The organism is Desulfovibrio inopinatus DSM 10711, assembly GCF_000429305.1.
GTDB lineage: Bacteria > Desulfobacterota > Desulfovibrionia > Desulfovibrionales > Desulfovibrionaceae > Alteridesulfovibrio > Alteridesulfovibrio inopinatus.
Map to the genome: position 1 here is coordinate 57,672 of NZ_AUBP01000001.1, position 57,671 is coordinate 115,342.

The window sequence follows — 57,671 nt, forward strand, 5'->3', positions numbered from 1 at the left end:
CGGGAACGACTTCACGTCGTGCGCTTGGGAAAAATTTGATCGAAATATTTCCTTGGCTTGAGTCACTTGTTGAAATGATACAAGAGAGCATAAGCCAACAGACTTCACGCTATGCGTCCAAGGTGCTGCGGCATCACCAAGGAGAGGCCCGGTATGAGAATATAACAATCTTTCCTTTAAACTCCGACATCTCCAAAGAAGCGGTCGTTCGCGTCGACAATGTATCGCGAAACGTGCAAATGGAAAAAATGATGGTCCAATCGGAGAAAATGATGTCCATAGGCGGCTTAGCTGCTGGCATGGCGCATGAGATTAATAACCCATTGGCGGGGGTTATAGGCTATGCCCACAACATGAAAAAACGTCTTTCCGGTGATTTGCGTAAAAATCGAGTTGTGGCTGAAGAGTGTGGTGTGACTCTCGAAGCTATCAATGAATACCTGGAAAAACGTGATATTACGAGTATGCTTAAAGGGATTTCTGAATCTGGCGAAAGAGCTGCTCATATCGTCAGCAACATGCTTGATTTCAGCCGTAAGAGCGAACCTTCAGGAGCGACTCGGAACAGCATAACTGATTTGCTAGACCAAGCCGTTGAGTTGGCTTCCAACGTCTATGATATGCAGCGACAGTTTGATTTTCGCAGTGTTAAGGTTATACGCGAATATGCTGACGATCTCCCTGAGGTGGTGTGCGATGGCAATGAAATGCAGCAGGTCTTTCTCAATTTGCTCAAAAACGGCGCTGAAGCTATGGCCGAAAAGAATTACAACGGCCAAAGCCCGACATTTATTCTCAGGGCATATCGGAAGAATAACACTATTGTCAGTGAAATTGAGGATAATGGCCCAGGGATGCCGGAACATATCCGAAATCGTATCCTTGAGCCCTTCTTCACGACCAAAGCCGTGGGCAAGGGGACGGGACTTGGTCTTTCCGTTTCGTATTTCATCGTCACCGATTTGCATAAAGGGAGCATGAACGTAGAATCCAAAGAAGGTGAATGGACGCGCTTTACGATTGAGCTTCCTCTTGTTCAGGAGGTTTTGTGAAGGGGGAAGCTTGCATTGCAGGTCGTTCATCTTTTGGGATATAATAAATGATGTCTCTTTGATCATCTGGAAACTTTGGATCGGGCTCAGAACCTGGAGAAAGTTCTTGAGGGGGGATGGAGAACGAGTAGCGCTATTGTCACCTTTTCGAAATTACAAAGACTGAAATATGTGGTGCATTGCCTTTATAAGGAGCGAATATGTCAGACTCTGTAATGAAAAAGCTTTCCTTTCTGGATCGTTATCTGACGTTGTGGATATTTTTGGCGATGTTCGTCGGGGTCGGTGGCGGCTATCTGTATCCTGATATCAAGAACGTCATAAATACGTTTCAGGTGGGCACAACCAATATCCCCATCGCCATTGGCCTTATTCTTATGATGTACCCTCCTCTTGCCAAGGTGAAGTATGAACAGCTCGGACAGGTGTTTCGAAACGTCAAGATTCTCGCACTGTCACTTGTGCAGAACTGGATCATCGGCCCCATTCTCATGTTCGGTCTTGCGATTACCTTCCTCTCCGGTCACCATGATTACATGGTGGGACTGATTCTCATCGGACTTGCCCGGTGCATCGCCATGGTCATTGTCTGGAACGATCTCGCCAAAGGAGACACCGAATATTGCGCGGGGCTGGTCGCTTTCAACTCTATCTTTCAGGTGATTTTTTTCTCCATTTACGCGTATCTTTTTATTACGGTTTTGCCCGGCTGGTTCGGTCTGCAAGGCGTTGTCGTGGATATATCCATAGGCCAGATCGCCGAAAGCGTGTTCATCTACCTGGGGATTCCGTTCCTTGGCGGCATGCTCACACGCTTTATCGGACTCAAACTCAAAGGTCGGGAATGGTATGAGAACACGTTCATTCCTCGTATCAGCCCGCTGACGCTGGTTTTCTTGCTGTTCACGATTCTGGTGATGTTTTCCCTCAAAGGCGAAAAGGTTATCCAGCTCCCTGGAGACGTCATTCGCATCGCGATCCCTCTGACCATCTACTTTCTGGTTATGTTCCTCGTGTCCTTTTACCTTTCCTACAAAGCCGACGCCACCTATGAGCAGGCCACCACACTCAGCTTCACCGCCGCATCCAATAACTTTGAACTCGCCATTGCTGTCGCCATCGCCGTGTTCGGCATCAATTCCGGCGAAGCGTTCGCAGCGGTTATTGGTCCGCTCGTCGAGGTTCCTGTGCTTATTGCTCTGGTCAACGTGGCGATGTATTTCAAGCGGAAGTATTTCCCCCATGCCGTTGAGACCATAACCGGTGTTTACCACGTCAAAGAGGACTCTTCGATTTTTCCCTAAGGGACATGGTGAGGAGGAAGGGGCCGTCTCGACGGCAAAAACGGGACAGTCATTTGAGAGAACTATACAATATCAAAAAGGGCAAATGACTTTGAATATTCTTTTTCTTTGCACAGGAAACTCGTGCCGGAGTCAAATGGCGGAAGGATGGGCGAAACATCTTAAGGCGGATACCTTCAATGCCTACTCTGCGGGAGTGGAAACGCACGGGCTCAATCCCATGGCAGTACACGTCATGGCCGAAGCCGGTGTCGATATCAGTGAGCAACAATCCAAAACCACCGATTTGCTCCCGGAAGGAGTGGTGTTCGATTACGTCGTGACCGTCTGCAACAGTGCACACGAGCAATGCCCATTTTTTCCGGCCAAGACCAAAGTGATCCATGTCGGTTTTGACGATCCTCCGACCCTTGCAAAGAATGCCGCAAGCGAGGAAGAAGCATTGGCGCACTACAGACGCGTGCGGGATGAGATACGATCCTTTGTTGCTGGGCTGCCAGAGAATGTGATGTGATACGGCATGTATCATTCACAAACACGACAGATACGTATGATCCTGCTATGACGTGGTTAAAGGCTGCGATCGTAAGCGTTATGAAAAGGAGTCAAAAGGCATCAGATGTTGATCAGAGAGACGTGAGGGGAGGAGCTTTTTTGAAAGGAATGCATACGTGAAACGTCGAACCGACTCCTTCTTCGCTTACAACCGACATGTTTCCACCCATGAGCTCTACTAAGCTCTTGGAGATGGCTAATCCCAGACCAGCCCCTTGAAATCTTCGTCTAAAGCTTCTTTCTGCCTGGGTGAACGGGGTGAATAGGCGTCCGATCAATTCGTCGGGCATACCTATGCCTGTATCGGAAACAGAGAACAAGACTCGATACTCATCCTTTGTTGAAGGGGGGAGAGGGTGGGCGTCAATCGTTATATGTCCACTCTCGGTGAATTTGATAGCGTTGCCCACTAAATTATTGAGCACCTGTTTCAGGTGGGGCATATCGCCGATCAGTCTGGAGGAAATGTTCGGATTGATGTTCATCTTCAATTCCAGTTTCTTTTCCATAAAAGCCGACGAAAAGAGTTGAACAACATTATCGATAGCGTCCTTAAAATCAAAGGGCTCCATAATGATGTCCATCTTGCCGGCCTCCATTGCGGATAAATCCAGGATATCCGACAAAAGACGAGTGAGTCGTAGACTTGAAAGCAAGGCCATTCTGTTGAATTTTTTCTGATCTGTATTGAGCTCTGTCGCTTCCATAAGCCGGAGCATACCGACTACACCATTGAGTGGTGTCCGTATCTCGTGGCTCATGTTGGCCAGAAATTCAGATTTAGCAATGTTGGCAGCTTCAGCGCTTTCTTTCGCTAAAATGAGTTTTTCTTGCGTATGCTTTCGTTCCGTAATGTCAATGACAAAGTCCTCATAACATACAGCACTCCCTGCTTGGTCCGATATAATGCGCGAACTCACTTCCACCCATACTTCGCTACCATCCACATGTTTGAAGACGGTTTCTTCGTTGTGGAGCTCTCCTTGCTTGTGCAATAAGTCCAACAAACGCTCCCTTTCCTTTTGGCCGTGATATACGATATGCACATAGGAGTTACTGTGTTTAAGCATATCTTCGGGAGAAGCGTAGCCGAGCATGAGCGACATTCTTTCATTCACGGTTTGAAGCTTGCCATCCGTAGTGACGCGCATAATGCCGATGGGAGCAAATTCGACCAGCTTTCGGTATGTTTCTTCACTTAAGTGTGCACGCCGTCGCTCCTCATTCGCTTCCTTAACTTTCTTCTCCAATTTCTTTCCGAGAATTGAGGAGTAGTCAGCATTGAGTTCGTTGTTCGATTTAGCGACCACGGGTGGCACTTCGAGCCTGTGGGCTTTGTATTGCTCGAGAACAATGCGAATTTCTTCCAGAAAATCATTAACCTCCATTGGTTTAAGGAGAAATTTCGAGGCCCCGACATCAAACGCATGCTGTTCGGCCTTTGTGTCGGTATAGGTTGCCGTATAAAACACAAAGGGAATATGTTTCAGCCGTGGTTCGGACTTGCAGAAACGGCACAAGGCGTACCCATCCATTTCCGGCATCAGAATATCCGAAATAATCAAGTCCACATCATTCTCACGCAGGAATTCCACAGCCTTTTTGCCGTGTTCTGCACTGTGCACGTGATACCCTTGGCTGGTGAGCATGGTCTCTTGAAGCAGCCTGGAGTTTTCGTCGTCTTCGACAACCAGTATCAATGTGCCCATCAAAATTCCTTTAAAATTTTCTCGATTTGTTTCATGACGAGGACGGGGTCGATAGGCTTTTCGATGTAGCCATCGCAACCCGCGGCCAGGAGCCTTTCCCGATCACCTGCCATGGCATACGAAGTGACTGCGATGATCGGGATCGACGCTGTTTCGCTCTGCGCTCGGAGTTGTCGCAGCACTTCGGTGCCTGGAATATCAGGCAATTGGATATCCAGGAGGATGAAGTCCGGCAACTCTCGTAATGCAGCTTCCACGCCGTCCTGACCGTTTATCGCACTGAGGCTGGTGTAGCCGTTGGCTTTCAAAATGAACGAGATAAGTTCCAGGTTGTTCTCGTTGTCTTCTATGATCAATGCGCGTTTCATGCCTCTGTCTCCGGTCTTGTTTCCTGTCTTTCCTTGGCGTTGTCCAAATCCATGGGAATGCGCATGCCAAACGTGCTGCCCCGGTTCAACTCACTTTTGACAAAAACTTCACCACAAAGCAGTTCGGTCACCAATTTACGTGTTAAATAAAGCCCCAGACCTGTGCCGCCAGCTTTGACTTTCAGATGCGAGTCAAAACGCTCAAAGGCTTCAAAAAGCCGAGGGAAGTCTTTTTCGTCAATGCCGATGCCGGTATCGCTCACCGCAATCTCCACGGTCTGTTGCGTGGAGGTTACGTCAATCACCACCTCGCCGTGCTCCGAGTACTTGACGGCGTTGCTTAAGAAATTGATCAGGCACTGTAAGACACGTTTGCGATCCGTGTGCATGGCAAGATCTTCAGGCATGTTCAGTTGTAAATCCAGACCTTTTTTCTTGATCTGCGACTTCACGGTCGTGACGGCCTCATCAATTACTTCTCTAAGAGGGAAGGACTGCACATGAACGTCAATGCGTCCTGACTCAATTTTTGATATGTCGATCACGTCGGTGATCAATTCATGCAAGTGCCTGGATGCCTGATGCACTCTGGAAAGCTGGTCTTTCTGTGTCGGATTCAATTCCCCGGTCATGCCCTGGAGCATCACACCGGTAAATCCTATAATGGAATTGAGCGGAGTACGAAGTTCATGGGACATGGAGGCTATAAACATGGATTTGAGTCGATCAAGATCTTTGAGCTGGTCGTTAGCCTGTTGTAATTCGAATGTCTTCCGTTGTAAGGCATCTTCGTACTTTTTGCGCATGAGCGCGTTGGTGAAAACCTGACCAATGAGTTTTAAAAAGCTGATTTCCTCGGAATTCCACTCTCGTTCGTCCTCCTGAGAGGCCACTCCCAGGAGTCCTACAACCATGTATGCGTAATAAAGTGGCACCTCTACAAAGGAACCGACTCCACGTTCTAAGAGGAAATCCCTGCTGGCAACAAGAGCTTCGTCCATTTTCAATACGTTGGGGACATTGAAAACAGTTCCGTCTTTTATCTCGCGTATCCGCCATGGGGCATGTGTTGCAACGGGCTCCAGAAAATTGCATATATCGGTGCGCTCAGCGCCTTCCTTCCAATGATACACGCACGACAATTGGTTTTCTGAAACTTCCTTGTATAGGTAGGCTTCCTGGCTATGGAGAACACAAGCGATATTCTGCAAGGCTTGGTGTAGCTCCTCATTGATATCTCGTGACGGGAGATTGACGAACTTTGTCGATACTTCGGAAAGCACATTTTTCAACTCGTTGCTGTAGCGCAGTCTTGCCTCAGCCTCGCGCCTTTTTTCCAGGTCCTTTTTCAGCTTGAAATTCCAAAAGAGAATAACAGCTAATACGATCAACGCGATAATTGAAGCGTTGATGATGTATCGTCGCACCACCCCGCGCTCGATGCCGGTCTTGAATTCCACGCCCACCCAACGCTGCATGATGCGTTGTTCTTCCTCTGATGTAATGGAAAGCAAGCCTTTGTTAATGATGCGCACCAGTTCCGGCCAATCCGCTCGTACGGCAAAGTACAGATTTCTTTGGTCTTGTCCGGCAGGAGCGGCAATTTTGAGATTGGTGAGGTTCATCTTGCGTATCCAATATGCAGAAGCGGCAAGATTGCCAACCATGGCGTCGGTGTTGCCGTCGGACACGCTCAATAACGCCTGTTTGAGCGTCGCAAAGAAAATTGGTTTGATGTCGGTATGGCTTTCCAGGAATCCGGCATTGGATGAGTTGCCTTGCACAGCCACACGCAAGTCTGCAATGTCCTCAAGGCCTGTAATGAAGGGCGTATCGATTCGAGTGATGATCACACGATGAAACTGCGAATATGGGCGAGAAAAATGTAAAAAACTCTGGCGTTCTTCGGTCTTCCCCACGCACGGTAAGACATCAATTTTCCCCTGCTTAATCATTGTCATGGCTTCGGTCCATGTTAGATCAGGAACGCGTTCAAAATTTAATCCCAGGCGTTTCGACAACAACTTGACATAATCTGAAGCAATCCCATCGTATGAGCCATCTGGTCCCAGAAATTCATACGGCACGAATTCAGGGTCTACGGCATAGCGGATAACTGAATGCTTACGTATCCAGTCGCGTTCTTCATCAGTCAGAATTACCTTGTTGGTCTCTCCGTCTTCAGTCCCCTCAGGAGCAAATGCCAAAGCTCCCATGGTCAGATAGCGGTCTAGTGCTTGATAATATATAGAGTCCCTGTCTTTTTTCAGCGCACGCAAATCCTTGTCTATGATCGCCTTCAGCATGGGGGTATGCGGACCGTGTGGGGGAAAGGCAAATTGTAACTGTCTGGGATTAAAAATGATGGGGGTCTTTTGCACATTGTAGTCCTTCGCAAACACAGCGCCGAAAATTCGGTTCACAACGCCGGCGTCGGCCTGTTCCGTATCGAGCAGACTAAAGACCTCTTTATAGGAATCCACCTCCAGGTAACGGGACGGTTTGATGTTGAAACGTCCCAATATACTTTTGATTCCCTGGTTGCTTGAGGTATGGATGCTTCCTTTCATCACGGCCACACGCAACCCCTGAAGGTCGGGCAGTTCCTCCACGTTCAGCCCACTTCGTGTATAGACCACACCCCAGTTGATGAACGTACTTTCATCACTGAAAGTGAACTGCTTACTCCGCTCTTGGGAGTAGGCAACGTCGACCATGACATCGATCTCCCCAGATTCGAGCCTGTTAAGGCATTGCGTCCAGGTTCCGGGAATATACTGGAGTTTCCAGCCTTCCTTTGCGGATATGGCGGAAAGAATGTCCGGAAAAATGCCACGGTAATGACCTGACGCGTCCTCGAATACTTTGGGATAGTTATCGTAAACCCCAACCTTGATGACCAGGGGGGCGTTGGCTTCAGTTGTATCCTTGGCCGCACTTGATGTGGGTGTCCCCCCAAGCACACATAAAACCACCATGAAAGCATATGCCAAAGAGATCATGAAAGAGCATACTTGTGTCCGTGTCCGAAAGAGCTCAACAGAAATTTGGCTTAAAATCATGGCTTGCCTTTTTTAAATACGTCGCTGCTCTGAAAAATTTTTTCTTAACTCTGTTGTAAATACAGCTCCAAAGAAATCATGTCTATATGAGAACCATTTTCTTCTGCTATGAGGATAGGAAAGGGAAGATGTAGCCATCTCTTTTGATTTCTTTGGTTAAATGTTAGTAAATAACATCCAATGTGAAGTCTCTTGCAATTGCTCTGTTTGCATCAATACACACCTGTCCAGCAACTTTTTTCTTAACAGCCGACTGGATGAATGTTTCAAGTCAATTTATTACAGCCTATTAGACCATTCTTTTCAATATCTGATTTTATCACAAATAAAGCCAGCAAGTTAGCCTTCAATAAGAATGACAGTTGGATATTGGGAAAATCGATCAATCTGCTTTGGTATAATTTTTGGAGAAACTGAAGGAAATTGAACTCATGGCTTTTTAATGCCACGCCGAGACAAGACTCAAGAAGCGTTGACGTTGCTTTCCTTTGGGTTTTGTCTGGATCAGGACAGATTGTTGTTGGGTGGAGCTGGAGAGGGGCACACTCATCATTATTTTGCTTCTTCATTTACTCACCCTCCCAACAACTTACAACGTTTATCGCCCAGAAAGCCCCCACCTCATCACAGCTTCTTCAATCGAAATTTAACCCTGCGTCTGCCTGTGTTCGAGTTTTCAGAGACGGGGCGATTTTTTCTTTGGGGTTTTGGTTCTAGAGGTCGACTTGGAAGAGAGTTGGCCGGCAAGCTTGACGCCATTCCCGGCGTAAAGTGATAAATAGTTGGGCTGTAGTGTCGTCGCAGCCAGGCCGCGAGACCATCGAGGCCGGGGAAGAGCACGCGTTCCGTGATGTTGGCTTGATCCAACTTGTCGCGGATTTCCCACTTCAACTTGCTGGGGATGATGATTCTTTTGGCGAGGTTGGGTGTCTGGCTGAGCCAGTCGTCAATGCACGTCGCGGGATCGGACATGACGGAGAAGAGGGCGAATTGGTTGACGATGCGCTCATCCATGGACGGGGGTTCGTAAAAGACAACAAACGGGTCTGACGAGAGCGTGTCGAAATCTTTTATTTTTTTGGCCGCGCGCTCCAGCATGCCCAGGGTGAATGCGTTGGAACCGGTGTATTCCTGTTGTTTTTTCAAGGGTTCTGGCAGGGATTGGTGGGCACGCATGAAGTCGACACACCAGACAACGCCGTCTTTATCGTATTTGTCAATGTTGGCCGTGGCAAAGTGTAGGGCCACAAACGGCGAATAGGTCCAGTCTAAAAATCGTGTGGGAAGGCCGTGATGCTGGCCTATGGTCAACCATTTCCAGTCGGAAAAATATTGATCGACATTGCCAAGCGGGGCGTATTTGCGAAAATTTCTGAGTAAATGGCGTTCCAGTTTCGCAAAGGGGCCGTCTAACCTTCGCAGGCTGGTTTGCAGATTGTAATCTCTATCTGTGAGTCCTCTGAAAACGTAGTTTGAGCGATAACGCTTCAAATCTTCCTGCCAGGATCTTTCGTAGAGAATCTCTATAAGATTCTCCCAGCTTTCGACGTCTTGCTCAATGATGCTCATGGATGCGCTCTGTGTTGGGTGTTCAGTGTTCGTTGAGAGCGAATGCGATGCGTCGACGAGTGCATCTTGTCTTTCATAAGTCATACTTACGCGAACAATGGGGTTCTTTGAAGAGAAAGAATGCTCTTTATCACTCCTGTATGACTGGTAAACGTTCTCCCAAATCGATTCCAGCCGGACTCAGGATGGCTTGGTACGCCCACATTTCGACGCCAGCCTCTTGAGCACGATAGAATGTTTTGGCGAAATGGGGGTCAATATAGTCGGCCGGGGCAAAGCAGTGGCCGTCGGGGCGTTGAATGAGATAAAAAACCACCGCTCGTGTGTTCGGTTCGGCGGTAAGGCGTATCAGTTCTTCGAGATGTTTCGCACCGCGTTCGGTGACGGCATCGGGAAAAGCGGCGACATCGTCTTCAACCATGGTGACATTTTTTGTTTCAATCCAGATTTGGCCGCTCGGTCCGGTAAGCAGTGCATCAAGACGACCGTGGGCAAAGGCTGGTTCGGTTTTAATCTGTTCCATACCCGCGGTTTCCGGAAGACGATTTGCCAAGAACGCTGCTTTGATCATTCTGTTTGGCGTAAGAGTATTGACGCCAACCCAGAATCCGGAATCACCGCCGAGACGGACCATTTCCAGCGTGTGCGGCAACTTCCGTTTCGGGTTGGAGCTGACCGAAAGCAAGACTTCTTGTCCTGGATGCAGCAGGCCGAGCATGCTGCCGGAATTATTGGTATGAACCCAAAATGTTTCGTTGCCTGACGCAACTTCGACAAGAAAACGTTTACTTCGTCGTAAAAAACGTGCCGACAGAGTAGGGCCAAGAGGGACAAGCGGTTGTGATTGTTTATTGTTTTTTTCGAAGTCTGGTTGACACATGCAATTTACCTTCACTTGATTTTCCACTACAAGAATCGGGTTCGACCGTGACGCGTATACATACGTGGACACGGCGAAGGCAAGACCGGCCATTGTGCGGCGCGTATCCCGTCCGCGCCCGGCCTTGTTCAATCGTCTCATTGGGTGTGAGACATGTCTTGGACCTGATGCCTTGCGCGGCCGCGAGGCTCTTTCATTAACGAAAAACATATAAAACAACAAAAAGGCGGGGCCGCATGGAATTTTCTCTTAAACTGTCCAAGATCAAGCCTTCAGCAACAATGGCGATGAACGCCAAAGCACAAGAGCTGCGGGCACAGGGCAAAAAAATCGTGAGTCTGGCCGTGGGCGAGCCCGATTTCAACACGCCCGACCATGTCAAACAGGCGGCCATTGACGCCATAAACGACAATTTCACCCGCTACACTCCGGTTCCGGGTATTCCTGGATTACGTGACGCTGCGGCAGGATACTTCAAGACCTTTTATGGGGTCGAATCAGGGCCGGAAACCATTATTATTACGAATGGCGGCAAGCAGTCGCTTTATAATATTTTTACCGCCCTGCTCAATCCCGGAGATGAAGTTCTGATTCCTGCACCGTATTGGGTCAGTTATCCCGACATGGTGCTTCTGGCGTCGGGGGATCCCGTCATTGTGCCCACAACGCAGGAAAGCGGATTTCTCACCTCTCCGGAAGAACTGGATAAGTACTGGACGCCGCGCACCCGCATTTTGGTGCTGAATTCTCCGTCCAACCCTACGGGATGCACGTATCCAAAAGACAAGCTCGATGCGATTGCGGCCTGGGCCGTGGAGCGCAATATTTTGGTTGTTTCCGATGAAATTTACGACCAACTTGTCTATCCTCCAGCCGAACCGGCCTCGCTGTCTCCCTGGTTTGCCAAGTATCCTGAGCATTTTGCCATTTGCAATGGATTGGCGAAGAGCTTTGCTATGACAGGCTGGCGTGTCGGGTTCTGTATGGCTCATCCCGACTTAATCAAGGCCATGAACAAAATTCAGGGCCAGCAGACATCCAATATCTGTTCGATTGCACAGAAAGCGGCCTTGGCCGCTTTGACCGGATCTTTTGAAGGGGTGAAGGTGATGCGTGAGGCGTTTGAGCGACGTCGTGACCTCGCGTTGTCGATTATTTCGGCCTGGCCTGGCGTACACTGTGTGAAACCGGATGGTGCTTTCTATCTCTTCCCGGATTTGTCGACGTTTTATAACGATGCTGTCACGGGATCCGCCGATCTTGCCAAAATCATTTTGGAACAGGCCGAAGTCGCGACCGTTCCAGGCGTTGCGTTCGGTGATGACCGATGCGTGCGTTTTTCTTACGCTGTGGCAGACGAGGTTTTGACCGATGCCCTGAATCGGGTGGGTGAGGTATTGACGCGGCTGTAAGTTCTTGGGAAAAGATGAGACAATAGACAAGGAACGAGGCCCGTCACGGGCCTCGACACTCAGCATTTTGCCAGCGATCAGTCAGCAAGGAGAATCCTATGGCCGGCACCATTTTGGACTGGACCCACGCGTATCCATCTTCCATGCACCAAGGCGAAGCCAAGGCACGCATTCCTGAATTCGTGGACCGGTTCACCGAAGCCGTATGCAGTTCCGAGGGCGGCAAGCTCCCATTTCTGAATTTGCCCCACTGGAAGACTCTGCTTGCCAAACTCAAAGAGCTGCAGCCGTTTCTTTCCAAATTTGATCACATGTTGCTGCTTGGTATTGGCGGCTCGGCTCTTGGAGCCAAAGCTCTGCGGCGAGCGTTTTATACCGAACAGGATCGGCCGGGCCATAATGGTCCATGGTTGTGGGTGGCGGATAATGTCGATGTGAACACGCTCGACGCCTTTTTCACCAAACTTCCTCCGGAAAAGACTGTTATTGTTCCGGTAAGCCGCTCGGGAAACACCCTGGAAACCGTGAGCCAATATCTTTTGGCGGTTCAATGGTTGCACGATTATCTCGGCTCCAAATGGACCGACCATGTGTGTGCCATCACCGGGGAAACTGGTTTTCTGCGCGACGAAGTCAATACGCACCAACTGCAGAACGTGACGATTGCGCCGTTCATGAGCGGTCGATATTCCGTCTTTTCGGCAGCCGGTCTGGTTCCGGCAGAGTTTCTGGGGATCGATTATAAGGCGATCGGGGAAGGGGCACTCGATATTTCGAGCCCGTTGTTTAACGATGTTCTAACGGTACAGTCGTTATCCAAGCATCCGGCCTGGAAACTGGCGACCTGGAGTTGGTCGTTGCTCAACCACGGTTTCAACCAGCTTATCATGTTCAATTATATTCCGAGCTGGGAACCGTTTAGTGATTGGTTCTCTCACCTGTGGGCGCAAAGCCTCGGACGCGAAGCCAAAGGCGGAACACCGCTGACGGCCAACGGCGTATCGGCGCATCACTCTCACTTGCAGTTGTATCTCGAAGGGCCGCGTGACAAGGGTTGTATCATGTTAACCTGCCCGAATTTGCCGCAAGGTCTCTATTTTCCAGATAATACGCCTTCGTCACATGAGTATCTCAAGCAAAAAAGACTGGGCGAGTTGCATCAGGCGGAATCGTTGTGCAGTGCCATCGCACTGAGTGAAGCGAACGTGCCCCTGATGGAGCTGCAAATGGAAGGCAATGACCTGCGCAATGCCGGTCGCTTCTTTGCTTTGATGGAACTGACCACGCTCTTTTTGTCTTGGTTGATCGATATTCCAGCGACAAGCAAGCCGGCAGTTCGGCGTCTCAACCAGCTTGTGAAGGCCCATTTAGGGCAAGAAGGGCTGGCCGATGAAAAGGCCGCTGTCGAGACCTTTTTGTGGGAAGAGAAACAACGGCAGGAGTTCTAAGCTGTGACCAAGGCTCCGACGCAAGAAGATGATGAATCGTTCGGGTTGCTTAAAGTCGTTTCCTGGAGTTCGATTGTCCTGATCTTGCTGTCGGGCCTTGTTCTCTCGATTTTTCTCGCCAATTACACCCGCCGCTCCATTCTGGAGCGGCAGCAGGAATTTGCTCTCCTTCTCGCGGAAAATCTGAATCACCAGATTTTCACTCGATTCACGTTGCCGGCCGTTGTTCGGTACGGTGGCGTGGAATTGCAGCAAAAAGAACAATACGAATTGCTTGAAAAGGTGATCACGTCGACAACACATAGTTTTCACGTGATGGAAGTTCGTATTTACGGATTCAATCGTGACGTTTCCTATGCCACGGATAAAGCGCTCGTCGGCCGACGGGACATGGCAGGGGAAGCCGTCGAAAAGGCGATTGAAGAAGGAACGACGAGTTTTCAACTTGTCAGTCGTGTCGATAATCTGCTCGCGATTTTCGACTTTCGAGCCAAGCCGGAAACTGTGGTGTTGCGGACCTATTACCCGTTACGTGCCGAGCGTGCTTTGGATGAAGCCGGCCCGATCACCGGGGTTCTGGAGCTCTCGCAGGATATTAGCCAGGACTATCAAAACGTCATTATTTTTCAGCGTATTATTATTTTGTCGGCGCTCGGTGTCTCGGTGGCGCTGGCGCTCGTTGTGCGGATGATCCTCAAGAGGGCTGATCGCGTTATTTTCGAGCGTCGCCGGGAGCGTGAACAGCTTGAGCGTGAATTGCAGCAACAGGAACGACTCGCCAGCATGGGACGCGTGGTCGCCGGTATTGCGCATGAAATTCGTAACCCTCTCGGTATTATTCGGAGCACGGCTGAACTGCTCGTCAGCAAAAACAAAGATGCTACCGATATCAACAAGAAGTTGCTTCAGGCTATTTTTGATGAATCCAAACGATTGAGCAAAACCGTGACGGACTTTCTCGACTACGCTCGCCCCAAAGCCCCACGGGTTGAGGATGTCGATGTCAGTCGCTTGCTCGACCAGGCGCTTACGTTCCTCGAACCGAAATGTCACCAACAGAACATCGCGCAACACCGTGAGTACCCCGAACATTTACCGATCAAAGGGGACAAAGACCTGCTGTACCGCGCCGTCTATAACATCGTGACCAATGCCATCGACGCCATGGCCAGCGTTCCGGATAAGGATCATAGCTTGACGGTGACAGGAAACGTTGAAGCAGGGCATGTGGTGGTGAGTATTCACGATACCGGGCCTGGATTGTCAAACGAGACCAAAGACAAGCTCCTTGATCCGTTTTTTACGACAAAAGATACCGGCACCGGCTTGGGATTAGCCATTACCGCCAATATCCTGGAGAGCCACGAAGCAAAACTTGAACTCGATAATGCTCCGGACGGTGGTGCGAGCTTTACGATGACGTTTCCGGCGTAAGCGGTATGTTTTTCGTCAAGAATAGGGGACAGGCGAAATATGTTGGCCTGGTAATTGTTTTCAATGTTACAGGTCGTCAAGCGAGTAGAGCGTGGAGCTTCCTCATGTACATTTGCTGGAGTGCTTGTTTCGAGATGTGTAGCAGTGCGTTGCTATCGCAGAAGCAATGGTGCAACGGCGTAAAAAAGGAAAAGATATCCCATTGTAGTGAGATACTCATGACGAATCGATCGTCATACTGTCACGCGTAGAAAGCTGGGAAAGAGAGAGTGACGCATTTACCCCGTCGACTCCGTCAGTCGTTTGAGCGAGTACATGTCGAGTCCGGAGATATTCTGTGGCGAGCGTTTTGTTGCTCCAGCTAAGCCGAGATGTTGGGCAACGCTGTGAATGAACGACTTGGAGCCGATAATACCGGAATCGGTGAACCAGCGTGTGCGCAGGCGGAAACGTTCGGCTCGTGAGTATGAAAAGTTGGTCTGACGGGTTTGATCGATAAGATCAGTGTTGAGCGTTTTGCCTTTGTTCGATGGTATCGCCCCGGTTTCATAGAGAAACTGCCTGTAAAGGCGTTGTCTTTCTTCCGGCTCAATATCGCTGTCAGCCAGTCCGAAATCCAGGCTGAGCAGGTGGTCGTGATTTCCCGTTTGGAGATGATAGCCAATGGAACTCCATCGGTAGTTCTCTGGCTTGCGTACAATACCTGCGCGTACCGGATTGAGATCAATATATGCCAAACAATTGATCAATGCATGACCATCTTCAACGAGAACACTTTTATATCGCTCTCCCCACAGTGTGCCACGACGAGCATGTCGTTTATTGTAGATGCGTGAAAACGTCTGTTTTATTTCGCGCATAAATTCCGATAAGCTTGTCCATTTGCGTCGAAGTTCCATGAGGCGGTTATGACTGGTGTATGCATCATCACCATAAACCTGTTGGAATCGCATTTGGATATCATGCTCGGCAATACTGTCTTCGGGATGCATTCGAACAAGAAGATGGAAGTGATTGCCCATCAGAGCAAAACCGATGATGTCACAAAAGTAGATTTTGGAGAAACGTCGAATAACAGAGAGTAATATCTCTTTCTCTCCATCGCCAAATGGAAATCCATCCAAAGCAGTACGGGACATAACATGATAGACGCTTGGTCTGTCCTGGAGAAGAAGTCGTGGTGCACGTGGCATGAGCGCCTCGCTGTTAACGTTCGATATTGTATGCAACAATTACCGACAGGTTCATATGGCGTCAACATAATTTGCCTGTCCCCATTTTGCTTTCGTGGAGGAATGGTTTAAGAACATATTCCCATAATTGGTCTATGAGGAGGAATACGGCATGAAGTTGCGTTGCTTGTGGTGTTCGATGTGTCTGATGGTGTTGAGCTTGGTCTGCACTGGACCTGTTACGGCTGCTGATGAAGGAAAAAGTCAGGAAGCCCTGGCTCTGGTCCGCATTGTGAGTCTACAAACTGCCGATAATATCGAACTCGGCCTTGGATTATGCGAACGTAGCGTGGAAGCTTTAGGACAGGAATTCGTCAAATTACGCGCTGAAACACCCGTTCCCGATGCGGGCAAAAAAGTTCTCTGGAAAAAGCGTTTCGAACAGCAAGACGACGTCACGTTGTTTGCCTTGCCCGGTCAAAAGTTTGGTCCTATGGCCTTTCAGGCGCCAGCTCCATCGCTTCTTGCCTATACGAATGGAGTCTTTTCCGACGATGTTTTTCGCGACCTGGAAACCTTTGTCCATATTTGGCCGTCGTTTCAGGCTGCGTATAAAACCTTTGGCTATTCCTGGGTCTATCTGACCACTGTGAATGAAGCCTTTCTCATTTATCCGCGCTTACCGCTTAAAGATGCTGTCGCGAATTCTAAACCGACGGAAAAACATTTTTATACAGTTGCCGACTTTGCAAACCGAAAACCCCGGTGGGAGCGGCCGTATCTCGATCTGGCCGGCGCAGGTATGATGGTAACGGTTTCGGCGCCTATGTTTGATGGCGATGCCACTCTTGGGGTTGTTTCTCGTGATGTAACGCTTGACCAAATTAGTCGTAAAGTCCTTGCTGCTTCGACTATGTTGGATGGGTTGACGAGTGTGTTAGTGCTGCCCGACGGGCTTGCGGTGGCCGCGTCCGATACGGCATTGCAAAAGGAAATTGATACCGTCAATAGCAAAGCCAAAGCCGCCGTACTGTATTATCGCGATGCTGCAGGGATCGCCACAGTGAGTGACATGCATGGCATCGCATCGAAGGATGCACTTGCGAATGCTGTTGTGGAAGAAGCTTTAAAACGTGTTCTCGATGCGGGGGATGCGGATGTTCTTGGGTTTACACATCGCGGTCCATCCGGTTCCGCCGCTGTCGCCGTTTCCGGTTCGGTTTCTCCGCCCTGGTTTGTCGTCAGCTTCAAACCAATTTCCGAGTAAGATTACTACGCCATTTAAAAAGGCCCCCTTAGGGGCCTTTTTAAATGGCGGTTTGCGCGCATGTTTGTCGCGTGTCGTCTACGACAGCCGCCATGCTCTTGGGGGGCATGTGATTTTACGCTGCTCTGTACGTTGAACGAGCCTGCTTTCTGGGAGAAAACCGATACAGGTCTTCCTGAATCAGTTTCAACGTACAGAGTGAATATCGTTCCATGCTACCAAGTTCTTTATCGTGCACAGAAACAACGCATTCAATCGTTGTTTCGTTATATAATGTCGCTGTGTGAGTTGCCCCAGAATATGCTTCATCGAATGAAATAAAGCACATTTTTCTTTTCCCATTGACGACAAGAGAGAAGATCATGTCTTCCATATTATGGGGTAAAGCGTGATGATAGTGCGTGTGTAGTCTTCCCATGGAGCACTTCTTCGATACAGGCAGCGAACCGGTCAACGGTAGCGTCAGCCGCGAGAGATCACATTCAACGTATTCAGAATGGTTCTGTTCTTTTGAGGAAGTGTTCGGACAAGATCGCGGAACGTATCAATGCTATGCCTTTGAGTATGTCCGTCGTGATCAAGTCTTGTATACACTCCCGGCCACGTCTCAATTTCAATTTTCACTGGAGTTGACAGGCTGCCTGTATGTTTCTTCATGACCTTTCCCTTGATTCTTGTGAAAGAAAATTTCGTCCCCTACTCTGGGTCTCCAAAGACTTGGCGATCCAATTCTTTTGGGTCGAGTTCCTTTATAGAATGAATCACTGCGATGATGCGGTCCAATTCTGCCTGTTGAGACGGGTTCAAGTCTGGCTTGAACTTATTGACTGTTTCTTCAAAAACGTTATCCATCGCCGGCTTGCATTGCTGGAGAGCCTTCTGGAATTGAGGGCGTGACTGAACAAAAACAGCCTTGGCTTTCTCTTCTTGTTCTTGAGTCAGCCCGAGATGATCGGCAAGTCGGGAAAAGAATGGAGGTACTCCCGCCTTCATCTGGGCATCCATTCGAGCGTGCATCAGGTAGAAGTGATATTGACTCCCCACTACACCGATACCGAGCCCGGAGAAGAAAACGAGTGCAACGACAAACCAGGCTTTCCATGTGCGCATGGATTGACTCCTTTAAAAAATAGAGACTATCAGATATACGGACATATCGGACTCCTTAAATTGGAAATGTTATGATGTAAGACTCCAGATAATGAGCTGCGAGTAAGGCTCTTTCGGCTGCAGCCGACTGCATGGAGATCCAGATCGCAATACCAGTTGCACTTGCCGCCATTCCCCAAGCTGCTGGCCAAAATGAAGCCAGCGATTGTAACAGCGACGGTGTTCTCTGGGCTGCCATGACAGCGGCTTCGGTATGGATTTGGGCCATAACTCCTCGTCGCCAATCCGCATTGAGACGGCCCGAAGGAGCTGTTGTATTGTGCGCGGTGCGCAACATCTTTTCCAATTGAGCGAATTCCTTTTCGTTCATTGTACGTCCTCCACCAAAGCGTCCTGCATAATGGTGCGAAGTTTCTTTCGGGCACGATGGGCCCGTACTTTTACGGCTACTGAACTCATATCCAGCATTTTTGCCGCTTCTGAAACGGAATATTCTTCCAAATGAACCAACGTTACTACCATTCTGTCCTCAGCCGATAAACGACTCAACCCATATTGCAATAGTTCTCGCGAGTCGTCGATGGCTTCCTGTCGGTCATGGTTGTTGAGCGACTCTTCATGCATCAGGCAATCGAGCCAATCTCCACGTCCTGTATCGAGTGTTGCAAACGGTGTTTCGTGACGGGCATACTCCTTACGCCAGAAGTCGAGACATGTGCGCACCGCTATCGTGCGAAGCCAAGCGGGAAAACAGCCGGATTCTTGAAATCCCCCTAACGCATTGAAGGCTCGGATAAACGCATCTTGTGCGACATCCGGTACTTTGTCCGTCGGAACCTTACGGCTTACAATGGAATCCACCAACCCGCTATGTCGACGAACCAACTCTTCGAATCGGTGAACATTCCCTGCTAAAACTGCTGCAACCGCCTGACGGTCCAGTTCGGCCTCGGTCTGCTCCTCGATCTTGTGCTTAGAGAAATTCATTCCATCCTGCCCAGGCCGCGTCTCGAAGCCGGGGGCCCATCCTGTGGCACCCGGTCTGCGAGACGTCAGGCAAAGCGGTTTGCCCAATCCGTAAGGTATCGGTTGCGACGCCTGAATCCATGGTGAACACAACCGAGGATGACAATCGGGACCGTTGGAAATCCTCTCCAAAGGAGAACAAACGTCATCGCTGGATAGTCTATCGTTTTGGAAGAAACGACGGTTACATTTAAGACGAACACGAAGGAGAAAAAGGAGATTTTTATTTGCTAAAGAAGCAGTTAGCTCATCATGAGGGCAATTCGCACGAAAAAGAGTCCGTGCTGGAGAGATGAAAAGAAAAGATATGTACAGCCGATATCCTCTGGAGAAATCGGCTGTACTCCAAGGGTTACTTGGTAATGAGGCGCATAGGCGAGTCAAATTCTCGGCCTGCCCAGTTGTGCCACACTTTGCCGTCTTTATAAAAAAACTTAGACGCATCGACTGTGCTGCGCATGGTGTCTCCATTGATGACAAACGGAGCCCATCCATCATAGGTCCGTCCATGCTTGGGGTCTTTCCAATAGTAATATACGGCGTACTTGTCGCCTTTCTTGATAAGCCAGTAGTCGAAAGTATGTGGCTTGTTGAATTGTGTCGGTGGATCTCGACGCCAGAACCCAAGCAATTCAGGATTGGGTGGAGTGATGACCTTGGCGTAGACAGTCGGTTCACTGGCCACATCTTCTGGAGTAATATGGTACAACCAGGGGCCGGATGAACTGCAACTGATGGCCAAGAACATCAGACTTATCATGATACAGGCAAGTCGTTTCAACGTCCGTCTCCTTTGTTTGGGTGCGAATGTGGTATGCAATCGTACTCTGAGAGGAAGGTCACAAGCAATACTTTTCGTCTTTGCTTCTTGGTTTGTAAAAAACATATCAAAAAAGTAGAGCCGACTGTTGAACTCTTTACACCGGGGTCAGGCAGTGGCAAATTCATTTTGATACCAACGGAGTATAACCACGGGGCAGAAATGAAGAGCACAATGGATCTCGATTTTTTTAAAGCACTTTTTGAGGAAATAGACCCCGGGCGGTTGCAACGGCGATTCCTGGAAACCTTGCTTGGTCTGCAGAATGTCGATCGAGGCTCGTTGTGGATGAAGCAGGGCGATGCTTTTGTTTGTGTGGAAGCTGTAGGCAGTCAGCATGACCAGATTCTTGGCGTCTCCATTGATGCCAATCGACCGAGTCTTGTGAAATGGATCGTTGAAAATGGAAAAATGGCGATTGCCGAAGCTGGAAAAGATCAGCGTCACTTCAAAGAACTTGAAGCCGATCTTGATGAAAAAAGTACACTTATACTTGGTTTCCCCTTGATCCTGAAGAATGGTCAAGTCTATGGCGTGCTTGAAATTATCGATACGAGTGCTCGAGGCAGTCGTCTTAATCTTGATAAGGATTATCTCAATCTGCTCACAAGTCTTGTCACGATAGCTTCCATGGCGTTATCAAATTCCATTTCTTATTCTGATACCATAGAAGAAAACCGTGGGCTGAAAAAAACACTTAATGAACTCCGAGGCCACTCGCCTATTATCGGCCAGAGCAAGGTTTTGCTTTCAGTGCTCAAAACCGCTCGCGACTATGCCAAGACCGATTTTCCAGTGTTGATCACTGGAGAATCCGGTACAGGAAAGGATCTCATTGCCCAGGAAATTCATCGACGCAGTCGGCGTGCCGATAAGCCGTTTTTTGTCCAGAATTGTTCGGCCATTCCTGAGACATTACTCGAAAGTGAATTGTTCGGTTATAAAAAAGGTGCGTTTACCGGGGCGGATAAAGACAAAGTCGGTCTCTTTGAAGCAGCGGATGGTGGAACGATTTTTCTCGATGAAATCGGTGATATGCCGGTGAGCCTCCAGGCGCGCATTCTTCGCGTTATTCAGAATAACGAAATCAAACCGTTGGGCGGAGCCAAAGCTAAGACCATCGACGTTCGTTTAGTTTCAGCCACGAACAAGGATCTAGCGCAAGCGATCGACTCGGGCGAGTTCCGAGAGGATTTGTTTTATCGACTGAATGTGCTGCCCCTCCATATGCCGCCGTTACGTGATCGTACTGAAGATATTCCGCTTCTTCTGAATTATTTTTTGAAGCGTGATGGAAAGCATGTCGATAATGAATGCCGTGAATTTGCTCCGGAAACGCTTGAACTCCTTTCCTGTTATCCGTGGAAGGGGAATGTCCGTGAGATGGAGAACTTCGTGAAGTTTCTTTTAGCAACTGTGGGGAGTTCCATTATCAGACCATCGCATTTGCCTCCGCAATATCGCAATGAAGCGCCGAACTCTCCACGACCGACGATGGCTCCTCTTGCCGGAGCCGCGCCGACATTGACGTCTTCCTCCGAGATGAGCGAAGTGACTGAAGATCCATTCGAAGGGCGTTCATGGGAAGATGTGGAACGTGAATATGCGATTTATCTTTTGGAAAAACACAAATGGAACGTGACAAGCGCTGCTAAAGAAGCCGGGCTTAATCGTTCAACCTTTGATTCTCGGCTGAAAAAACTCCACGTCGAACGATAGCGGGGCCCCTAGAGGGGGCCGATGACGACTCGCTTTGCGCTCTTACGGGGCGGATGAAACGTTGGTATTCTCTCCGTCCTTCAAATCGCTATTGCTTTTTTTCGGTGCATCCGCGTTGCGCGTTCAGGACTCGGCGAGCGTAAAAGAAGGAGATGCCCGCCGACAGCCAATTGATGACGAATACGCTCCACCAGATGCCAGGAAGTCGAAAGTCCAAGGCGACGGCAAAAAGCGAAAAGAGGGCGGCCGGGGCAAGAAGCTGGCGGAACAGGCCGATATAAATGGCGAACATGGGGAGCTTCATGCCTTGTAATGCCGCTACGTGAACAAACAAGACGACATAGGCATAGAGAAGAAATGCCATGACGCGCAAATAGTCTGTGCCTATGTCGATGACTGCCGGATCGTCGGTAAACAGTGTGACGAGGGGATTGGCGAAGAAAAAGACTATGGCTGTACCCAAAGCCATAATAACAAAACCGTATCGCAATGCGGTATTCAGTGTTTCATGAATACGATCATAGCGACCGGCGCCACAGTTTTGGGCAACAATGGATAACGTCGCAATATTAAGTCCAATGGATGGAAGAAGGATAATTTGTTCAATGCGAGTCGCGACACCATAGGCAGCAACCGGAGCTTTGCCGAAAAGGGAAAAAAAGTAGGTGATAACAAAAATTCCGATGCCAATGGTGGCGAAATTACAGCTTGCCGGCAATCCCTGGTAGGCGATTTCAGTAATGATCGCTGGTTTGGGCAATAACCGCTTGAGATGAATATGTTCGAGCAAGCCGCTATCGAAGCACTTCTTGACGAGATATAGAAGGCCTAACGCCTGAATAAGGATCGTCGCCAGCGCAATACCGGCAATACCCATGGCCGGCAATCCGAACCCTCCATAAATAAACCAGGGGTCAAGCCCGATATTGAGTATGGAACCGACAATGAGGAAGTTCCGAAATGGTCTGGTGTCGCCGCGGGCGTTGAGGAGTGAATTGACAACGAAATTGAGCACAAAGAACACAGCGCCGAAGAAGATGACATTCATATAGTCGAGACAAATGTCCAAATACTCTCCGGTGGCACCAAGAATTCCGAATAGACTCGGGGCAACAATCAATCCCAAAAATGTCAGCCCTATGCCGAGAAGAGCAGAAAACATCACGGCCTGAAGAAAGTACAAACGTGCTTGTGAGGGATCGTTTTTCCCTAAGGCTGCCCCAATCAATGCTGTCGCACCGACAGCCATGCCCTGCGCGACGGCGATGATGATGAAATATACCGGAAATGATAAGGAAAGCGCCGCAAGGGATTGGGTGGAAAGTTGTCCTCCCCAGTATGTGTCGACCACGTTGAACATGGTGTTGAAGAAAAAGCCGATACTGGCCGGAATGGCGACTTGACGAATAAGAGGGCCGACGGAACCCTGGGTGAGATCAAAACTGATTTTCATAGTACATCCGAGAGGTACAAAACAAAGCGGCCGGGGGGCCGGCCGCTGAAGTGGTGAGAGAGGAGTCGCTTATCAACGACCAAGTTCGCGCGCTGGCTTTCCGGCATAGAGGTTTTTTTCAATCTGCTCAAGAGGCACCCCTTTGGTTTCGGGGATATACTTCCAAGTGAACCATATTCCGAAAATGCCAATCGTTGCATATAACCAAAACGCACCGGGACGTCCTAATACATCGATGATGGAAAGGAATGTCAAAGCAATAATAAAATTGAAGAGCCAGTTGGCAAGGGTAGCCACGCTCATGCCAATGCCACGGATTTGGAGTGGATAGACTTCCGAAATCATAAGCCAGGCAATAGGTCCTAATGATACGGCAAACGAAGCGATATACACGAAGAGGCTCCCAAGTGCGTACCACTTGAGCGATGCACCCAATATATCGGTTAAAGCAAACGCTCCCCCGAGTACGGCCAGGCTGAGGACCATTCCGGAAAGTCCTAAGTAGAGGAGAGGTTTTCTTCCCCACATGTCGACGAGTCGAATGGCGACAATCGTCATAAGCACATTGACCACTCCGACGCCGACTGTTGCTGAAATTGCCGCTCGGGCAGATTCGAAACCGGCCATTTCGAAGATTGTCGGGGCGTAATAAATAACCGTGTTGATACCTGTGGCTTGCTGGACGACCATAATGCCAACGCCGATCAACAATGCCGGACGCACTGCCGGGGCGAACAGATCGGAAAAAGATCCGCTTTTTTCAACCTTCAGAGATCGTTTGATACGTCGATATTCTTCCTCGGCATGATGAGGATCAATACGTCCGAGTACGCGTTGAGCCTCGCTTTCGTACTGCTTGCTTGCCAACCAACGGGGAGTACGTGGTAAAAAGAGCATGCCGATACCGAGGACGAGCGCAGGAAAAAGACCGGCCAGAAACATATACCGCCAGCCGCCATCCCATGTGGCAAAATAATGGTCGATGAGATACGAGACCACAATTCCTATGGTGATCATGAGCTGGTTGAGCGAGACGAGCGCTCCACGGATTTCTTGCGGGGATATTTCACTTAAATACAGCGGTACGGCAAACGACGCAACTCCAATGCCAAGGCCGACAACGATGCGGCCGAGCACAAGATGTACCGCGTCCGCCGCAAACCCGGTCCAGAGAGAACCCAGGCCGAAAATAATGGCCGTCACAATGATGACGTTACGACGTCCGAATCGGTCGACGATTTTCCCGCTGGAGGCTGCGCCGATAATGCAACCCACAAGCACAGCGCTCACCACCAATTCTTGGTAGAGATTGCTTAAAGCAAAATCTTTTTTGATGAACAGCAAAGCTCCGGAGATGACGCCGGTATCAAAGCCGAACAATAATCCCCCAGTTGCTGCTACCGCGGCAATAATAATGATGATAAGCGTGGCGTGATGTATTTTGTTCCGCTCGTCCATGTCATCCCCCTCATTGTGAATTGAATAGATCGTGAGACGGACCACGCATTGCCGTCTCTTCACTGGTTATGCCCTGGGAATACCAAAAAATACAAGATGAAAGTTGATTGGAGTGGTGATGAGAATCATTGGGGGGAATCTCATAGCAGCAGAACTGGATTGTACGCTTTTCATCTTGTCTTTTCTCTTCATTTTCATGTATATGAAATGTTAATTTGATATTAACAAAAAAAAATTTCTGTAAAATGTGGCATTGCTCCCTGTGCTGGACGGAAGGTATTGGTCATTTGACCAGTCATAAACTGGCAGGAGAGGGAGATGATCACGTATTTTTTATTATTGACTATTATGAGAGGAGATACTCGCGGACGATTATTGTGTTATTTGTTTTGTCTATATGTAGACTGGGGCCTCATTGTGTTTATCGATTTGACTTCGCAGGAGCACAAGGGGCATACCCTAATGAAATTGTTTCTTTTTTGTTGCGCGAGCGACAATGGAGCCGGGGGGCAGAGAGTATATCTCATCCATTGTTCGTTTCGGGCAACAAATCTGGAAGAGGCGACGTGTAGCCCGAAGATGTATGCGGCGGGCTCGACCACTACGCATGGAGGTGCGTTATGCGATTCTCGATCGGTCTTGGTAAGGACGATGCGGAAAAACGGCTCGAACAACGAGGCGTATCGCGCCGTGATTTCATGAAATTCTGTACCACTGTGGCTGTCACTATGGGGATGGGCCCGGCATTTGCCGTGGACGTTGCCCATGCGTTGACGGCAAAACGGCGTCCGTCCGTTGTGTATTTGCATTGTGCTGAATGTACAGGCTGTTCCGAAGCCGTTTTGCGTACGGTAAAACCGTACATTGACGAACTTATCCTCGACACGATTTCTTTGGATTATCATGAAACGCTCATGGCCGCGGCTGGCGAAGCTGCGGAAGAAGCACTGCATGAAGCCGTGAATTCTAAAGAAGGTTTTTACTGTGTGGTGGAAGGCGCGGTGCCGACCATTGACCAGGGGAACTGGGGAATGGTGGCCGGCAAGCCCATGCTTGAGCTTGTCAAAGAAATCTGTCCCAAAGCCAAAGGCGTTATCAGCATCGGTCAGTGTTCGAGCTTCGGTGGTGTGCAGGCGGCTGCACCCAATCCGTCTAAGGCTGTTCCTGTATCCAAGGCAACTGGAATTCAAACCATCTGTATTGCCGGTTGTCCGCCCAATCCCATCAATTTCGTCGGTACCGTGGTGCATTTGCTGACGAAGGGAATGCCCGAACTTGATGATAACGGTCGCCCCACGATGTTTTACGGTGAAACCGTTCATGACAATTGCCCCCGTCTCAAGCATTTCGATAACGGGGAATTCGCGCCTTCGTTTGGCTCGGAAGAAGCCAAGAAAGGCTGGTGTCTCTATGAACTCGGATGCAAGGGCCCATTGACTTTCAACAACTGCCCCAAGGTCAAATTTAATCAGACCAACTGGCCTGTTGAAGCGGGACACCCCTGCATCGGCTGCAGCGAACCCCAGTTTTGGGATTCCATGAGCCCGTTCTACGAGCAGTTCTAAGGACCACCATCAACGCGAAAGACGCCCAATCGGAGGTTTTGAGATATGGCCAAAGATCCAGCCATGACGCCTAAATCGAATTTTAGCGGTCCCATTGTCGTCGACCCGATCACGCGCATTGAAGGCCACCTGCGCATTGAAGTCGAGGTCGCAGACGGCAAAATTAAAGATGCCCGCAGCTCTTCCCAACTGTTTCGCGGTCTGGAAATTATCCTGAAAGGCCGTGATCCCCGTGATGCCCAGCATTTTACCCAACGTTCCTGCGGTGTGTGTACATACGTCCACGCACTGGCTTCAACGCGCTGTGTCGATAATGCTGTTGGCGTTGATATTCCGGCAAACGCCGAACTCGTGCGGAATCTTGTGCTCGGTTCGCAATATCTGCATGACCACATTGTCCATTTCTATCACCTTCATGCCCTGGACTGGGTCGATGTGACGGCTGGCCTCAAGGCCGACCCGAGCAAAGCAGCCAAAATCGCTTCCACGATTTCTCCGCGGAAGACCACGGCCGCCGATCTCAAGGCGGTTCAGGACAAGTTGAATAAGTTCGTCGAATCGGGACAGCTTGGTATTTTTACCAACGCTTTCTTCCTGGGCGGACATGATGCCTATTACTTGCCCCCCGAAGTCAGCTTGATTGCGACGGCTCACTACCTTGAAGCGTTGCACCTCCAAGTCAAGGCAGCTCGAGCCATGGCCGTTTTCGGTGCGAAGAATCCGCATACTCAGTTTACGGTTGTCGGTGGCGCCACCTGTTACGACAGCCTGAAACCCGATCGCTTGGCCGAATTCGTATCGTTGTGGAAAGAAACCAAGCAGTTTGTCGATGAAGTCTACATTCCCGATCTGCTTGCCGTGGCCGAATACTACAAAGATTGGGGAAGCATCGGTGGTACGACGAACTTCCTCAGCTTTGGTGAGTTTGCCAGCAATGCGAAAGATCGTCCCAACGGATTGTACCCGGCTGGGGTCGTCATGAATCGTGACCTCTCCAAGGTGGATGCATTCGACCAGAAAGAAATTAAAGAACACGTCAAGCATAGCTGGTACAAAGGCGATGCCGCCCTGTACCCCATGGATGGTGTCACTGATCCTGAGTACACCAGCCTGGGTGACAAGGAACGCTACTCCTGGATGAAGGCTCCTCGATACAAAGGCGAGCCCATGGAAGTCGGTCCTTTGGCTCGGACGCTCATCGCGTACGCCAAAGCTCAGCCTGAGACCAAGGCAACGGTGGACATGATATTGGAAAAACTGTCCATCAAGCCTGAACACCTGTTCTCCACCCTGGGCCGCACCGCTGCCCGCGGTATTGAAACGGCCGTCATCGCCGGTAAAATGGGAGACTGGGTCAAAACGCTGAGTGATAACGTCAAATCGGGCAATAACGATCTGTACACGGATTGGGAAATGCCGGATGAAGCCGAAGGCGTCGGTTTTGAAGAAGCGCCGCGTGGTGCCTTGTCGCACTGGATTAAGATTAAAGACAAAAAGATCGAAAACTTCCAGCTCGTGGTTCCGTCCACCTGGAACCTCGGTCCTCGGTGTGCCGAAGGCAAGCTCGGACCGGTCGAAGAAGCTCTGATCGGCACCCCGATCGCCGATCCCAAGCGCCCCGTAGAAATTCTGCGCACGGTTCACGCCTTCGACCCCTGCATCGCCTGCGGTGTCCACGTCATTCAACCTGAATCGAACGAAGTGTTGAAATTCAGAGTATTATAGTTTTGCAGGATTGTTGAAGTCTCAATAACAAAAGGCGGCCTCTTGGGGTCGCCTTTTGTTATTGAGCTGAGTAATTTAGAAAGAAGTAGTGTTTCTCTTCATCTCTTTTGGCCTTCCATCTCACATGCTGAATCTCGTCGTATTTTGAAAAGAATAAACTAGATATTTAGTCCCACGATGTACTCGTTCGGATTTGTCTTGAAGCGATCCGGTTCTTTTGTCCAGACCTGACAGATATATTCGTATGGAGTAAATCCCTTGAGGGCAACATGTCGAGCAAACAAAAAAAACTTAGCGTTGAGTACGTAAGTAGAGGAGAACCTGGGAGAAAAAAGCTAATGCAGCTTATCTTATTGATTTGGAGCGTCCAAGAATATCCTTGATAGGTTCAAGATTCTTGAGGCGCTCCTTTATTATGCTTTCAGGTGATCGTTTTTTTCTCTTCTCTTGGATACGCCGAAGCTTGCCGCTGAATCAAATGCTTAAAGACAAACACGGTGATGGGGACACCTAGAATCATGCCCCACAATCCAAAAAACGTGTGGGCGATATAGAGAATGAATAAGGTCAGTACAGGGCTGATTTTAAAGACGGCTGAAAAAATGCGGGGGTTGAGCACATAGGTCTCAAAGAGATGGACAAAAATGACCATGACCAATGACAGCAGCGCGAGATTGAGGCCCCCGATATTGAAGGCGATGAGCATGATGGGAATGGTGGAAATAAACATACCAAGCACAGGAATGAGGCCCGCTATAAAGACGATAGTACTCAGCAATGATATCGGGTGAATACCGAGGCCCCACATGCCGAGGGCGGTCAGCATTGTGTTTGCGCAGGAAATCATGGTTTGTGCTTTGAATGCTTCGCCAACAAACAACGCGCACTGAATGATACTTCCAGCGGTGTGTCGATAAAAATGGCGCAGCCTCGTCTGGCGGAGATTCATAGCTTGAGCGCGTAATCTCGGATAATCGAGCAATATAAGGAAAGAGAACAACGTTCCCATGAGAAAGTACGAAATATGGACCGTGATCTGATTGATGGAGACGACGGCAAAGCGTACGAGTTGCTCACTATCGACGCCCGGAATGGTCTCCAAAGAGATGATTTTTTGTAACGCTACGATGAGTGGGGCGAGCATTGGTTGATGGTTCGCCTGGGCTTCCAGGAAATGATCTATATTTTCAATAGCCTTGGGGAGCTGCGAGAAGAACATTTTGCCTTCGGACACAAGCACTGGTGCGACCATGGAGATAAGCAACAGTACAAGGGTTATGAAAACAAGATAGATGAGAATCGTCCAAGCGCGGCGTGGGATTGTGGAACGTGCACAAAGCCACTCAATGAGGCCATTGAAAACATATCCCAAGATAAATGTGATGAAAACGAGCCCGAAAAGGCCCTTGGAGATAATAAGCCATAACAGTCCGAAAAAAATCGCCCAGATGAACAATGTGCGGTTTGTATCGAAAAATTGTTTGATGTCGCATACCATGGTAATAGGCTAGCGTAAAAGTGTTAGCCAGACAATCAACCATCTCTCACCGGAAATCACCAGAAGGCAGGAAACCCTGTGTTTCCGCCTTCTGATACCGGAAATTTTTTATAATCTGTTTACTGTACGGGAGTGGTGGATGCGAGGGCGTCTTCTTCGAGAACAACCGAATTGCTCAACAGGCCGACACCTTCAATTTCCACGTGGACTTCATCTCCAGGGGTCAGTGGACCTATTCCACTAGGCGTTCCGGTCAAAATCGCATCGCCCGGATTGAGCGTCATGACAGTGGAAATGAAGCTGACCAGCGTAAAGGGGTCGAAAATCATATCCGACGTATTTCCTTCCTGCTTAACCTCGCCATTCACCGACGTCGTCAACCGAAGATTGTTGACATCGTCCACTTCCGTCTCAATCCATGGTCCAATGGGACAAAAGGTATCAAATCCTTTGGCACGACCAAACAAGCCGTCTTTTTTCTGGAAGTCACGCGCCGTGACATCGTTGGCGCAGGCGTAGCCGAAGATATAGGAAGGAACATCTTGCGGGGCAACATAGCGACATGTTTTTCCGATAATGACGGCAAGTTCGCCTTCATAATCCACACGAGCGCTGTTTTGGGGAAGAATGATGGAGTGGCCGGTGCCGATGACAGCCGTCGGCGGCTTGAAGAAGATAACCGGTTCATCCGGGATGGCCCATCCGATCTCCTCGGCATGCGGTCGATAATTGACGGCAGCGCAGACAACTTTTGTCGGGGTGACTGTCGGGAGTGGAATGATGTCCGTCAGGGCAATGGGCTGATCGAGGCCAAGTGTTTTATCCAGGCACATGACTTGATCTTTGATAAGTGCTGCATAAAAATTTTTACCTTGGTATTGCACGCGAAGTACTCGCATAAATAATCCTTGTCGTTATCTGTTGCCGTTGGCCGTCCTTTCCTTGCCTTTTCCTTCCCCTCAAACGTTTTGAAGGAGGGAAAGAGGCACTGCATAAGGTATGAGAGACGTATGCTCCGCTCTCCAAGATACAGGAAAGTGTTCTGCACTCTCGCCAATCTATTTCGTGAATACCGTATGTCTTCGGTCAGGTCGAGCCTACCTCGTTATTTCGTCAAAAAGATTTGAGGAAGAGAGAAAAGATGAAAAGGGACGGCGGAGGGGAGAAGAGAGGAATCCATTTCCAAAGAAACGTTCTCTTCTTCCCCCCGCTGACAGCCGCGGTAATCCTATAACACAACAACCATAGGAACGACGACGGGATCGCGAGCAAGGATTTTCCGAAAGAATCGTCGTAGAGATGACCGAATACGCTCTTTGAGTTTCTCCGAGTCTCCTGGGGGGATGTTTTCAAATATATCGAGTACGATACATTTGGCATCTTCCAGAACATGACTGTACTGCTGTTCAAAAACAAACCCTTTGGACAGGATCTTGGGACCAAGGGTGATTTCCCCGGTTTTTTCATCGATAACAAGCAGAACAATGACCAGCCCTTCGCCAGCCAGAAGTTGACGTTCTTTGAGGACCGTCTGCCCTACATCACCGACGCCCTTGCCATCGACATAGATATTTTCCACGGGAATCTTGTCTTCGAGGCGAATCCCTTTGGGGTAGAACGTCACAGGATCACCGTCTTCCAGAAGCAGGGCGCGTTCCGGAGCAACACCACATTCTTGGGCTAATCGACAGTGTTTGACAAGGTGACGGTATTCACCATGTACCGGGATGAAAAATTTGGGCTTCACCGAGTTCAACATGATACGCAGCTCTTCGCGATGTGCATGACCCGATGCATGAATAGCTTGTACTTTTTCGTAAAGCACTTCGGCGCCAAGTTTATAGAGGCGATTGATGAGCTTGGTAATGGCCCGCACATTGCCTGGAATGAAGCGGGAGGACATAATGACAGTATCGCCTTTATGTACCTTGAGCTGACGATGTTCTCCCATGGCCAACCGGTTCAGTGCAGACAATGGTTCACCTTGTGAGCCGGTCAGGAGGATGACACACTTGTCGTCGGAAAGTTCGGAAATCTCTTCCAGAGAACATTCCGTTCCGGCTGGAATGACCAGGTCTCCAAGTTCTTTCGCGATCTCAATGTTGGAATACAAACTTTTGCCTGAAACTGCGACACGTCTGCCATGGGCATGTGCCAGATCGAATACTTCCTGCATCCGTTGAATATGGCTGGAAAACAGCGTGACCAGGATGCGGCCGGTGGATTTTTTGAAAATATTCGAGAGAGCATGCTTGATTTCGCGTTCTGTCAGTGCAAACCCTTCACGTTCGACATTCGTCGAATCGGAAAGCAGGAGCAGGGCGCCATCTTCGGAAAAAGTCTTGAACGCATCAATGTCTGTACGGTGGTTGTCCAAGGGATTTTGATCGATCTTGAAATCCCCGGTGTGCACGATACGGCCGGCAGGGGTTTCAATACCCAAACCAAACCCGTGAATAATTGAGTGACAAACTTCAAAGAAATTTATTGCAAAATTACCAAGTGTGATGCGGTCATTTTTTTCAACCGGGCGTAAATCGACGTAATCCATCAAGTTATGCTCGGTGAGTTTCTTGGCAATGAGTGCAAGCGTGAACTTGGAAGAGTAAATGGGAGCGTCCACGTATGGGAGAAGCCAGGGAAGAGCACCAATATGGTCCTCGTGCCCATGCGTAATAACAATTCCTTTCAGTTTGTCTTTCATCCCAAGGATGAAGTCGAATCGAGGAATAACAATATCTATTCCGAAAAGATAATCTTCGGGAAACATAAGGCCACAGTCAACAAGGATCATGGAATCCCCGCTTACCAGGGCCATGCAGTTCAGCCCGATCTCGCCGAGTCCGCCCAGCGGATACAGGGTTACTGCGTCGTCTTTTCCTTCCATGTATGGAGCTCCTGGTAGGCGTCGTTCATTGTCGTGTAGAGATCGCGTTCAAACGTGGCCCGATCGGTTTTACTACGAATTTTCGTGGGATCAAGCGGCGGGAGAGCCCGCACCCGGATGACGCCGGGGTTAAGGCGCAGGGTCCCTTTGGGCATAATGGCTGCTGTTCCCGCTATAACAAGTGGGGCAACGGGCAGGCCGGCCCGGTACGCGATGAGCATACCTCCAGCTTTGAACGGCAACAGCTGATTCGGGTCTGGGCTTCGCGTCCCTTCGGGAAAAACGAGAATACTTTTGTCGTCTTTGGCGATCTTGACGGCGTCACGCAAGGCTTGCATGGCCTTGGCTCCATCTTCACGAAACACTTCAATATGGCCGTTGTGGCGCATGGCGTGACCAAACAAGGGAATGCGAAACAGGCTGTCTTTCGCGAGAAACCTGAAATCGTAGTCTCCAAGAATGGAAAAAAACGCCGGAATGTCGAGATTACTTTGATGATTTGCCAAAAAAACATAATTTACATTGGGATCCAAGGCACTTAAATCGCATTCTATGCGACATCCGGCAGCGGCAATAAGCATCTTGCCCCACGCGGTCTCCACTTTCCGGAGGAAACTCTGTTTCCCGGAAGGTCGGAGCATAAGGCACGTCACGGCGACTCCCAATGTAATAAAGGGAGCGCAAAGGAGAAAAAATATTAATCGCAACATGGCAGCCGGGCGCTTAGTTGGCTTTTTCGTCGTAAAATTCGTCGTCGTAAAATTCGTCCATTGGATCAAACGAGGCGAGCAGATCATTGACATTCAAAAGTGCCTCAGACAAATGCCGTAAATCTTCCGATGTAACATCTTCAGGAGACTCGAGTTTCTCGTGAATTTTCACTGCCAGAAGCAGAGCATTTTTAATAAGAAACTCGCGGGCATTAATTTCTTGTTCTTCCATGATGTTCATAACGTCCTTTTCTTGGTTGCACGTTGCCAGGCACTTGACTGTAGACGAACAGTCATAAAAATTCCAGCCGAAGACATCAGAAAAAATAGGGACGGACACAAAAGGATTTGCTTTTCGCTGTGTTTTCGGCGAAAAGTAGTTGCCAAAGGCAACTGTTATTATACAAAGGAGCAACGCATGTCTCTGGCTCATCGTATGTGTTCGGTCCACAGATCCTTTATTCGCGAGATACTCAAAGTTACGGCCGATCCGGAAATTATTTCATTTGCCGGAGGACTGCCCAGTCCAAATTCTTTCCCGACAGCGGCATTTTCTCTTGCCGCGCAAGCATGTCTCAACGAGGAAGGCCCCAAAGCTCTCCAGTATTCCACGACGGAGGGGTGTCCTGAATTACGCGGCTTTATTGCTGAGCGATTGCACAAGACCCGAGGCCTTCCCATCCCAGCCAATGAGATCCTCATTACCACGGGATCGCAACAAGCCCTTGATTTGCTTGGCAAGACGCTTATCGATGCCGGTGATATCGTTTTGCTGGAGCGCCCAGGATACCTGGGAGCAATACAGAGCTTTTCATTGTTTGAGGCGCGATTTGTGACCATTCCATTGGACGATGACGGTCCGAATCTTGCGGCATTGGAAGAGGTTCTTGAAACCAACCGTGTAAAGATGTTCTATACTGTGCCCAATTTTCAGAATCCGTCAGGTATAACGCATAGTTTGGAAAAACGGCGCAGGACGGGAGAATTACTGAGCCGTTATGATCTCGTACTTGTCGAAGATGATCCGTACGGTGACTTGCGGTATAAAGGAGAGCCGATGCCGCCGTTGCGATCATTTTTTACTGGTTGTGCGGTGACGTTGGGATCGTTTTCCAAAATCACGGCCCCGGGGTTGCGCTTGGGATATCTTTCTACGACAGGCGACCTTTTGAATGCGTGTATTACGGCAAAACAAGCCTCGGACCTGCACACTCCGACACTGACGCAACGTATTCTCATGCGATACTTGCGGGATAATGATCTGGATGCACATATCGCAACGATTCGAGAATTGTATGGTCCCCGACGCGACCTGATGGTTTCGTGCATCAAAAAGTATTTTCCTGAGGACGTGTCTGTTACCGAGCCCGATGGAGGGATGTTCCTTTGGGCTCGATTGCCAGAACAGCTTTCCAGCCTGACATTGTTCGAGAAGGCCATTGAGCACAAAGTCGCTTTTGTTCCGGGAACCCCCTTCTATGTTGATGGAGGCGGGAAGAACACCTTGCGACTCAATTTCTCCAATGCCGATCCCGAACATATTGAAACCGGTATCAAGCGTCTCGCTACGTGCATTCGTGAAGCGCTTTCATACACGTCGTAACATCTCAAAGAGGAGCAGTGACGGAATCCTTTTGTGGGACGGGCAACGGACTCCAATGATTCCTTCCCTCTCCTCTTGAACTTCCCTCTCTCCCGCATATTGTCGTACGCTTTTGCCACATCGTATTGGGACGCTTCCGATACTTTGGGGAATCAATCCGTATTGTGCCACATTTCGAGCAGGCTTTGAACGCCTTCCTGTCCATTGAAGGTTCCGAGATCGGTTTCTTGTGGAAGGGCGCATTCCAGCGGATAATAGCGCTGAAATACAAATCGTCCGATAGCTTCAATAATACGATTTTCGTGTGCAAGACGTGGTGTATCAACATGTGAAGCACGCACGCCTTGCATAAGCAGGGTTTCGAAGTTGGATTTTCCCAATTGGTCGAGAAAGCGGGCGTGACCGGTAATATGGTGAAGGTTATCAGTGCGTCTTTCGCAGAGTGCATCGGCAAGCGGTCGCGCTACGTCGTAATGTTCAAGAAAGCTGGTCAGAAAATCGAACGCATCCGAAAATTGATTGTCGAAATGTGGGGCGGCTTCGGCCAATTGTGTCAGCGCACCGAGAGTAGCGTGGTTTGGATGAAAGCGCGTTTGCCGATAGCGAACACGAAGCTTACGGACGGTGTCGTCTGAAAGATGACGACTCAAAAGATGAGACAGTGATGCGGGCATGGTGCGAAGTGGATGCAACCGTCTAATGAAACTGGAGATATGATCGAAATCAAGCGGAAATGTGACGTCTCCACCGGTTGGCCATATGATATTAAGCACAGGGTGCCGTGCATGGACGTCGTGTGACAACATCGCAAGGGCGCCCGGCTCTGTATGAGAAGAGGACCAGTCGGTCAACGTATCTTCTAGTGTCTGACGAAGGTCATGGCTGGGAAACGTGAGAATATCGATAAAGATATCGACTTCTGACAGATCTCCACGTTGGGCGTGGTCGAAGAACGTTTCAGACGACATGTTTTCAAGCATCGTCTCAATATAGTGGCGTTCAGATGTAATAAGAGAACGGCGAGATGATATAGCATCCGCAATAGTCTTGTCAGGAGGAGGAGAAAGAGGAAACATACATCTTTCATAACATGCTCAAAGTGCGTTGGAAACTGATTTTAGGAGTGATATGTCATGTTTTTTCATGGTTATCTTTCCTTTGAGTTGTTATTCCCTGTGAAGGAGTGTAGTATTGTAGAATAGTTGAGATACTCATTTTTATGACTTCTCAATCCGAGGCATTGCTCTTGATGGCGTGATATTTCGAACAACTGGAAATGCCATGAAAGCATGGAATGTTATTCTTCTCTTGGCAATCATCGGCCTTGCTGTGATGTTGTATAAAAGCATGGACCCGTCTCCTCGCCATTTTCGCATTGGAATTATCCAATTTACAAGCAACAATCTTGAGACGTTGGACGGTTTCAAAGCCGGGATGGAACAATACGGGTATATTGAAGGGAAGAACATCACATATCTTTTTGATGGACCGGTTCAGTATCGAAAAGATATCATACCAAAGTTGCAGATTATTCTAGCGCAAAAGCCAGATATACTTTTTGCTTCCACCACCCCGGCGGCCAAGATGGCGAAAGAACTGACTGCGAACTCGGGAATTGCCGTTGTTTTTGCGCCGGTGAATGATCCTGTATCATCGGGAATTATACAAAATCTTCAGCGCCCTGAAGGGAATGTTACCGGTATTCGCCTCGCCCCAAGCGAAGGCCGACGTCTTATGGCCCTTTGTGAATTGGTCCCGAGCATCAAAAAGGTGTTTGTCCCGTATAACCCTAAAGATGCCAGCGCGGCAGCATCGTTGCGACAACTTCGGGAAGCGGCTCCGAAGCTTGGGGTCACCATTGTAGCCAAGCCATTCACGACCAAAATTCATCTTGCTACCGATACTGAATACATTCCTCAAGGAATCGACGCTATTTTTATGCCCCGTGAGGGGTTGGTCATGTCGCACTGGGTTGAACTGAATGAACGTGCAAAGAGTTTGCGCATTCCGTTGAGCACACCGCGATTCGATCAAGTTGAACATGGCGTGTTGACGGGGTACGGTTTTGTTGGTGCTGATATCGGGAAGCAGGCTGCCAGACTTGCTCATCTGATTCTGGCGGGAACTCCCGTTGCCAAACTTCCCGTCGAGACGGCACAGGACAGTCTTTTCATTAATCTTGAGACGGCTGCGGCCATCAATCTTGTCGTGCCGGTGTCGTTTCTTCGTCGTGCACGTGAAATTATACGCTCTACGACCCCTTAACTCCTGAGGCTTCCATGCCCCGATTGCGTAATCTTTTGACTTGGTGGTTCTTTGGTTTGGCTGGAGGTCCGCTGTTAGCGCTTGGCCCCGTTTTGGGTTGGTTCGCATACAATGAGACGCTTTCTTCGACGCAAAGTTATGTTGAAAGTCGTGCGTCGTATGCAGCCTACCAGATTGAAGAATTCCTTATGGGAACCAACCATGAAATAGGGGCTATTACACGGTATCAGGATTTTTTTTCTTTATCCTCCTCGCAACAACGTGATGTATTGCTCGAGTTTTTGACCACACACCCCATGGTATTGGAGGTCATTCTCGTCGACAAGCATGGAAAAGAGCTTTTCCATTTGTCGAATACTGCGGTGTATTCCAAACCCAGGACAACATGGCTCGACAGGCTTGAGTTCTTGTTTCCTGTAACGGAGAAACATTCTTTTTTTGGGGATATTTCTGTTGATAAAAATACGGGAGAGCCGCTGATGAAAGTTAGCGCCCCGTTGTTCGACGTGCGATCGGGGGCGGTACGCATGGTGGCGGTGTTGACATTACGCTTGAAAGCTATCTGGAATCTCATTGCCGAGCTGAGCAAGTCACCCAATGAGCGTGTTTTCGTCATGAGTAACGAAAACTATATTTTGGCACATCCTGACCCATCCCTTGCTCTTTCACAGCGACATGTTGAGTTCGATTCCAGAGGGAAAGTACAAACTGGGTCCACCGCCTCTCGCGTCATTGCTGGAGTGCAACCGATTCAATTGAGTGAAAATCAATACTTACTGGCTGTTGCAGAACGGGATGTCTTGGCTGCAATGACGACGTTTTTTCATAGTATTCTTGCCTATGTCGTGATTGTTTTTGGAACATTTTGCGTTGCTGTTTTCGGTGTTTATGTGGCCCGACGAAAGTTTGTGGAGCCTATTGAGCGTCTGACGGAAACGGCCCTGGCAATCCAAAATGGTCATCTTGACGCGCAGGCAGAAGAACAAGTGTGTTTTGAAACTGATGCGTTGGCGTGCACATTCAACGCTATGACCAGTCAACTCCTTTCCTCGATGCGCAATCTGAAAGATGAAGTCAACGTGCGGCTGGCGATGGAGGCAGCTCTCCGGAAGAGTCAGGAACGTTTTGATATGGCACTGGGTGCGGTAAGTGATGGATTGTGGGATTGGAACATGGAAACCGGGGACGTGTATTACAGTGAGCGATATGCCACGATGCTTGGATATCAACTTGACGATATTGTTCCTAACGTGAGTTTTTGGAAAAGTTCGCTCCACCCCGAAGATGTCGAAGAAGCCATTGCTTGTCTGGAAGCACATATTCGCGATTATAAAGAATATGAAGTTGAGTTTCGAATGCGTACCAAGGCAGGGAATTGGAAATGGCTTCTAGCTCGGGGAAGGGTTGTCGCATGTTTGCTTTCGGGAGAGCCTGCCCGAATGGTTGGAACACATGTTGATATTGACGAGAGAAAACGCAACCAGGAAAGTATTCGCATTCTTTTCGAAAGAACCTCGGAGACTGTTGGCCCGGATTTCTTCGAGAGTGTCGCCACTTTAATTTGCCAATGGCTTGATTTTAACTGTGTTCTTGTTGCGGCAGTGGACGAGGTCGGCAAAAGGCTGCAAGCGATGGTTTTGTCGCTTGATGGCAAGACGACGCACGACTTTGCTCTTCCCTTTCAAGGGACACCGTATGCCGACATCATAAGTCAAGGTGTTTTCACTGTTGAAGAGGAATTACGTCATGTTTATCCCGTTGATGTGCTCTTGGCAGAAGCACGAGCAGAATCGGGGCTCGGTCTGGCCTTATCTGATAGTAGCGGTGATACAATAGGGATTTTATGGGCTGTTTCAGACAAACCTGACGCAGTTCCCGAATGGAAACTTCAAACGATGCGTATCGTGGCCGGCCGTGCCGAAGCAGAAATGGAACGCTTGCGTTATGAACGTATTCTGCGTGAGGCAAAAGAGCACGCCGAGGCGGCAAGTGAAGCGAAATCGGCATTTTTGGCCAATATGAGCCACGAATTACGGACACCTCTCAGTGGGGCTCTCGGTATGCTTCAATTGCTACGCATATCGGAGCTCAATGAGACGCAGCAGGGTTTTGTGAATACTGCGATTACGTCGTGTCGTGCATTGACCAACCTGTTGGAAGACCTGCTTGATCTTTCTAAGATTGAGGCGGGGAAAATGGAATTGAGCCATGAACCGTTTATGGTGGAGGCTGTTTTCAATCTTGTTCACAATACTTTTTCCGGTACAGCCAGCCGTAAACATATTGATTTTTCTTGTTCGTTATCTCCCGACATTCCTGAAATTCTTGTGGGTGATGCCGGCCGATTACGTCAAATTTTGTTTAACCTTGTGGGCAACGCAATTAAGTTTACAGAAGTGGGTGAGGTTACTGTCGAGGTGTCGACTCTTAAGGCTCCCGCAGGCCAAATTCGTTTGCTGTTTTGTATTCATGACTCTGGCATAGGGATTTCCGATGAAAAATTACCGGCGGTATTCATGCCGTTTTTTCAGGCAGATAACTCCTTCACGCGACGGTATCAGGGGGCTGGCCTCGGCTTGGCCGTTGTGACCCGCCTTGTCAAGTTGATGGGAGGAAACCTTGCCCTGGAGAGTGAAGAAGGGGTCGGAACGACGGTTTATCTTTCTTTGATTTTTGGCAAATGGGAGACGGAAGAGCGCAAAGCTCTTACCCCCCATCCAGAGGGAACAGAAGCGTCAGATTCGACTGAGGGGCATATTCTTCTTGTCGAAGACGAACCCGTGAACCGTGTCGCCTTGAACAGTTTGCTCAAAGCTCTGGGACACACGGTCTATGTTGCCGCAGAGGGGAATCAGGCACTTGAGATCATGCACTCTCAGCCGGTGGAACTGATTCTTATGGATATTCAAATGCCCGTTCTGGATGGTGTAGAAGCAACGAAAAAGATTCGTTCCTCCGCCCATTTAGGGAAAAAAGCACATATTCCCATTATCGCGATGACCGCCTACGCCATGCCCGAAGATCTCGAAGTTTTTCTGGAAGCCGGGATGGATGATCGTTTGACGAAACCGATTGACTTTGATGCGCTGAAAGTGATGGTGGAAACATATCTCCAGAAGTCGAGAAAGTTATAAAAGGCTGTATCACATTTATTCCTTGTGAGTCTTCTCCGTGGGAGCTTGGGAAGGTTGTCGGAATATGTTGAAGGCGAATCCGCTTGCTCTCGTCGGAATAGGAGAACCTTCGGGAAGCGGAATCAGGCCGTATTCACCCAGAACGCTCGCTCCCTGCGAGGCTTTGAGGAATTCGATGAAATTTACGGCATCCTGAGGTGCTTTAGCCATACGTGCAGCCAGAAGAACCCGTAATCCTGGATAGTCTCCCGTAAGAATCGTTTGCATTGATGGAGAGACGCCATCAATTTTTAAAGGTTTAACCGTCCCATCAAGGTAGCCGAGACTCAGAGCGGCTAAAGCAGGGTGATTTTTGAAAACCATATGTCGAGTATAGCCATGGTTATTCGAAAGTAAAATGAATGCAGATGGATACGGTGCTTCAGGCGCGTCAATCCGGTAGCGATGGATGAGCATGTCGTGGCCGCCGACACCCTTCCAGTTGAGAATATCGCCGGCATAAATGGAAATCAGATCCTGCTTGCTCAGTTCATCAATGGGGTTCGCTGGGTGCACGACGAAGGCGAAACCTTCCATAGCAATCGGTGTTGTTTCCAACCCCATATCTTTGAATGGAGGAACAAGAATACGGCGATCCAAAATCGCAACATCCAGTTTCCCAGAAGATGCCTGTTGAACCAACTGATCGAATGGCAGGGGGATGACATTTGCTGTCACATCCGTATGCTGTTCGGCAAATGCCTGCCCAGCAGCATTTATCGCCAACTGATCTAAACGAAGACAGCCGATGCGAAGAGTTTCCGCCCGTGCCGGAATGGCTGCGAATATCAGGCCGCACACCATCAACATTATAAATACATATCTGCGCATTTTGGCCTCCCTGAGCGTCACAGACTGTGCAGGACGCCTTCCTTACGACAGGCCGTGGCTCTTTGCAAACATACGTCGGGCTGCTTCTTTGCTTTTCCTTGACATGCTATGTGTTCACGGGGAAGACGTATATGCTAACAGATTGTTTTGATACTCCCGATCTCAAGGAGAACCGTGTGATAATGATTCGGATTGTCGTCCTGATTGTTGGCGTTGCGCTGTGTCAGAGCGTTTCCGTTTACGCAGCCGACGATTGTTTGGTCGTGACCTCCACGACGCAGACCGCCGATTTTGCCCGTCAAGTTGCGGGTGATGATTGTCGTGTCAAAAGTATCCTTGCTCCTGGCGCTGATCCACATACTTACATGCCCACTCCGGCCGATGCCGCACTGGTTCGTGAAGCCGATCTTTGCCTTCAAAACGGACTGAATTTAGAGGGGAACAATTGGATGGGCAAACTTGCCCATGATGCTGGAAAGCCTGTCGTCATCCTGACAACCGGTATCGCTCCCCTGGAAACGCAATATGAAGGCCACGCCATTCTTGACCCACACGCGTGGTTTTCTCCACAAAATGCAGCCGTGTATGTAAAAAATGCACGCGATGCGCTCGTTGAACTCGATCCCGAAAAAGCTTCGAATTTCAAAGCTCGCGCAAATCTCTATTTGCGTGAATTGCGTGTTCTTGATGGATGGATGAAAGCCGAGTTCAACTCGATTCCTCCTCGCCGGCGTATTCTTGTTACCAGCCATGATGCATTCAATTATTTTTGTCGCGCGTTTTTCTTTAATCCTCAAAATAATTATCTCAGTCTTGCCCCGGTCGGGTGGTCAACGGGGTCGGAAGTGGGAGCTGGTATGACTCCGGCTCGACGTGCACAAGTGGTTTCGTCCATACAAGCATCGGGAGCGCCGGCCATATTTGTGGAAACATCGGTGAATCCTAAATTGATTCGTGAAATTGCTAGAGAAGCGGGTGTCGCTATTGGCGGAAAGCTGTATTCCGACTCAATGGGGAATGTCGACTCGGCTGGTGAAACCTACATTGGCATGATGCGGGAAAACACGTTGACGATCGTCAATGCTCTTCGCAAGGACGACCGGTAGAGTTGAAATACTGCCTCTGTCTGCATGTTTTCCGTGAAGGAAATACCATGGATACGTTCTATGCATTCCAAACGTACTCATCTTGAAGGAGTCCACGGTGCGTATTGTTCTGGTGTTGGTTTTATGGATAGCCATTCTTGGAGGAGTCGCCGTATTTTTGGGGCGCCCAGGAAATGGGCCGCAGTTGGGAGAGCAGTCCACCGAAGCAGTTGACATGGCGTTCTCTCTTGAATTGACCTCCACATTTGATTCGGCTGGAGATGTTTTCGGGGAAGATGAAGGCCGTAACGGCGGCGTATCAATTCAAAACGGAAAATACATCGTGACGGGCGTCGGGCCTCTGGAAGCCGGTATTCCAATGCAAATACAGGATTTGGGACCGATGCATGTCGGTGACAATGAGATTTATGTGAGCGTACGACCCGTTGCCGATAGTGGGGTTGTCGTACACGCGCTTCGCCTACGTGTCTGGCAAGGGCATGGTATTCTGGCGGAAACCACACTGTGGGATGACGGAGGCGAAAACGTGGACGGGATCATTCGGTTTCGTGTTCCAGATCAAGGGCGTCGGGAAAAAGGAGTCGAACATGACGCGTAACGCCACGCAATCGGCCGTTTCCATCCATGACTTAACGGTGGGGTATGGACCGACACCGGTTTTACGCGACATCTCGGCGGAGATTCCACGCGGTGTGGCTGTCGGCGTCATTGGGCCAAATGGTGGTGGAAAATCGACGTTGTTGAAAGCTGTGCTTGGCTTTATCCGGCCGGATAAGGGAAATGTGTCTATTTTTGGACGTCGCCTCAGCCAGGTTCGAGGAAAAATTGCGTATGTTCCGCAATCCGGGGACATTGATTGGGACTTTCCTGTCACCGTACGTGAAGTCGCCATGATGGGGCGTTATGGGACATTACCGTTTTATCGGGAACCAGGAGGTAAGGACCGGCGTCTTGTTGACGAGGCGCTTTCAGCCGTCCGTATGGATGACTACCAAAATCGACAGATTGGGCGACTGTCCGGCGGTCAACGCCAACGAGTGTTTTTAGCGCGTGCCCTTGTGCAGGAAGCCGAGATTCTGTTGCTTGATGAACCTTTTGCCGGTGTCGATGTCGCAACGGAACGTGCCATCCTTGATGTTTTGACCCAGGAAAAGGCCAAAGGACGGACTATCGTGGTCGTCCATCACGATTTGAACACGGCGGGCGAGTATTTTGACCGTCTTATGCTTGTGAAAAATTGCCTGTATGCCTATGGCCCCACACGCGCAGTCTTGCAGAAAGAACTTCTCCGCGAAGTGTATGAAGGCGATGTTCGTTTTGGCTGCGATGGATACGATATTTTGATAAACGAAGGTCGCCTTTTTCCCGAAAAGCGATAATGCCGGTTGGAGACAATCATGTCCTTCATTCATTTTTTTCTTGATCCCCTCGGTCACACATTTTTTCTTAAATCCATGCTGGGCGGGTGTCTGGTGGCCGTGGTCTGCGGGGTTATCGGATGCCTGGTTGTTTTGCGGAGAATGGCTTTTCTTGGTGATGCTTTGTCGCATGCCATGATTGCCGGTGTGGCTGGTGGCTATCTTTTTATGAAACTTTTGTTCGGCATTGAAGCATATGCTCCGGCCATGCTTATCGGATCGCTCCTTGCGGCGGGATTGACCGTTGCGCTGATAGGCTTTGTTTCACGGGTTTCTCGTATCAAGGAAGATACTTCTATTGGCATCATGTATACGGGAGTGTTCGCGGCTGGCGTTGTTTTTGTCTCCATTTTTCGCGAATCCATTCACATTGACCTGATGCACTTCATCATGGGGGATGTCCTGGCCATTTCGGATGCGGATTTGTGGGCTTCGGCCATAACGTGCGCCCTTGTTCTTGGTATCGTCAGCCTGTTTTTCCGGCATTTTCAATTGACGAGTTTTGATCCTGTGATGGCCATGGCGATTGGTATGCCTGTCATGTTGCTCGATTATCTTCTGACGGGTTGTGTTTCCTTGGTGGTTGTGAGTGCCGTGACCATGGTGGGAGTTATTCTTGTGGTCGGGTTACTCATTACACCAGCGGCAACAGCCTATCTGCTATGTGACCGATTGAGCCGTATGATGGTTTTATCGGCGTTTTTTGGCATCACGAGCGTAGTAGGTGGACTGTATGCCAGCATTGCGTTGGACTCTTCCGGCGGCGGCGCTGTCATGCTTGTTTCTACCTTACAGTTTCTTCTTGTGCTGACGCTGGCCCCCCGGCACGGCATGTTGGCCAAACGATTGGCTTTGCGCCGTCTCATTCCTGAACCCTTGGCTGAAAAGACGTTGTTGGCCTTGTTTGAAAGCGGTTCGCCCGTAAATACGGCAGACGTGCAATCTCGCTTACATGAAGGAGACGATGCGGCGAAGGCGTTGGCTTTTCTACTGAATGAGGGGGCCGTTGAGAAAGTCGGACAATCCTATGCGTTGACCGCACAGGGGAAGCGGCGAGCCGAAAATATTCACAAATCTCGTGATACCCAACTGCGATTCCGTGAAAGTTTAGCTGGCATTGAATAGCAAGTTTTTGTCTTCGTATCTGGACACAACACGTCTCGATCAGTACAGTGGAAGTAAGGTCTTCCATTTTAATCGCAGGGAGCCCAAGTGTATGTCCACTGTCTCAGCGTGTGACTTTGTAGGGAAAAAAGGACGGGTACGATTTTGGCCATCTTCGATGGGGGGGGCGGAAGATGGCGCAAGCCACCTGCAACAATGGATAAAAGCTATGTCACACCGAATTCTTCTGCTCGACAATGACCTTTTGGTCTTGGATAATCTGGCATCGCAGCTCGATGAAGATGGCTACACGGTCTTTGAAGCGCATAATACGGAGATGGCGTTGGCGTTTATGGAGCTGGAAAAAGTCGATCTCGTCGTCGTCGATCTTGGACAGGCTGGAATGAACGGAGTAGACTTTATCCACAAGGTGCGCGCTATGTGGCCAGCCGTACGTTTTTTTGTGTATTCGGATCGACCGGCGGCGAATTTTTCGCGCAATATCACCACCCTGCCTGGAGTACGGACGACCACGGTCCCCAAAAATATGTCATCATTTGAGAACATGTCGGTAGAAATTCGTCAACTTTTGGATGAAGCCTAAAAAGCGATCAATGCTTTGAGGAAGGAGGGACAAAGAGATTTTCTCCTTGCCCCTAAGATGAGAAAAGAGCGTTTACTCTTATTTATGATGAGCAGGTCATGGATTGATCAGAGTAGTATTCCTGATTATGATCCGAAAGTTTGCGTCCTTCGGGATTGAAAATTTCATATTGCTTCAAACCCCATTTCTGAAGCCGAAATTCCATGGATGTTTTGAGCACGCCCAGACCATATTGGCAGCTCCGCTTGAAATTGATGGATGAAGCTTCTTCGAAATATTTGGTGGGACAAGACACTTCGCCGATATTAAACCCAAAAAAGAGGGTTTGGGCGAGCATCTGATTGTCAAACACGAAATCGTCGGAATTTTCCCACAGCGGAAGCTTTTCAAGCACGTCGCGAGAAAATGCACGGTATCCCGAATGGTATTCCGAGAGTTTGCCGCTCATGAGCAGGTTTTGCGAAGCGGTGAGAAAGCGGTTCGAGATGTACTTGTACATCGGCATACCGCCTTCCAGTGCCTGACCGCCGAGAATACGGGAGGCAACAACAGCGTCGTAGTACCCGGACGTAATCAGGTTCGCCATAGCCGGAATGAGCTTCGGCGTGTATTGATAATCGGGATGGAGCATGACCACGACATCAGCCCCGAGTTTGAGGGCTTCGTGGTAGCAGGTTTTCTGGTTGCGTCCGTATCCCCAGTTTTGGGCGTGCAAGAAACAGCGAATGCCGAGTTCTCGAGCATGCTCAATGGTATTATCCCGGCTGTTGTCATCAACCAGAATGATGTCGTCGACGATATCCTTTGGAATTTCGGCATAGGTCATTTCGAGGGTGGCTTCGGCGTTATACGCCGGCATGACAACAACCACCTTTTTGCCGTTCATCATTATACGTATCCTCCAATCGTGTTTCCCACACCTGTTACCCTGTCTCAGGCATAGGGGAATGGCGATTAAGCGCGACTTTTGGCGCTCTGTCAACACTAAAGGCAGCATTTCAAGGCACGGAAGTCGGGTCGCTTGTCAACACGGCCGAATTATCGTATCAGGCCGGCAATTCCACGACTTCGGGATTACGAGTTCCGTATCCGATACCCCATCATGAAGACAACCCCTACATACTCTGGAGTCGCCATGCCTCGCGCCGGTCAATCCCGTTCGTTCGATCCGGTTTTGTTTGCCATTGCCGCGCTGGCCGCCTTCCTTATGTTTTACAACCTCGGTCATCGCCCATTGTGGCAGGATGAGGCCGAGACCGCCGCACTTGCCGTAAACGCCCTGGAACAGGGCGTTCCTACGGTATTTGACGGAGTGAATATCATTTCACAGGAAGAGCGACGAGAATTCAACACGGACGATTATGTTTGGCGCTGGTCGCCATGGATTCAAATCTACATGTCTGCTGCGGGCATTGCGCTTGGCGGAAAAAACGCCTTTGCCAACCGCATGCTCTTTGCTCTGTGTGGTTTTTTCTGCGTTTTGCTGACATACTACCTTATTCAGCGTCATTTCGGTGACCGAAACTGGGCGCGGCTCTCGGCACTGATGTTGACCTTGTCCGTGCCATTTTTGCTTTTTGCACGGCAAGGACGGTATTATAGTCTCGGAACGCTCCTGGTGCTGTGTGTGCTGTTCGCATTTTTATCGAATTGGCAAAAACGCTGGTTTCCTGTCGCCATCATGGCAGTTGCGCTGGGATTGCTTTTTCATGCGAACTACCTCTTGCTCTTGTCGTTCGCGCCCCCCCTCTTGGTTGCAGCCATGATTGTGTATTGGCACGATTTGAATTGGAAACGAATTCTCATCGTCTTTCTTGGTGCGTCGTGCCTCGTCATACCAGGTATTTTGCTGTATCGCGTCGGGCGGCAAAGCGGCATGTTCAATGTGTTGCTCGTGCCGGAAAACGCCATGCTGTATTTTGCCGACTTGGTCATGTTCATGATTCCGTTTCCTATCGCCATCGCGCTCCTCTGGCGTTGGCGCAAAACACTGCTCTTGAAACTTCCCACTGACCCGGCTGAACGTTTCACTCTGTTCTGTGCACTCATTATTTTGGGGAACCTGATTATACTGGCAATTTTTCCCCAGCGATTTCACCGCTATCTCGTCCATTTGTATCCGCTGTGCGCTTTTATTTTGGCCTGGATCTGTACCCGGCTCTGGTCATTCGAGCGGTTTTCGGCCGTCGTATTGACCGTGCTCCTGTTGTTCACGAACTGGGTCTATTTATTGCCGATGGAAAAGTTAAAAATTATTAACCGTCCCTGGCAAAACGATATGCGGATGCTGACGTCGGTGAATTTTCCTCTCAAATTGTACCTCACGGAATTAACTTGCGGTTATCCCGACGTGAATGCGCAACTTGCCAAATTTTTCAATGATAATGCGAAACCATGGCAAACGATTCTCGCCGAGTATGGTGATTTGCCGTTGCAATTTTACACCCCATTTCGTGTGATCGGCGGTTTACAAGGGGCTATTCCGGCAAATGAATCGCCTGATTGGGTCGTGCGCCGTCGTATTGTGCGCGTCAATCGGGATCGTGTATTATTTGGGGCGCGGGCGTTTTCGAACACACTGGATTTGGCGCATGATTACGAGTTGGTGAAAACGGCGATTGCTGATGACGAATTCGGCAACCGAGCTGACCCCGCGTATCATGTGTTTCTACCACTCGAAGACCCCATGGCGACGATTGAAATCTACCGCAAAAAGGATGAGGTCAATCAATGAAAGCGCAACGATCCGTTCTCGTCATCAAAGTCCTTTTAGCCGCGGCACTTGTGGTCACGGCATGGCAAGGATTGGCCAAAACGCCGGAGTATTTGACGCGATTCAACCGTGCTCGATTTGAAAATGGCATATTGAATGACGGCGAAAACGCTTTGGCTATGAAGCAACGACATTACGATTATAATCTGTTCACCATCAAAGCACTTGAGGCTCAAGTGCGCGATCTGGAGAATGGTCTGCCCGCCCCGGGGCCGCTCGTGACAAAGGAGTCATTGGCCATGGCGATTGAAAAAAGCATGGCCACGGATGCGAGAAGCCTTGCCTATGTTGATATTGCCAAAGAAAAGTTGAAGCGGGCTCAACATCTGGTTGATTCCGGATTTGTTATGCCTCTGTGGGGGTGCCTTGCATCGTCACATACTGTACAGGAGAACTCGCAATGAAAACGCCCGCGTCCAAACCCATGTCGAAGTCAATGAAATTCGTCATTGCCGGCGTATTTTGCCTGTTAATCTTGGCGGTCGGGGGGCTGATTTTCTTCAATGCCTATGTCTATGCCGGTTACCAACTCGGTGGTTTATCCAAGCAAGAGTACCAGAAAGCTCTTGATATTGCTGCTAAAGATTTCTGCCGGGCCGATAATTTGACGTTTGAGGGCTTTGATCTGTCGAAATTTGAAGAAGTCTTGCATGGTGGGGATACGTACGCCTGGGGAGCAGCTCGGACGAAAGATACCGAAGGGCGGACTGTATACGTTTGGATCTATCTTGAATGGGGAAAGATTCGGCAGCAATGGCTTCGCAATTATTGCCGTATTCTTGCTCCACCAACGGATGAGTTATTTTATGATCGGACCCATCCTGGCCAGGTGGACCGTGTTCGGTTCGCCGTATCACAAATTATAACCGATATTGCACGCAACTTTCGTGTGGTGTTTGGTGATACGTCAGCGTCGTAATATTTCGAGTCGTTTTTATATCGTTATTGTTTTTCCGAGAACGCCCCCTGGTTTTATACGGGGGCGTTCGTCTTTGCTTGGTGGTGTAATGTGAATATCGTGATTTCTGGTTCTGTGAGAAAACGGAAGGGAGGCCCCCAGGTGCCTGTTCCCTGGCTTGTGTAAACGGCAGAATCCTCATCGAGTTGATAGAGACCGGCTGTGTATGGGAACAACCGTTTGACAAGAAGCGTGAAGGGATAGAACTGACCGTTATGCGTATGCCCGGAAAGCTGAAGGTGCACCGATTCGAGAACAGACGGACTGACGTCCGGTCTGTGTTTGAGCAGGATGGTAAACGTACCGAGAGTGGCTTTCGCGACGGCCTGGGCATCGGTTGTTCGATCCAACCCAAAATGGCCGGCCATGATGTCGTCAACGCCAATGAGCGTAATCGCGTTTCCGACGTCAACCGCATCGCCATGCAGCAACGTGAATCCTGCCGCTTTGGTGAAACGGAGCGCTTCGTTTATTCCGGAATAGAATTCGTGATTGCCAGTGACGGCGTATTTGCCAAGGCGGGCTGGCATGGCTTTCAGGATTTCTTCGATAGCGTACGGATCGTCCATGTCTCTATCGAGCAGGTCACCGGTCGATACAATAATGTCCGGTTTTTCCACGCCCATGATATTGGCAATGGTTTTCGCAGTCTCCGTGCCGGTCGTTGCACTGAAATGCACGTCGGAAATTTGTGCGATAACGGTTCCATCGGCTTCTGCCGGAACAGCGGGAGAAACGATGTTCACGCGTTTGACATTGAGCGCCAGGGCTTGATGGCGTGCATAGAGCAACATTCCTCCTGCGGTAATGCACGCCGCTATGAAAACAATTGTCGTCATGCCGCCGACTTGCGTCAATGCTTCGGCGGGGCCGAAAAATTGAAGTTTCTGTCCGGCATGGCCCACGATGCGGAATACAATATGCGTTGCGAAAAACAGCAGGACGAACATACTCCAAGAATACCCGGCAAATGTCATTGTTCGCGCAAGAATGGGCATGCCATGCTTGCCGAGCCATGCTCCGATGCCCGGTCCAAGGATGAGTAAAAACAAGATAAGCCAAAGACAAACCGCCACAACCGGTCCGACATGGATGATATGGCGGGCCGCGGTTAAAAAGTAGACGTTGAGGCACGCAAGGGCGACAACGACAGAGAGAACAAGGGTTGCAAAGCTCAAAATGTGTCCCCATGGGTTGGAGGTCAAAGGAACTGATCGGATATAATAAAGCAGGACTTCGGCCTTGGCGAGACCTGTCGATGAAGATGATAGGATTAATGGAGAGAATGTCTAGGAAAGGCAGGGAAGCTCAAATGTGAAACATGCTCCTTGGCCTGGTTGGGATTCGACGGTGATGGAGCCATGGTAGTGCTCGATGATATTACGGCAAATGGCGAGCCCCATACCAGTTCCTTTGGGTTGGGTGCCAAGTGTGTTGGATTCAACCTGATAAAATTTATCGAAGATACGGTCCAGGTCGGGTTTGGGGATGCCGGGGCCGGTATCAGACACACTGATACGCAACCGATTTGCTCGTAGTCTCGCCGCAATTCGAACTTCACCTTCGTCGGTGAACTTGAGCGCATTTCCAAGAAGGTTGGTCAACACCTGGGTAACACGATCGGGATCAGCTCGGACGTTGGGAAGCGACTCATTAATGTCCACAATGAGATCGAGTTTTGGCTTTTCGAGAAAAGCGCTTCGGAATGAATCCGCAACATCGGAAATGAGTGCGTAAATATTGATGTTGACGTCGTTCCATTTGGCTGCCCCCGATTCTATTTTGGAGAGATCAAGGAAATCGTTGATGAGCCTGGTTAATCGTTCACCTTCGCGCAATATGATATCGAGATTGGAACTGATTTGTTCCCCTTTGCGCTGAAGGCGATCAGAATTTGCCAACTCTTTGAAGTATCTAATGAAGTCTCTGCGAATCAACTTGGCAAACCCCATGACTGATGTCAGCGGTGTTCGCAGATCGTGTGAAACTGTGTTGAGTAATGCCGATTTGAGGCGGTCGATTTCTAAGAGACGACGATTTGCCTCGCGGAGTTCTCGCGTTCGGCTTTGCACCCGTTGTTCCAGCTCTTCTCGTACCTGCATGAGTTCGTCGCGCGTCTGCTTGATTTCGCTGATATCGACAAAGGCTTCCAGGAGGATATCTTCATCTTCAATCTGGACCGGAATGACGCTCTTGATGATGTGAATAACATGTCCATCCCGGGCAATGAGTGTTCGTTCCGCGAGGTCGGAGGATTGATGGTTATCGGCGACAGGGCTGTCACTGGACGAGGACGGACACAATGTTTCGTGGCAGTATTTCCCAATAAGTTCTTGTTCGTTGTCATACCCCATAATGTTGAGCGCTGCGGTGTTGGCGTGGAGAATGCTTTTTTGCTTGGAAATAAAGAGTACACCGAACGGGACAGCGTCGAGAATGTATTGAAGCCGTTCGCGCGATCGCTCCAGATGGTCAGAGTAGCGTTTGAGCTGACCGTGGAGTAGCGCGTTATGGATCGCGTTGGCGTAGACCAATACAATGGATTCGAGAAAAGTTTTGCTTTCATCGAAGTCGTAGGGAGAACGGAACCCAAACCCCAGAACGCCACCGATGGATTCACCAAACGGAATAGGAAAAATAGCCAACGAGGTGATGCCAGGAAGAAGCGTTTGCAAGTCGGAGTGAGTTGAATTCTCATGAAGATAGCGAAAATATACCGGTTCTTGGTCAATATCGAGAAATGGACTCAGCGCATGGGGAACTTTCGGGTTGGAGAGAGCTAATTGTAGCGTTGGATTGGATGGAGCGTGATTTTTTTCTAGGCAGAGAACGCCATTTTTCACGAGGAATAGGAATGCCAAATCCGGATTGATGGCCGCAACGATTTCTCCAAATCCACCGTCCATGACCTGAAACATCGCAAGACTGGAGCCGACACGAACGCTCAACGCGTTGATGGAGAGGAGTTCGTTGACGCGTCGTTCCAACATTTCCTGCATGTGCTTGCGCTGGGTAATGTCGCGGCCGACGGCCATCATGGCGGTAACATGGTTCTCTTTATCAAGCAGAGCGCGGTTCGACCATGCCAACCAACGCCACCCATTCAGCGTTTGGGCTCGTTGTTCGACATAGGTATGATGTGGGGCAGAGAAAACCGTTTTTATGGAACGAGAAACTTCTTGCTGATCGTCCTTGTGGATGAGAGCCAAAAATTGGCGACCAAGTAATTGAGATTGAGATTTTCCGAAAAGCCGGCAAAATGAAGGGTTGGCGTACTGTATTTCGCCTCGAAGATTTATTTTAACAACCAGCTCTGTCTGATGCTCGACAAGCTGACGATAAAGTCCTTTGTCGTCGGTGTCTCCAACAGGACATCGCGACACCGATTCGGGCTGGGATTCTTGCAAAAGCAATCTCAACCTTCGGTTTTCTTCGAGAAGCTCCAGCATGCTTTTCTCGTTATCGCCTGTCATCAAGGAGAAACTCCGAAAGTTGTAGTCCTATATATTCTTTAGCAAGATGTAGCACGCTCACTGCACAACGACAAGTGTCCATTCAGGGGGCATGTATTGAGAATCGTTTGTATAATGTGGCTCAATTATTCAAAGAATTGATGCTGTGTGTTTTGTTCAAGAAGCCCTTTCTCGGATGATCTCGTAGCGAAAGCAGTCTACAAGGTGGTCGTTGATGACACCAATGGCTTGAAGGTGGGCATATAATGTTGTGGAGCCGACAAAGCCAAAACCACGTTTTTTCATGTCTTTGCTTATTGTATCGGATAAGGACGATATTGTAGGAACATCTTCATGATTTTTCCACTCGTTATGCAGCGTGCGCCCATCGGTAAATGACCAGATGTAGTGGTCGAAAGAGCCAAATGTTTCCTGAAGAGCGAGAAACGCACGAGCATTTTTGACTGTGGCTTCCAATTTGCGCCGATTTCGGACAAGTCCAGGATTGGCGAGGAGAGTTTCGATCTCTGCGGCTCCATAGTTTGCGACAATCAGTGGATCGAAATTCGCAAAAGCCTTCCGATAGTGCTCACGTTTGCGAAGAATCGTCAGCCAGGACAAGCCTGCCTGGGAACACTCAAGAACAAGAAATTCGAAATGTCGGCGTTCATCGTGAACGGGCACCCCCCATTCGACATCGTGGTACTCAATTTCCTCAGGAGATCGAAGAGCCCAGAGGCAACGGTGGATTTCAGGTTTTGCGTCTGACATAGTGTTTCACTTATCCAATTTTTTTAGTTCGTTGACGATGGCACCAAGATCAGGCCGTGTATTGATATCGCTTACGATGATAGACCGAATGACACCAGACTTGTCGATGATAAATATGGAGCGTTCTGCCACGCCGTCTGAACGCAATACGCCGTATTTCTCCGCGGTCTCTCCATGAGGCCAGAAATCCGACGCTACCGGGAACCATAAATTACCCATTTGTTTGATCCAGGCAAATTGGCTGGGGGTATTGTCGGTTGTAATGCCAATGACTTGTGCGTCATATTGATCGAAGTACTTTTTGGCGAGATTGTAGCCTGGCCACTGGTCCGAACATACTGGAGTGAATGCCGCTGGGACAAAGCTGAGAACGACATTCTTTTTCCCAAGGAATTGTGAGAGGCTAACACTGTTTCCATCAACGGTCGGGAGGTCGAAATCCGGGGCTTTGTCCCCCTTTGCGACGTTCAATGTGGAATCTATCGGTTTGAGGTGCCCTGGATTATATATCTGATCGCGAGAAACTTCTGCGAACACCGGGCCGGCACAACAACTTGACAGTACCAAAATTGTGAATAAGGCACGGATCATACCACCTCCTTTGCAATGTAAACGCAATATAAAGCGTTTCTTGGGTTGACGTACATTGTATCATTCCAATGGGTTCCCATTGGTATACTCATCACGTTCAATGACGAGAGAGAATGCGTTACGTTTTGGATTTATTTTTTAAGGTCAGTTTCTGCAAGGATGTCGTCAAGGAATTCTTTGGGATCAGGGAAAACTCCATCATGTTCATAGAGGATTGCTCCTCGATTTTTTCCGTTTCGCATGTCGATAAGGAAAAAATGCGGGGTGCCGTGTTCACCTGTTGCTGTATATGCGGTGAAGTCTTCATCGGAGATCAACGGAAAATCTATTTTGTATTCATCACGAAAGATGCCGACTTCAAAGTCGGAATTCCCGGCGCCAATTCCAACAACACCAAATTTATCGGCGTATGAAGATTGATGAAGCATTTTCATAAATTCATTCATAATCGGAGCTTGGCGCTGACAATGAGGACAGTACATACTGAAAATCTCTACGATCAGGAAGTCGGTTTTCACATCATACGGTGAAAATGCTTTTGTCGTTTGAGGGATACCGAGCGTTTGCGCCTGTTGCGCAGAGAACTCGCTATTGAGACGAAAATCAGGAAACATGGTGGCACGAGCTGAAACTGCAAAAAATAAAATAAATACCACCACAAAGAAGGGGGAAGAGAGAAAACGCGGCATGGAGGTACTCCAAAAAAGCTTGGGTTGACGTCCTATGAATAAAAACCGACGGTAAAGGAATGGAATAATGATTTTATATACGAGTATCGACGGAATTTATCCACAAAAAATGACAACGATAATTCTTCTCTATTTTTGCGTTTATCAATTCCATTGAAATATAAAGAGTATGAGAAAAAGAGCGGGTCGACTTTGACTTGATTGAGGGAAGTCGATATTATCATGAATTCAGTACTTGTTATTTACAATACAGTAGAAGTTTTTACAGCCATCAGAGTTTTATGGTGGATGGAGTTTTCATGGGTTCACTGCTCGTCGTCGACGATTCCCTCTTTCAACGCATGCTCCTCGGTAAGATTGCCGAAGAATGCGGATTTGTCGTGACACAAGCCAAAACCGGTAAGGAATGCCTGGAAAGTGTGGCGAAAGCCATGCCGGATGCCATGTTGCTTGATCTCAATATGCCCGACATGAGTGGGTTTGAAGTGCTGCGTTCTCTCCACGAGGCAGAGACGTTGCCCAAAACCGTTGTTATCACTGCCGATATTCAAAAAAGTTCTCGGGAACGATGTGAAGCATATGATCTCGCTGGAATGCTGAACAAGCCCGTCGACGAAGACCAGCTGCGCGGGATTTTGGCTTCACTGCTTAAAGGCGCATGATGTACGAGAACAGCCCTATCAATGCCGATCAGCTCGATGTTTTACAAGAATTGGTCAATATTGGAGTTGGTCGCGCCGCCGGTGTGCTCAATCAAATGACTCGGGCTCATGTACATCTCGATGCGCCCGAAGCACATGTTTTGACTCCCTTGCAAGCGCCGAATCATACATTGCTTGGTCTGAACGATCGGATTGCATCGGTACGATTATCGTTTGGCGGAAGTTTTTCCGGTACGGCCGCGTTGGTTTTCCCTCCTGATAGTGCTATGAATCTGGTTGCCATTATCGCCGGAGGCGACCCCATGGCGATGGACATGGATTCGTTACGCATTGGAGCCTTACAAGAAGTCGGCAATATTGTTCTCAATGGCGTCATGGGATCGATTTCCAACGCTATTGGTGACCATCTCGATTATTTACCACCGGATTATTTTGAAGACACGTTGCAGAATCTCTTTCAAGAGTACAACGACAACAAAAGTCTGGTTATTTATATCCGTATAAGCTTTACTGTGGAAGGACACCTTATCCAAGGGGACCTCATTATCCTCTTTCAGGTGGGCACGTTTGACCGCCTTCTTGACGGCCTTGAGCGCCTTCTGACCAATATGAGGATGTTATAATAGTGTCTTCCTTCATATAGTCGTATCATGGACATCCCCAGCGACGTCTATGACGTTTTCATCAGGAGCTGTTTTGAACAGCTTGCCGATATCGAAACACGTATTCTCGATCTTGAACAGAATACGGATGATACCGCTGGAGCCGCTTCGTTATGGGATGCTATTATTCGGCCGGCGCATTCCATCAAGGCCGATGCCGCATCCATTGGGCTGAATGCTCTCGTTGACCTCGCCCATGCCATGGAATCAGCGATTATTCGTTGTCGCGATAATCATGAACCGCTTTCACGGCAAACAGCCGATATTCTACTCTCTCATTTCGATCGACTTCGTCATTTGATTCGTACTGGCAAAGACGACCCAAATGCCGACGTTTCGGACGATGTCCTTTGCCTCAACAAAATAGGGGTGTTCGATGACTTCCGTGATGAGGAGTTGACGAAGCAAGCGGAAGAGCCAATTGTTGACCAAGGCAATCAGCGTATCGACTGGATGCATGTACCGGCTGAGAAAATGGATATTCTGGTCGATTATGTCGGTGAAATGCTTGTTTTAAATTCACGCCTGGGTGGCTTGGCGAATCAAGCCGGTCTTGCTGACCTTTCCATCGTTGCGGAGCAAATTGAATCTCTTGGTGGTGTGATTCGTGATCAGGTCATGGACATACGCCTTATGCCGGTAGGGACGGTGTTCTCGCGTTTTCGACGAATGGTGAGAGATCTTGCCTCCCGTTTAGGAAAACGTGTTCAACTTGAGATGGTTGGAGAAGACACCGAGCTTGATAAGACTGTCATTGAGCAAGTGTGTCCTCTTCTTGCTCATCTCCTTCGCAATGCCGTCGACCACGGCATTGAAGAGCCTAATAAACGCTTGGCGGCCGGTAAATCCGAAGTTGGTACGATACACTTACAAACGGCCCAAGAAGGTGGCGATGTCGTTCTTACTGTGTCCGATGATGGCGCAGGGGTCGATATGGAGGCGTTGGCCCAAAAAGCTATTATGCTTGGCCATAGTTTGCCCGCGCAACAGGATTCCGACGGAATGGATTTGGTCAACCTTATGTTTTTACCCGGTGTCACGCAAAGCGTGGTCGCGAACGATGTTTCGGGCCGTGGTATGGGAATGAGCGCTGTTATGCAAACCGTGCACAATTTGCGTGGAAGCATCACTGTCAACACCACCCCTGGGAAAGGGGTTGTGTTCACCTTGCGCATACCGTTGTCCATGACCTTGTTTCTCGGGCTTGAAGTGCAATGTGCTGATTCCAGATTTCTGTTGCACATGGAAAGTATTATTGAATGCTGGGAAATTTTCGGGAAGGACTTTGATGAAAATAGGGGAAGCATCTTTAATTATCGAGGGACGGCGCTTCCTCTTGTCTCGTTGCGGCGTTTTTTTCAACTTGATGGAGAGGCGCTCCAACCAAACCAGGTTGTTATTGTCGAAGCGGCAGACTCACGCTACGCCGTCGTGGTTGATAGCATTATCGGGCAAAAAAAAGCAGTGTTTCAAAAGTTATCTCCTGCCCTTGGTCGAGTGGATGGAGTGTCGGGGATGTCGCTTACCGGAGATGGAAACATTGCTCTTATCCTCGACATTGCCCGCATTGCTGAGATCGTTGCCGGTCCTTCGACAAAGACGCATGACAGGTGAAGAATATCATGGATGTTCAGTGTCCTTTCCCGCCATTTTATCAGGCGCCCGTCTTGAATCAATTACCGGTGGGCGTTGCTGTTATTGATAGCGAGTATACGGTGCTTTTTTTTAATAAGTGCCTCTCCTCCTGGACGGGGTATGCATACGGTGAGGTCGTCGGTAAAAATATTCGCGACCTTTTTCCTCACC

Annotated in this window: 52 protein-coding genes (2 of these 52 cut by a window edge); 25 read left to right on the top strand and 27 right to left on the bottom strand. The window is 49.2% G+C overall.

Annotated features, from left to right (window positions below):
* The 3 genes from G451_RS31995 to G451_RS0100230 form a co-directional block, all read left to right on the top strand.
* Window positions 1-1,052, top strand: partial view of a PAS domain S-box protein gene (locus G451_RS31995; RefSeq protein ID WP_051260956.1) — the final stretch only. The gene continues 1,618 nt to the left of window position 1, outside the view; only the last 1,052 of its 2,670 coding nucleotides appear in the window; its start codon lies beyond the left edge, outside the window; it ends in the stop codon at window positions 1,050-1,052.
* Window positions 1,053-1,252: 200 nt separating this feature from the next.
* The gene (arsB, locus tag G451_RS0100225; RefSeq protein ID WP_027182694.1) at window positions 1,253-2,356 is read left to right on the top strand and encodes an ACR3 family arsenite efflux transporter; all 1,104 of its coding nucleotides are present in this window, start codon (window positions 1,253-1,255) and stop codon (window positions 2,354-2,356) included.
* An 85-nt stretch (window positions 2,357-2,441) separates the two neighbouring features.
* Complete coding sequence (locus tag G451_RS0100230) at window positions 2,442-2,870, top strand: arsenate reductase ArsC (RefSeq protein WP_034640094.1); 429 nt, start codon at window positions 2,442-2,444, stop codon at window positions 2,868-2,870.
* Window positions 2,871-2,982: 112 nt separating this feature from the next.
* On the opposite strand, the gene G451_RS32000 is transcribed toward G451_RS0100230, so the two are convergent.
* The 6 genes from G451_RS32000 to sfsA form a co-directional block, all read right to left on the bottom strand.
* Window positions 2,983-4,620 carry a hybrid sensor histidine kinase/response regulator gene (locus tag G451_RS32000; protein WP_051260957.1) on the bottom strand — a complete coding sequence of 546 codons (1,638 nt, stop codon included), beginning with the start codon at window positions 4,618-4,620 and terminating at the stop codon, window positions 2,983-2,985.
* Window positions 4,620-4,988 carry a response regulator gene (locus G451_RS0100240; RefSeq protein WP_027182696.1) on the bottom strand — a complete coding sequence of 123 codons (369 nt, stop codon included), beginning with the start codon at window positions 4,986-4,988 and terminating at the stop codon, window positions 4,620-4,622. Before G451_RS0100240 ends, G451_RS32000 begins: the two co-directional genes overlap by 1 nt.
* On the bottom strand, window positions 4,985-7,966 hold the full coding sequence (locus tag G451_RS0100245; RefSeq protein ID WP_211236311.1) for a transporter substrate-binding domain-containing protein: 2,982 nt from the start codon (window positions 7,964-7,966) through the stop codon (window positions 4,985-4,987). The genes G451_RS0100240 and G451_RS0100245 overlap by 4 nt, the downstream gene beginning before the upstream one ends.
* Before the next feature lie 350 nt (window positions 7,967-8,316).
* A complete protein-coding gene (locus G451_RS0100250; RefSeq protein ID WP_027182698.1) occupies window positions 8,317-8,619 on the bottom strand; it encodes a hypothetical protein in 303 nt (100 codons plus the stop codon).
* Window positions 8,620-8,674: 55 nt separating this feature from the next.
* Entirely contained in the window at window positions 8,675-9,619 is a 945-nt protein-coding gene (locus G451_RS26590; protein ID WP_084448272.1) for an FRG domain-containing protein, read from the bottom strand.
* 130 nt (window positions 9,620-9,749) lie between these two features.
* Entirely contained in the window at window positions 9,750-10,499 is a 750-nt protein-coding gene (gene sfsA / locus G451_RS0100260) for a DNA/RNA nuclease SfsA (protein ID WP_027182699.1), read from the bottom strand.
* Window positions 10,500-10,735: 236 nt separating this feature from the next.
* Here sfsA and G451_RS0100265 point away from each other — a divergent pair, with 236 nt between their 5' ends.
* The 3 genes from G451_RS0100265 (at window position 10,736) to G451_RS0100275 (ending at window position 14,793) form a co-directional block, all read left to right on the top strand.
* Window positions 10,736-11,911 (top strand): pyridoxal phosphate-dependent aminotransferase, encoded by a 1,176-nt coding sequence (locus G451_RS0100265; RefSeq protein ID WP_027182700.1) that lies wholly within the window; start codon window positions 10,736-10,738, stop codon window positions 11,909-11,911.
* 98 nt (window positions 11,912-12,009) lie between these two features.
* Complete coding sequence (locus G451_RS0100270; protein WP_027182701.1) at window positions 12,010-13,359, top strand: hypothetical protein; 1,350 nt, start codon at window positions 12,010-12,012, stop codon at window positions 13,357-13,359.
* Between the two features lie 3 nt (window positions 13,360-13,362).
* Entirely contained in the window at window positions 13,363-14,793 is a 1,431-nt protein-coding gene (locus G451_RS0100275) for a sensor histidine kinase (RefSeq protein ID WP_027182702.1), read from the top strand.
* Window positions 14,794-15,071: 278 nt separating this feature from the next.
* On the opposite strand, the gene G451_RS26595 is transcribed toward G451_RS0100275, so the two are convergent.
* Window positions 15,072-15,986 (bottom strand): transposase, encoded by a 915-nt coding sequence (locus G451_RS26595; protein ID WP_034640096.1) that lies wholly within the window; start codon window positions 15,984-15,986, stop codon window positions 15,072-15,074.
* Window positions 15,987-16,137: 151 nt separating this feature from the next.
* Here G451_RS26595 and G451_RS26600 point away from each other — a divergent pair, with 151 nt between their 5' ends.
* Complete coding sequence (locus G451_RS26600; RefSeq protein WP_051260958.1) at window positions 16,138-17,232, top strand: PDC sensor domain-containing protein; 1,095 nt, start codon at window positions 16,138-16,140, stop codon at window positions 17,230-17,232.
* A gap of 115 nt (window positions 17,233-17,347) precedes the next feature.
* Here the strand turns inward: G451_RS26600 and G451_RS0100290 are convergent, their stop codons facing one another.
* The 5 genes from G451_RS0100290 to G451_RS34500 form a co-directional block, all read right to left on the bottom strand.
* A complete protein-coding gene (locus G451_RS0100290; RefSeq protein ID WP_156921454.1) occupies window positions 17,348-17,650 on the bottom strand; it encodes a hypothetical protein in 303 nt (100 codons plus the stop codon).
* Window positions 17,651-17,928: 278 nt separating this feature from the next.
* Window positions 17,929-18,342, bottom strand: a complete 414-nt coding sequence (locus G451_RS0100300; RefSeq protein WP_027182705.1) for a hypothetical protein — start codon at window positions 18,340-18,342, stop codon at window positions 17,929-17,931.
* Between the two features lie 55 nt (window positions 18,343-18,397).
* On the bottom strand, window positions 18,398-18,712 hold the full coding sequence (locus G451_RS0100305) for a hypothetical protein (protein ID WP_027182706.1): 315 nt from the start codon (window positions 18,710-18,712) through the stop codon (window positions 18,398-18,400).
* The gene (locus G451_RS34495) at window positions 18,709-19,329 is read right to left on the bottom strand and encodes an RNA polymerase sigma factor (RefSeq protein ID WP_051260959.1); all 621 of its coding nucleotides are present in this window, start codon (window positions 19,327-19,329) and stop codon (window positions 18,709-18,711) included. The genes G451_RS0100305 and G451_RS34495 overlap by 4 nt, the downstream gene beginning before the upstream one ends.
* A gap of 391 nt (window positions 19,330-19,720) precedes the next feature.
* Window positions 19,721-20,149 (bottom strand): hypothetical protein, encoded by a 429-nt coding sequence (locus tag G451_RS34500; protein WP_169727797.1) that lies wholly within the window; start codon window positions 20,147-20,149, stop codon window positions 19,721-19,723.
* A 201-nt stretch (window positions 20,150-20,350) separates the two neighbouring features.
* Here G451_RS34500 and G451_RS0100320 point away from each other — a divergent pair, with 201 nt between their 5' ends.
* Window positions 20,351-21,907, top strand: coding sequence for a sigma-54-dependent Fis family transcriptional regulator (locus G451_RS0100320; protein WP_027182708.1), 1,557 nt, complete (start codon window positions 20,351-20,353; stop codon window positions 21,905-21,907).
* Between the two features lie 88 nt (window positions 21,908-21,995).
* Here the strand turns inward: G451_RS0100320 and G451_RS0100325 are convergent, their stop codons facing one another.
* Window positions 21,996-23,360, bottom strand: a complete 1,365-nt coding sequence (locus tag G451_RS0100325) for an MATE family efflux transporter (protein ID WP_027182709.1) — start codon at window positions 23,358-23,360, stop codon at window positions 21,996-21,998.
* A 72-nt stretch (window positions 23,361-23,432) separates the two neighbouring features.
* The gene (locus tag G451_RS26610) at window positions 23,433-24,818 is read right to left on the bottom strand and encodes a sugar porter family MFS transporter (protein ID WP_034640102.1); all 1,386 of its coding nucleotides are present in this window, start codon (window positions 24,816-24,818) and stop codon (window positions 23,433-23,435) included.
* 620 nt (window positions 24,819-25,438) lie between these two features.
* Here G451_RS26610 and G451_RS0100335 point away from each other — a divergent pair.
* Together G451_RS0100335 and G451_RS0100340 are read left to right on the top strand one after the other, a co-directional pair.
* A complete protein-coding gene (locus tag G451_RS0100335) occupies window positions 25,439-26,383 on the top strand; it encodes a hydrogenase small subunit (RefSeq protein WP_027182710.1) in 945 nt (314 codons plus the stop codon).
* Window positions 26,384-26,428: 45 nt separating this feature from the next.
* The gene (locus tag G451_RS0100340) at window positions 26,429-28,108 is read left to right on the top strand and encodes a nickel-dependent hydrogenase large subunit (protein ID WP_027182711.1); all 1,680 of its coding nucleotides are present in this window, start codon (window positions 26,429-26,431) and stop codon (window positions 28,106-28,108) included.
* 421 nt (window positions 28,109-28,529) lie between these two features.
* On the opposite strand, the gene G451_RS26615 is transcribed toward G451_RS0100340, so the two are convergent.
* The 5 genes from G451_RS26615 to G451_RS34505 all read right to left on the bottom strand — a co-directional run bounded on the left by G451_RS26615 (window position 28,530) and on the right by G451_RS34505 (window position 33,435).
* Entirely contained in the window at window positions 28,530-29,606 is a 1,077-nt protein-coding gene (locus G451_RS26615; RefSeq protein WP_051260961.1) for an AI-2E family transporter, read from the bottom strand.
* Window positions 29,607-29,725: 119 nt separating this feature from the next.
* Window positions 29,726-30,505 carry a fumarylacetoacetate hydrolase family protein gene (locus G451_RS0100350; protein WP_027182712.1) on the bottom strand — a complete coding sequence of 260 codons (780 nt, stop codon included), beginning with the start codon at window positions 30,503-30,505 and terminating at the stop codon, window positions 29,726-29,728.
* 329 nt (window positions 30,506-30,834) lie between these two features.
* Window positions 30,835-32,493, bottom strand: a complete 1,659-nt coding sequence (locus G451_RS0100360; RefSeq protein WP_027182713.1) for a ribonuclease J — start codon at window positions 32,491-32,493, stop codon at window positions 30,835-30,837.
* A complete protein-coding gene (locus tag G451_RS0100365; protein WP_169727798.1) occupies window positions 32,469-33,146 on the bottom strand; it encodes a lysophospholipid acyltransferase family protein in 678 nt (225 codons plus the stop codon). Before G451_RS0100365 ends, G451_RS0100360 begins: the two co-directional genes overlap by 25 nt.
* Window positions 33,147-33,216: 70 nt before the next feature.
* Window positions 33,217-33,435, bottom strand: coding sequence for a hypothetical protein (locus G451_RS34505; protein WP_169727799.1), 219 nt, complete (start codon window positions 33,433-33,435; stop codon window positions 33,217-33,219).
* Between the two features lie 186 nt (window positions 33,436-33,621).
* Between G451_RS34505 and G451_RS0100375 the strand changes: the two genes are divergently transcribed.
* On the top strand, window positions 33,622-34,806 hold the full coding sequence (locus G451_RS0100375) for an aminotransferase-like domain-containing protein (protein ID WP_027182716.1): 1,185 nt from the start codon (window positions 33,622-33,624) through the stop codon (window positions 34,804-34,806).
* Between the two features lie 152 nt (window positions 34,807-34,958).
* Here the strand turns inward: G451_RS0100375 and G451_RS0100380 are convergent, their stop codons facing one another.
* On the bottom strand, window positions 34,959-35,882 hold the full coding sequence (locus tag G451_RS0100380) for a hypothetical protein (protein ID WP_027182717.1): 924 nt from the start codon (window positions 35,880-35,882) through the stop codon (window positions 34,959-34,961).
* Between the two features lie 205 nt (window positions 35,883-36,087).
* Here G451_RS0100380 and G451_RS0100385 point away from each other — a divergent pair, with 205 nt between their 5' ends.
* The gene (locus G451_RS0100385) at window positions 36,088-37,071 is read left to right on the top strand and encodes an ABC transporter substrate-binding protein (RefSeq protein WP_027182718.1); all 984 of its coding nucleotides are present in this window, start codon (window positions 36,088-36,090) and stop codon (window positions 37,069-37,071) included.
* Between the two features lie 14 nt (window positions 37,072-37,085).
* A complete protein-coding gene (locus tag G451_RS32010; protein ID WP_051260962.1) occupies window positions 37,086-40,205 on the top strand; it encodes an ATP-binding protein in 3,120 nt (1,039 codons plus the stop codon).
* A 15-nt stretch (window positions 40,206-40,220) separates the two neighbouring features.
* Here the strand turns inward: G451_RS32010 and G451_RS32015 are convergent, their stop codons facing one another.
* Complete coding sequence (locus tag G451_RS32015) at window positions 40,221-41,075, bottom strand: substrate-binding domain-containing protein (protein ID WP_027182719.1); 855 nt, start codon at window positions 41,073-41,075, stop codon at window positions 40,221-40,223.
* A 182-nt stretch (window positions 41,076-41,257) separates the two neighbouring features.
* On the opposite strand from G451_RS32015, the gene G451_RS0100400 reads away from it, so the two are divergent.
* The 5 genes from G451_RS0100400 to G451_RS32020 all read left to right on the top strand — a co-directional run bounded on the left by G451_RS0100400 (window position 41,258) and on the right by G451_RS32020 (window position 45,307).
* A complete protein-coding gene (locus G451_RS0100400; RefSeq protein WP_027182720.1) occupies window positions 41,258-42,181 on the top strand; it encodes a metal ABC transporter substrate-binding protein in 924 nt (307 codons plus the stop codon).
* Between the two features lie 97 nt (window positions 42,182-42,278).
* Window positions 42,279-42,779, top strand: coding sequence for a hypothetical protein (locus tag G451_RS0100405; protein ID WP_027182721.1), 501 nt, complete (start codon window positions 42,279-42,281; stop codon window positions 42,777-42,779).
* The gene (locus tag G451_RS26630) at window positions 42,769-43,560 is read left to right on the top strand and encodes a metal ABC transporter ATP-binding protein (protein WP_034640106.1); all 792 of its coding nucleotides are present in this window, start codon (window positions 42,769-42,771) and stop codon (window positions 43,558-43,560) included. The genes G451_RS0100405 and G451_RS26630 overlap by 11 nt, the downstream gene beginning before the upstream one ends.
* 18 nt (window positions 43,561-43,578) lie before the next feature.
* Window positions 43,579-44,724, top strand: a complete 1,146-nt coding sequence (locus tag G451_RS26635; protein WP_051260963.1) for a metal ABC transporter permease — start codon at window positions 43,579-43,581, stop codon at window positions 44,722-44,724.
* Window positions 44,725-44,815: 91 nt separating this feature from the next.
* Window positions 44,816-45,307, top strand: a complete 492-nt coding sequence (locus G451_RS32020) for a response regulator transcription factor (protein ID WP_051260964.1) — start codon at window positions 44,816-44,818, stop codon at window positions 45,305-45,307.
* 82 nt (window positions 45,308-45,389) lie between these two features.
* Here the strand turns inward: G451_RS32020 and G451_RS0100425 are convergent, their stop codons facing one another.
* Window positions 45,390-46,196 carry a glycosyltransferase family 2 protein gene (locus G451_RS0100425; protein ID WP_027182722.1) on the bottom strand — a complete coding sequence of 269 codons (807 nt, stop codon included), beginning with the start codon at window positions 46,194-46,196 and terminating at the stop codon, window positions 45,390-45,392.
* 213 nt (window positions 46,197-46,409) lie between these two features.
* Between G451_RS0100425 and G451_RS0100430 the strand changes: the two genes are divergently transcribed.
* From G451_RS0100430 to G451_RS26650, 3 genes are read left to right on the top strand one after another with little or no spacing between them, the layout of a single operon-like run.
* Window positions 46,410-48,041, top strand: coding sequence for an ArnT family glycosyltransferase (locus tag G451_RS0100430; RefSeq protein WP_027182723.1), 1,632 nt, complete (start codon window positions 46,410-46,412; stop codon window positions 48,039-48,041).
* On the top strand, window positions 48,038-48,484 hold the full coding sequence (locus G451_RS26645; protein ID WP_051260965.1) for a hypothetical protein: 447 nt from the start codon (window positions 48,038-48,040) through the stop codon (window positions 48,482-48,484). Before G451_RS0100430 ends, G451_RS26645 begins: the two co-directional genes overlap by 4 nt.
* Window positions 48,481-48,999 (top strand): hypothetical protein, encoded by a 519-nt coding sequence (locus G451_RS26650; RefSeq protein WP_051260966.1) that lies wholly within the window; start codon window positions 48,481-48,483, stop codon window positions 48,997-48,999. Before G451_RS26645 ends, G451_RS26650 begins: the two co-directional genes overlap by 4 nt.
* 53 nt (window positions 49,000-49,052) lie before the next feature.
* Here the strand turns inward: G451_RS26650 and G451_RS26655 are convergent, their stop codons facing one another.
* The 5 genes from G451_RS26655 to G451_RS26665 form a co-directional block, all read right to left on the bottom strand.
* Window positions 49,053-50,216: a metallophosphoesterase gene (locus G451_RS26655; RefSeq protein ID WP_051260967.1), complete on the bottom strand. Its 1,164-nt coding sequence runs from the start codon at window positions 50,214-50,216 to the stop codon at window positions 49,053-49,055.
* A 111-nt stretch (window positions 50,217-50,327) separates the two neighbouring features.
* Window positions 50,328-52,487, bottom strand: coding sequence for an ATP-binding protein (locus G451_RS32025; protein WP_051260968.1), 2,160 nt, complete (start codon window positions 52,485-52,487; stop codon window positions 50,328-50,330).
* A gap of 180 nt (window positions 52,488-52,667) precedes the next feature.
* Window positions 52,668-53,261 carry a DNA-3-methyladenine glycosylase I gene (locus tag G451_RS0100455; protein ID WP_156921455.1) on the bottom strand — a complete coding sequence of 198 codons (594 nt, stop codon included), beginning with the start codon at window positions 53,259-53,261 and terminating at the stop codon, window positions 52,668-52,670.
* A 6-nt stretch (window positions 53,262-53,267) separates the two neighbouring features.
* Entirely contained in the window at window positions 53,268-53,852 is a 585-nt protein-coding gene (locus G451_RS0100460) for a peroxiredoxin (RefSeq protein WP_027182725.1), read from the bottom strand.
* A 131-nt stretch (window positions 53,853-53,983) separates the two neighbouring features.
* A complete protein-coding gene (locus G451_RS26665) occupies window positions 53,984-54,541 on the bottom strand; it encodes a peroxiredoxin family protein (protein WP_051260969.1) in 558 nt (185 codons plus the stop codon).
* Between the two features lie 299 nt (window positions 54,542-54,840).
* On the opposite strand from G451_RS26665, the gene G451_RS0100470 reads away from it, so the two are divergent.
* The 4 genes in view from G451_RS0100470 to G451_RS32030 are tightly spaced (at most 27 nt apart) and all read left to right on the top strand, a layout consistent with a single transcriptional unit that may run on beyond the window.
* Entirely contained in the window at window positions 54,841-55,203 is a 363-nt protein-coding gene (locus tag G451_RS0100470) for a response regulator (protein WP_027182726.1), read from the top strand.
* Window positions 55,200-55,826 (top strand): hypothetical protein, encoded by a 627-nt coding sequence (locus G451_RS0100475; protein WP_027182727.1) that lies wholly within the window; start codon window positions 55,200-55,202, stop codon window positions 55,824-55,826. The genes G451_RS0100470 and G451_RS0100475 overlap by 4 nt, the downstream gene beginning before the upstream one ends.
* Window positions 55,827-55,853: 27 nt before the next feature.
* Window positions 55,854-57,479, top strand: coding sequence for a chemotaxis protein CheA (locus G451_RS26670; RefSeq protein ID WP_051260970.1), 1,626 nt, complete (start codon window positions 55,854-55,856; stop codon window positions 57,477-57,479).
* A gap of 8 nt (window positions 57,480-57,487) precedes the next feature.
* Window positions 57,488-57,671 carry the 5' portion of a sensor domain-containing diguanylate cyclase gene (locus G451_RS32030; protein WP_156921456.1) on the top strand. 839 nt of this gene lie beyond the right edge of the window, so 184 of the gene's 1,023 nt are visible here — the first part of the coding sequence; the start codon lies at window positions 57,488-57,490; its stop codon lies beyond the right edge, outside the window.

Bases quoted from the DNA above. Each gene is read 5' to 3' on its own strand.
- arsB (WP_027182694.1), top strand. From the start codon at position 1,253: ATGTCAGACTCTGTAATGAAAAAGCTTTCCTTTCTGGATCGTTATCTG.
- G451_RS0100230 (WP_034640094.1), top strand. From the start codon at position 2,442: ATGACTTTGAATATTCTTTTTCTTTGCACAGGAAACTCGTGCCGGAGT.
- G451_RS32000 (WP_051260957.1), bottom strand. From the start codon at position 4,620: ATGGGCACATTGATACTGGTTGTCGAAGACGACGAAAACTCCAGGCTG.
- G451_RS0100240 (WP_027182696.1), bottom strand. From the start codon at position 4,988: ATGAAACGCGCATTGATCATAGAAGACAACGAGAACAACCTGGAACTT.
- G451_RS0100245 (WP_211236311.1), bottom strand. From the start codon at position 7,966: ATGGTGGTTTTATGTGTGCTTGGGGGGACACCCACATCAAGTGCGGCC.
- G451_RS0100250 (WP_027182698.1), bottom strand. From the start codon at position 8,619: ATGAAGAAGCAAAATAATGATGAGTGTGCCCCTCTCCAGCTCCACCCA.
- G451_RS26590 (WP_084448272.1), bottom strand. From the start codon at position 9,619: ATGAGCATCATTGAGCAAGACGTCGAAAGCTGGGAGAATCTTATAGAG.
- sfsA (WP_027182699.1), bottom strand. From the start codon at position 10,499: ATGTGTCAACCAGACTTCGAAAAAAACAATAAACAATCACAACCGCTT.
- G451_RS0100265 (WP_027182700.1), top strand. From the start codon at position 10,736: ATGGAATTTTCTCTTAAACTGTCCAAGATCAAGCCTTCAGCAACAATG.
- G451_RS0100270 (WP_027182701.1), top strand. From the start codon at position 12,010: ATGGCCGGCACCATTTTGGACTGGACCCACGCGTATCCATCTTCCATG.
- G451_RS26595 (WP_034640096.1), bottom strand. From the start codon at position 15,986: ATGCCACGTGCACCACGACTTCTTCTCCAGGACAGACCAAGCGTCTAT.
- G451_RS26600 (WP_051260958.1), top strand. From the start codon at position 16,138: ATGAAGTTGCGTTGCTTGTGGTGTTCGATGTGTCTGATGGTGTTGAGC.
- G451_RS0100290 (WP_156921454.1), bottom strand. From the start codon at position 17,650: ATGGGAAGACTACACACGCACTATCATCACGCTTTACCCCATAATATG.
- G451_RS0100300 (WP_027182705.1), bottom strand. From the start codon at position 18,342: ATGCGCACATGGAAAGCCTGGTTTGTCGTTGCACTCGTTTTCTTCTCC.
- G451_RS0100305 (WP_027182706.1), bottom strand. From the start codon at position 18,712: ATGAACGAAAAGGAATTCGCTCAATTGGAAAAGATGTTGCGCACCGCG.
- G451_RS34495 (WP_051260959.1), bottom strand. From the start codon at position 19,329: ATGAATTTCTCTAAGCACAAGATCGAGGAGCAGACCGAGGCCGAACTG.
- G451_RS0100320 (WP_027182708.1), top strand. From the start codon at position 20,351: ATGAAGAGCACAATGGATCTCGATTTTTTTAAAGCACTTTTTGAGGAA.
- G451_RS0100325 (WP_027182709.1), bottom strand. From the start codon at position 23,360: ATGAAAATCAGTTTTGATCTCACCCAGGGTTCCGTCGGCCCTCTTATT.
- G451_RS26610 (WP_034640102.1), bottom strand. From the start codon at position 24,818: ATGGACGAGCGGAACAAAATACATCACGCCACGCTTATCATCATTATT.
- G451_RS0100335 (WP_027182710.1), top strand. From the start codon at position 25,439: ATGCGATTCTCGATCGGTCTTGGTAAGGACGATGCGGAAAAACGGCTC.
- G451_RS0100340 (WP_027182711.1), top strand. From the start codon at position 26,429: ATGGCCAAAGATCCAGCCATGACGCCTAAATCGAATTTTAGCGGTCCC.
- G451_RS26615 (WP_051260961.1), bottom strand. From the start codon at position 29,606: ATGGTATGCGACATCAAACAATTTTTCGATACAAACCGCACATTGTTC.
- G451_RS0100350 (WP_027182712.1), bottom strand. From the start codon at position 30,505: ATGCGAGTACTTCGCGTGCAATACCAAGGTAAAAATTTTTATGCAGCA.
- G451_RS0100360 (WP_027182713.1), bottom strand. From the start codon at position 32,493: ATGGAAGGAAAAGACGACGCAGTAACCCTGTATCCGCTGGGCGGACTC.
- G451_RS34505 (WP_169727799.1), bottom strand. From the start codon at position 33,435: ATGGAAGAACAAGAAATTAATGCCCGCGAGTTTCTTATTAAAAATGCT.
- G451_RS0100375 (WP_027182716.1), top strand. From the start codon at position 33,622: ATGTCTCTGGCTCATCGTATGTGTTCGGTCCACAGATCCTTTATTCGC.
- G451_RS0100380 (WP_027182717.1), bottom strand. From the start codon at position 35,882: ATGTTTCCTCTTTCTCCTCCTCCTGACAAGACTATTGCGGATGCTATA.
- G451_RS0100385 (WP_027182718.1), top strand. From the start codon at position 36,088: ATGAAAGCATGGAATGTTATTCTTCTCTTGGCAATCATCGGCCTTGCT.
- G451_RS32010 (WP_051260962.1), top strand. From the start codon at position 37,086: ATGCCCCGATTGCGTAATCTTTTGACTTGGTGGTTCTTTGGTTTGGCT.
- G451_RS32015 (WP_027182719.1), bottom strand. From the start codon at position 41,075: ATGCGCAGATATGTATTTATAATGTTGATGGTGTGCGGCCTGATATTC.
- G451_RS0100400 (WP_027182720.1), top strand. From the start codon at position 41,258: ATGATTCGGATTGTCGTCCTGATTGTTGGCGTTGCGCTGTGTCAGAGC.
- G451_RS26630 (WP_034640106.1), top strand. From the start codon at position 42,769: ATGACGCGTAACGCCACGCAATCGGCCGTTTCCATCCATGACTTAACG.
- G451_RS26635 (WP_051260963.1), top strand. From the start codon at position 43,579: ATGTCCTTCATTCATTTTTTTCTTGATCCCCTCGGTCACACATTTTTT.
- G451_RS32020 (WP_051260964.1), top strand. From the start codon at position 44,816: ATGTCCACTGTCTCAGCGTGTGACTTTGTAGGGAAAAAAGGACGGGTA.
- G451_RS0100425 (WP_027182722.1), bottom strand. From the start codon at position 46,196: ATGATGAACGGCAAAAAGGTGGTTGTTGTCATGCCGGCGTATAACGCC.
- G451_RS0100430 (WP_027182723.1), top strand. From the start codon at position 46,410: ATGAAGACAACCCCTACATACTCTGGAGTCGCCATGCCTCGCGCCGGT.
- G451_RS26645 (WP_051260965.1), top strand. From the start codon at position 48,038: ATGAAAGCGCAACGATCCGTTCTCGTCATCAAAGTCCTTTTAGCCGCG.
- G451_RS26650 (WP_051260966.1), top strand. From the start codon at position 48,481: ATGAAAACGCCCGCGTCCAAACCCATGTCGAAGTCAATGAAATTCGTC.
- G451_RS32025 (WP_051260968.1), bottom strand. From the start codon at position 52,487: ATGCTGGAGCTTCTCGAAGAAAACCGAAGGTTGAGATTGCTTTTGCAA.
- G451_RS0100455 (WP_156921455.1), bottom strand. From the start codon at position 53,261: ATGTCAGACGCAAAACCTGAAATCCACCGTTGCCTCTGGGCTCTTCGA.
- G451_RS0100460 (WP_027182725.1), bottom strand. From the start codon at position 53,852: ATGATCCGTGCCTTATTCACAATTTTGGTACTGTCAAGTTGTTGTGCC.
- G451_RS26665 (WP_051260969.1), bottom strand. From the start codon at position 54,541: ATGCCGCGTTTTCTCTCTTCCCCCTTCTTTGTGGTGGTATTTATTTTA.
- G451_RS0100470 (WP_027182726.1), top strand. From the start codon at position 54,841: ATGGGTTCACTGCTCGTCGTCGACGATTCCCTCTTTCAACGCATGCTC.
- G451_RS0100475 (WP_027182727.1), top strand. From the start codon at position 55,200: ATGATGTACGAGAACAGCCCTATCAATGCCGATCAGCTCGATGTTTTA.
- G451_RS26670 (WP_051260970.1), top strand. From the start codon at position 55,854: ATGGACATCCCCAGCGACGTCTATGACGTTTTCATCAGGAGCTGTTTT.